The 57,671-nt window shown below is 41.7% G+C and carries 59 protein-coding genes and 1 riboswitch (2 of these 60 cut by a window edge); of the genes, 44 read left to right on the top strand and 15 right to left on the bottom strand.

Annotation, left to right across the window (positions count from 1 at the left end; all coding sequences use genetic code 11):
- A protein-coding gene (locus tag ACFX4I_RS09270; RefSeq protein ID WP_377420172.1) for a putative polysaccharide biosynthesis protein crosses the window boundary here: on the top strand, positions 1–1,358 show its 3' portion. The gene continues 244 nt to the left of window position 1, outside the view; only the last 1,358 of its 1,602 coding nucleotides appear in the window; its start codon lies off the left edge, out of view; its stop codon occupies positions 1,356–1,358.
- Between the two features lie 123 nt (positions 1,359–1,481).
- Positions 1,482–2,204, top strand: a complete 723-nt coding sequence (locus ACFX4I_RS09265) for a pseudouridine synthase (RefSeq protein ID WP_191928741.1) — start codon at positions 1,482–1,484, stop codon at positions 2,202–2,204.
- A gap of 84 nt (positions 2,205–2,288) precedes the next feature.
- Here the strand turns inward: ACFX4I_RS09265 and ACFX4I_RS09260 are convergent, their stop codons facing one another.
- The gene (locus ACFX4I_RS09260; RefSeq protein WP_034309346.1) at positions 2,289–2,510 is read right to left on the bottom strand and encodes a DeoR family transcriptional regulator; all 222 of its coding nucleotides are present in this window, start codon (positions 2,508–2,510) and stop codon (positions 2,289–2,291) included.
- A gap of 539 nt (positions 2,511–3,049) precedes the next feature.
- On the opposite strand from ACFX4I_RS09260, the gene ACFX4I_RS09255 reads away from it, so the two are divergent.
- Both ACFX4I_RS09255 and ACFX4I_RS09250 read left to right on the top strand, forming a co-directional pair.
- Positions 3,050–3,400: a hypothetical protein gene (locus ACFX4I_RS09255; RefSeq protein ID WP_377420170.1), complete on the top strand. Its 351-nt coding sequence runs from the start codon at positions 3,050–3,052 to the stop codon at positions 3,398–3,400.
- A gap of 43 nt (positions 3,401–3,443) precedes the next feature.
- Positions 3,444–3,578 (top strand): hypothetical protein, encoded by a 135-nt coding sequence (locus ACFX4I_RS09250; RefSeq protein WP_377420168.1) that lies wholly within the window; start codon positions 3,444–3,446, stop codon positions 3,576–3,578.
- Positions 3,579–3,826: 248 nt separating this feature from the next.
- Here ACFX4I_RS09250 and ACFX4I_RS09245 read toward each other — a convergent pair whose 3' ends face one another.
- The gene (locus tag ACFX4I_RS09245) at positions 3,827–5,182 is read right to left on the bottom strand and encodes an APC family permease (RefSeq protein ID WP_377420166.1); all 1,356 of its coding nucleotides are present in this window, start codon (positions 5,180–5,182) and stop codon (positions 3,827–3,829) included.
- 349 nt (positions 5,183–5,531) lie between these two features.
- A complete protein-coding gene (locus ACFX4I_RS09240) occupies positions 5,532–6,653 on the bottom strand; it encodes an alanine dehydrogenase (RefSeq protein ID WP_377420164.1) in 1,122 nt (373 codons plus the stop codon).
- 444 nt (positions 6,654–7,097) lie between these two features.
- Here ACFX4I_RS09240 and ACFX4I_RS09235 point away from each other — a divergent pair, with 444 nt between their 5' ends.
- Together ACFX4I_RS09235 and ACFX4I_RS09230 are read left to right on the top strand one after the other, a co-directional pair.
- Entirely contained in the window at positions 7,098–8,738 is a 1,641-nt protein-coding gene (locus tag ACFX4I_RS09235) for a PucR family transcriptional regulator (protein WP_377420162.1), read from the top strand.
- A 317-nt stretch (positions 8,739–9,055) separates the two neighbouring features.
- Positions 9,056–10,120 carry an NAD(P)/FAD-dependent oxidoreductase gene (locus ACFX4I_RS09230; protein ID WP_377420160.1) on the top strand — a complete coding sequence of 355 codons (1,065 nt, stop codon included), beginning with the start codon at positions 9,056–9,058 and terminating at the stop codon, positions 10,118–10,120.
- A 50-nt stretch (positions 10,121–10,170) separates the two neighbouring features.
- Here ACFX4I_RS09230 and ACFX4I_RS09225 read toward each other — a convergent pair whose 3' ends face one another.
- The 4 genes from ACFX4I_RS09225 to ACFX4I_RS09210 all read right to left on the bottom strand — a co-directional run bounded on the left by ACFX4I_RS09225 (position 10,171) and on the right by ACFX4I_RS09210 (position 14,659).
- Complete coding sequence (locus tag ACFX4I_RS09225) at positions 10,171–12,117, bottom strand: FtsX-like permease family protein (RefSeq protein WP_377420158.1); 1,947 nt, start codon at positions 12,115–12,117, stop codon at positions 10,171–10,173.
- A complete protein-coding gene (locus ACFX4I_RS09220; protein WP_230300730.1) occupies positions 12,107–12,868 on the bottom strand; it encodes an ABC transporter ATP-binding protein in 762 nt (253 codons plus the stop codon). The genes ACFX4I_RS09225 and ACFX4I_RS09220 overlap by 11 nt, the downstream gene beginning before the upstream one ends.
- 100 nt (positions 12,869–12,968) lie before the next feature.
- Positions 12,969–13,973, bottom strand: coding sequence for a sensor histidine kinase (locus ACFX4I_RS09215; RefSeq protein WP_230300729.1), 1,005 nt, complete (start codon positions 13,971–13,973; stop codon positions 12,969–12,971).
- A complete protein-coding gene (locus ACFX4I_RS09210; protein ID WP_230300798.1) occupies positions 13,970–14,659 on the bottom strand; it encodes a response regulator transcription factor in 690 nt (229 codons plus the stop codon). Before ACFX4I_RS09210 ends, ACFX4I_RS09215 begins: the two co-directional genes overlap by 4 nt.
- Before the next feature lie 166 nt (positions 14,660–14,825).
- Here ACFX4I_RS09210 and ACFX4I_RS09205 point away from each other — a divergent pair, with 166 nt between their 5' ends.
- Complete coding sequence (locus ACFX4I_RS09205; protein ID WP_230300728.1) at positions 14,826–15,167, top strand: zinc ribbon domain-containing protein YjdM; 342 nt, start codon at positions 14,826–14,828, stop codon at positions 15,165–15,167.
- A 59-nt stretch (positions 15,168–15,226) separates the two neighbouring features.
- Here ACFX4I_RS09205 and guaC read toward each other — a convergent pair whose 3' ends face one another.
- Complete coding sequence (gene guaC / locus ACFX4I_RS09200) at positions 15,227–16,210, bottom strand: GMP reductase (protein ID WP_192206137.1); 984 nt, start codon at positions 16,208–16,210, stop codon at positions 15,227–15,229.
- A 634-nt stretch (positions 16,211–16,844) separates the two neighbouring features.
- Here guaC and ACFX4I_RS09195 point away from each other — a divergent pair.
- From ACFX4I_RS09195 to ACFX4I_RS09185, 3 genes are all read left to right on the top strand, one after another.
- Positions 16,845–17,006, top strand: coding sequence for a hypothetical protein (locus ACFX4I_RS09195; RefSeq protein ID WP_377420155.1), 162 nt, complete (start codon positions 16,845–16,847; stop codon positions 17,004–17,006).
- 319 nt (positions 17,007–17,325) lie between these two features.
- A complete protein-coding gene (locus ACFX4I_RS09190) occupies positions 17,326–18,210 on the top strand; it encodes a PHP domain-containing protein (protein WP_377420153.1) in 885 nt (294 codons plus the stop codon).
- Positions 18,211–18,449: 239 nt separating this feature from the next.
- Complete coding sequence (locus tag ACFX4I_RS09185; RefSeq protein WP_377420151.1) at positions 18,450–19,151, top strand: GntR family transcriptional regulator; 702 nt, start codon at positions 18,450–18,452, stop codon at positions 19,149–19,151.
- Here ACFX4I_RS09185 and ACFX4I_RS09180 read toward each other — a convergent pair.
- Both ACFX4I_RS09180 and ACFX4I_RS09175 read right to left on the bottom strand, forming a co-directional pair.
- Positions 19,118–19,384, bottom strand: a complete 267-nt coding sequence (locus tag ACFX4I_RS09180; RefSeq protein WP_377420149.1) for a hypothetical protein — start codon at positions 19,382–19,384, stop codon at positions 19,118–19,120. The genes ACFX4I_RS09185 and ACFX4I_RS09180 overlap by 34 nt on opposite strands.
- 178 nt (positions 19,385–19,562) lie before the next feature.
- Positions 19,563–20,066, bottom strand: a complete 504-nt coding sequence (locus tag ACFX4I_RS09175; protein WP_377420147.1) for a DinB family protein — start codon at positions 20,064–20,066, stop codon at positions 19,563–19,565.
- Positions 20,067–20,771: 705 nt separating this feature from the next.
- Here ACFX4I_RS09175 and ACFX4I_RS09170 point away from each other — a divergent pair.
- From ACFX4I_RS09170 to ACFX4I_RS09105, 14 genes are all read left to right on the top strand, one after another.
- Complete coding sequence (locus ACFX4I_RS09170; RefSeq protein WP_377420145.1) at positions 20,772–21,440, top strand: YdeI/OmpD-associated family protein; 669 nt, start codon at positions 20,772–20,774, stop codon at positions 21,438–21,440.
- 116 nt (positions 21,441–21,556) lie between these two features.
- Complete coding sequence (locus tag ACFX4I_RS09165) at positions 21,557–22,567, top strand: permease (RefSeq protein ID WP_377420143.1); 1,011 nt, start codon at positions 21,557–21,559, stop codon at positions 22,565–22,567.
- The gene (locus ACFX4I_RS09160) at positions 22,567–23,331 is read left to right on the top strand and encodes a TIGR03943 family putative permease subunit (RefSeq protein ID WP_377420141.1); all 765 of its coding nucleotides are present in this window, start codon (positions 22,567–22,569) and stop codon (positions 23,329–23,331) included. The genes ACFX4I_RS09165 and ACFX4I_RS09160 overlap by 1 nt, the downstream gene beginning before the upstream one ends.
- 181 nt (positions 23,332–23,512) lie before the next feature.
- The gene (locus ACFX4I_RS09155; RefSeq protein ID WP_063232644.1) at positions 23,513–23,968 is read left to right on the top strand and encodes an RrF2 family transcriptional regulator; all 456 of its coding nucleotides are present in this window, start codon (positions 23,513–23,515) and stop codon (positions 23,966–23,968) included.
- Between the two features lie 74 nt (positions 23,969–24,042).
- Positions 24,043–24,753, top strand: coding sequence for a DsbA family oxidoreductase (locus tag ACFX4I_RS09150; RefSeq protein ID WP_309518608.1), 711 nt, complete (start codon positions 24,043–24,045; stop codon positions 24,751–24,753).
- Positions 24,754–24,883: 130 nt separating this feature from the next.
- Positions 24,884–25,165 (top strand): hypothetical protein, encoded by a 282-nt coding sequence (locus tag ACFX4I_RS09145; protein WP_283932051.1) that lies wholly within the window; start codon positions 24,884–24,886, stop codon positions 25,163–25,165.
- A 468-nt stretch (positions 25,166–25,633) separates the two neighbouring features.
- Positions 25,634–26,449 (top strand): uroporphyrinogen-III synthase, encoded by an 816-nt coding sequence (locus ACFX4I_RS09140; RefSeq protein WP_377420139.1) that lies wholly within the window; start codon positions 25,634–25,636, stop codon positions 26,447–26,449.
- A gap of 13 nt (positions 26,450–26,462) precedes the next feature.
- Positions 26,463–27,911 carry a uroporphyrinogen-III C-methyltransferase gene (gene cobA / locus ACFX4I_RS09135; protein WP_377420137.1) on the top strand — a complete coding sequence of 483 codons (1,449 nt, stop codon included), beginning with the start codon at positions 26,463–26,465 and terminating at the stop codon, positions 27,909–27,911.
- A gap of 276 nt (positions 27,912–28,187) precedes the next feature.
- Positions 28,188–28,598, top strand: coding sequence for a DUF4064 domain-containing protein (locus ACFX4I_RS09130; RefSeq protein WP_230300717.1), 411 nt, complete (start codon positions 28,188–28,190; stop codon positions 28,596–28,598).
- Positions 28,599–28,774: 176 nt separating this feature from the next.
- Positions 28,775–29,731, top strand: a complete 957-nt coding sequence (locus ACFX4I_RS09125) for a transglycosylase SLT domain-containing protein (RefSeq protein WP_377420135.1) — start codon at positions 28,775–28,777, stop codon at positions 29,729–29,731.
- A gap of 17 nt (positions 29,732–29,748) precedes the next feature.
- Complete coding sequence (locus tag ACFX4I_RS09120; RefSeq protein ID WP_377420204.1) at positions 29,749–30,663, top strand: immunoglobulin-like domain-containing protein; 915 nt, start codon at positions 29,749–29,751, stop codon at positions 30,661–30,663.
- 189 nt (positions 30,664–30,852) lie between these two features.
- Positions 30,853–31,236 carry a DnaJ family domain-containing protein gene (locus ACFX4I_RS09115; RefSeq protein ID WP_377420133.1) on the top strand — a complete coding sequence of 128 codons (384 nt, stop codon included), beginning with the start codon at positions 30,853–30,855 and terminating at the stop codon, positions 31,234–31,236.
- A gap of 94 nt (positions 31,237–31,330) precedes the next feature.
- Positions 31,331–31,879: a signal peptidase I gene (lepB, locus tag ACFX4I_RS09110; RefSeq protein ID WP_230300714.1), complete on the top strand. Its 549-nt coding sequence runs from the start codon at positions 31,331–31,333 to the stop codon at positions 31,877–31,879.
- 259 nt (positions 31,880–32,138) lie between these two features.
- Positions 32,139–32,624 (top strand): DedA family protein, encoded by a 486-nt coding sequence (locus ACFX4I_RS09105; protein ID WP_230300713.1) that lies wholly within the window; start codon positions 32,139–32,141, stop codon positions 32,622–32,624.
- A gap of 89 nt (positions 32,625–32,713) precedes the next feature.
- Here the strand turns inward: ACFX4I_RS09105 and ACFX4I_RS09100 are convergent, their stop codons facing one another.
- Positions 32,714–33,448 carry an SDR family NAD(P)-dependent oxidoreductase gene (locus tag ACFX4I_RS09100; RefSeq protein ID WP_230300796.1) on the bottom strand — a complete coding sequence of 245 codons (735 nt, stop codon included), beginning with the start codon at positions 33,446–33,448 and terminating at the stop codon, positions 32,714–32,716.
- A gap of 467 nt (positions 33,449–33,915) precedes the next feature.
- Here ACFX4I_RS09100 and ACFX4I_RS09095 point away from each other — a divergent pair, with 467 nt between their 5' ends.
- The 9 genes from ACFX4I_RS09095 to ACFX4I_RS09055 all read left to right on the top strand — a co-directional run bounded on the left by ACFX4I_RS09095 (position 33,916) and on the right by ACFX4I_RS09055 (position 43,130).
- Entirely contained in the window at positions 33,916–35,253 is a 1,338-nt protein-coding gene (locus tag ACFX4I_RS09095; RefSeq protein ID WP_377420131.1) for an MATE family efflux transporter, read from the top strand.
- Between the two features lie 323 nt (positions 35,254–35,576).
- Positions 35,577–36,989 carry a dipeptidase PepV gene (gene pepV, locus ACFX4I_RS09090; protein WP_309518615.1) on the top strand — a complete coding sequence of 471 codons (1,413 nt, stop codon included), beginning with the start codon at positions 35,577–35,579 and terminating at the stop codon, positions 36,987–36,989.
- Between the two features lie 21 nt (positions 36,990–37,010).
- Positions 37,011–37,865: a D-amino-acid transaminase gene (gene dat / locus ACFX4I_RS09085; protein WP_309518616.1), complete on the top strand. Its 855-nt coding sequence runs from the start codon at positions 37,011–37,013 to the stop codon at positions 37,863–37,865.
- A gap of 210 nt (positions 37,866–38,075) precedes the next feature.
- A complete protein-coding gene (locus tag ACFX4I_RS09080) occupies positions 38,076–39,314 on the top strand; it encodes an Nramp family divalent metal transporter (RefSeq protein WP_377420129.1) in 1,239 nt (412 codons plus the stop codon).
- Between the two features lie 201 nt (positions 39,315–39,515).
- Complete coding sequence (gene thpR / locus ACFX4I_RS09075) at positions 39,516–40,079, top strand: RNA 2',3'-cyclic phosphodiesterase (protein ID WP_377420127.1); 564 nt, start codon at positions 39,516–39,518, stop codon at positions 40,077–40,079.
- A 23-nt stretch (positions 40,080–40,102) separates the two neighbouring features.
- Entirely contained in the window at positions 40,103–41,110 is a 1,008-nt protein-coding gene (locus ACFX4I_RS09070; RefSeq protein WP_377420125.1) for an NERD domain-containing protein, read from the top strand.
- The gene (locus ACFX4I_RS09065) at positions 41,097–41,336 is read left to right on the top strand and encodes an acylglycerol kinase family protein (RefSeq protein WP_377420123.1); all 240 of its coding nucleotides are present in this window, start codon (positions 41,097–41,099) and stop codon (positions 41,334–41,336) included. The genes ACFX4I_RS09070 and ACFX4I_RS09065 overlap by 14 nt, the downstream gene beginning before the upstream one ends.
- On the top strand, positions 41,333–42,055 hold the full coding sequence (locus ACFX4I_RS09060; protein ID WP_377420121.1) for a diacylglycerol/lipid kinase family protein: 723 nt from the start codon (positions 41,333–41,335) through the stop codon (positions 42,053–42,055). The genes ACFX4I_RS09065 and ACFX4I_RS09060 overlap by 4 nt, the downstream gene beginning before the upstream one ends.
- A gap of 292 nt (positions 42,056–42,347) precedes the next feature.
- On the top strand, positions 42,348–43,130 hold the full coding sequence (locus ACFX4I_RS09055) for a phosphotransferase (RefSeq protein ID WP_377420119.1): 783 nt from the start codon (positions 42,348–42,350) through the stop codon (positions 43,128–43,130).
- Here the strand turns inward: ACFX4I_RS09055 and ACFX4I_RS09050 are convergent, their stop codons facing one another.
- Positions 43,131–43,406: a YtzH-like family protein gene (locus ACFX4I_RS09050; protein WP_034309293.1), complete on the bottom strand. Its 276-nt coding sequence runs from the start codon at positions 43,404–43,406 to the stop codon at positions 43,131–43,133.
- Between the two features lie 241 nt (positions 43,407–43,647).
- Between ACFX4I_RS09050 and trmB the strand changes: the two genes are divergently transcribed.
- Both trmB and ACFX4I_RS09040 read left to right on the top strand, forming a co-directional pair.
- Entirely contained in the window at positions 43,648–44,286 is a 639-nt protein-coding gene (gene trmB, locus ACFX4I_RS09045) for a tRNA (guanosine(46)-N7)-methyltransferase TrmB (RefSeq protein WP_230300706.1), read from the top strand.
- Positions 44,287–44,426: 140 nt separating this feature from the next.
- On the top strand, positions 44,427–45,272 hold the full coding sequence (locus ACFX4I_RS09040; protein WP_377420117.1) for a YtnP family quorum-quenching lactonase: 846 nt from the start codon (positions 44,427–44,429) through the stop codon (positions 45,270–45,272).
- A gap of 50 nt (positions 45,273–45,322) precedes the next feature.
- On the opposite strand, the gene ACFX4I_RS09035 is transcribed toward ACFX4I_RS09040, so the two are convergent.
- On the bottom strand, positions 45,323–45,640 hold the full coding sequence (locus ACFX4I_RS09035; protein ID WP_230300704.1) for a PepSY domain-containing protein: 318 nt from the start codon (positions 45,638–45,640) through the stop codon (positions 45,323–45,325).
- A 177-nt stretch (positions 45,641–45,817) separates the two neighbouring features.
- Here ACFX4I_RS09035 and ACFX4I_RS09030 point away from each other — a divergent pair, with 177 nt between their 5' ends.
- The 3 genes from ACFX4I_RS09030 (at position 45,818) to ACFX4I_RS09020 (ending at position 48,482) form a co-directional block, all read left to right on the top strand.
- Entirely contained in the window at positions 45,818–46,891 is a 1,074-nt protein-coding gene (locus ACFX4I_RS09030; protein WP_377420115.1) for a M42 family metallopeptidase, read from the top strand.
- A gap of 81 nt (positions 46,892–46,972) precedes the next feature.
- Entirely contained in the window at positions 46,973–47,485 is a 513-nt protein-coding gene (locus tag ACFX4I_RS09025; RefSeq protein ID WP_230300703.1) for a DUF84 family protein, read from the top strand.
- 127 nt (positions 47,486–47,612) lie between these two features.
- Complete coding sequence (locus ACFX4I_RS09020; protein ID WP_377420113.1) at positions 47,613–48,482, top strand: GyrI-like domain-containing protein; 870 nt, start codon at positions 47,613–47,615, stop codon at positions 48,480–48,482.
- Between the two features lie 111 nt (positions 48,483–48,593).
- Here ACFX4I_RS09020 and ACFX4I_RS09015 read toward each other — a convergent pair whose 3' ends face one another.
- The gene (locus ACFX4I_RS09015; RefSeq protein ID WP_192206091.1) at positions 48,594–49,043 is read right to left on the bottom strand and encodes a YtoQ family protein; all 450 of its coding nucleotides are present in this window, start codon (positions 49,041–49,043) and stop codon (positions 48,594–48,596) included.
- A 120-nt stretch (positions 49,044–49,163) separates the two neighbouring features.
- On the opposite strand from ACFX4I_RS09015, the gene ACFX4I_RS09010 reads away from it, so the two are divergent.
- The 6 genes from ACFX4I_RS09010 (at position 49,164) to murC (ending at position 57,481) form a co-directional block, all read left to right on the top strand.
- On the top strand, positions 49,164–49,670 hold the full coding sequence (locus ACFX4I_RS09010) for a hypothetical protein (RefSeq protein ID WP_230300701.1): 507 nt from the start codon (positions 49,164–49,166) through the stop codon (positions 49,668–49,670).
- A gap of 109 nt (positions 49,671–49,779) precedes the next feature.
- A complete protein-coding gene (locus tag ACFX4I_RS09005) occupies positions 49,780–50,091 on the top strand; it encodes a thioredoxin family protein (RefSeq protein WP_230300700.1) in 312 nt (103 codons plus the stop codon).
- A 50-nt stretch (positions 50,092–50,141) separates the two neighbouring features.
- Positions 50,142–50,948, top strand: coding sequence for a DUF1444 domain-containing protein (locus ACFX4I_RS09000; RefSeq protein ID WP_283932041.1), 807 nt, complete (start codon positions 50,142–50,144; stop codon positions 50,946–50,948).
- Between the two features lie 156 nt (positions 50,949–51,104).
- Positions 51,105–51,208, top strand: a riboswitch (glycine riboswitch).
- 222 nt (positions 51,209–51,430) lie between these two features.
- Positions 51,431–52,618: an amidohydrolase gene (locus ACFX4I_RS08995; RefSeq protein ID WP_377420202.1), complete on the top strand. Its 1,188-nt coding sequence runs from the start codon at positions 51,431–51,433 to the stop codon at positions 52,616–52,618.
- Positions 52,619–53,046: 428 nt separating this feature from the next.
- A complete protein-coding gene (locus ACFX4I_RS08990) occupies positions 53,047–55,890 on the top strand; it encodes a DNA translocase FtsK (RefSeq protein ID WP_483878222.1) in 2,844 nt (947 codons plus the stop codon).
- Positions 55,891–56,176: 286 nt separating this feature from the next.
- Positions 56,177–57,481 (top strand): UDP-N-acetylmuramate--L-alanine ligase, encoded by a 1,305-nt coding sequence (gene murC, locus ACFX4I_RS08985; protein WP_230300698.1) that lies wholly within the window; start codon positions 56,177–56,179, stop codon positions 57,479–57,481.
- A 55-nt stretch (positions 57,482–57,536) separates the two neighbouring features.
- Here the strand turns inward: murC and ACFX4I_RS08980 are convergent, their stop codons facing one another.
- Positions 57,537–57,671 carry the 3' end of an aminopeptidase gene (locus ACFX4I_RS08980; RefSeq protein ID WP_377420110.1) on the bottom strand. It continues 978 nt past the right edge of the window, so the window shows 135 of its 1,113 coding nt (coding positions 979–1,113); its start codon lies off the right edge, out of view; its stop codon occupies positions 57,537–57,539.

The raw sequence follows: 57,671 nt of genomic DNA, 5'->3' as shown, positions 1-57,671 counted from the left end.
AGTTATTTAAATCGAGCCTGAAATTAATGGTTGTCACCGGTTTTCTCGCTTTTTTGATTCTCTATACGATGGCACCGTTGTTCACTGGAGTCTTTGGGGTCAGGCAGGAAGATGTCAAAGCTGTTACGGAGATCATACGGGCAGTCAGCTTCGCCTTGATTTTTGTACCGTTCATGAGCATCATCCGCGGCTTCTTTCAAGGACATGAAGCGATGGAACCAACGGCCATCTCCCAGGTTATCGAACAAATTGTCCGCATCGTGTTCCTTTTGGCCGGTGTGTATGTTGTTTTGAATGTCCTGGATGGAGAGTTAGTGAGAGCCATCCAAATAGCTACCTTCGCGGCGACGGTCGGGGCTATCGGCGGTTTAGTGGTGTTATTTTGGTATTGGAAAAAACAAAAACCACATTTGGACAGCTTGATGAAGAACGACCGGGGGACGATGGAGATTTCCCTGAAGGAGATCTATAAAGAAATATTCCTATCGTCGATTCCTTTCATATTCGTCGGAATCGCGATGCCATTGTTTCAGTTTGCGGACTTATTGTCTTTCAATAAGGCGATGTCGTCGATCGGGTTGCAGCATGTCGCAGAAGATGCCCTTGGGGTGTTGAATGTATATGCCCAGAAGCTTGTCTTGATTCCGATGACGCTTGCAACCGGGTTTTCGATGGCGCTTCTCCCTTCGGTGACGAAGGCATATGTAAGCGAGGATTCGGAAGAGTTCAACCGCCAGCTGAACCAAGCTTTCCAAATTTTGTTGTTCATCACGATTCCGGCGGTCGTTGGCATGTCTGTGCTGGCCGATCCGATCTATAGTTCCTTTTACAGCCATGATCCACTTGGAATCAGTGTCTTGAAGGCATATGCGCCAGTTTCCATCTTGTTTGCGCTTTTTTCCGTTTCGGCGGCCATTTTACAAGGGATCAATCAGCAAAAATATACAGTGCTCAGCTTGCTTGTGGGCTTTTTAATCAAATTGAGCTTGAATATCCCCTTGATCAAGGTGTTTGAAACGGAAGGATCCGTTTACGCTACGGCATTCGGCTACTTGGCTGCTGTGCTGCTGAATTTGTATGTCATTACCTACTTTACTGGATATCGCTACGGCCTTACCATCAGACGATCTGTTTTGATTTCTGTTTTTTCAGTGATAATGGGACTGGCTGCATGGGGTATGAACAGTTTACTATCGCTATGGCTTACAACGGAAGGGCGCTTCCAGGCGATTTTGATCGTGGCCGTTTGTGCAATTTTTGGAGCGCTCATTTATGCGGCTCTTTCCTTGAAAAGCAAACTTGCCCATCGTTTGTTCGGTGCCCGGATCGACCGGTTAAAAGCTAAATTAGGATTGTAAGCTGGAAGTTTGATGTGTAAAAAAAAGGGTATTGAATGGTGAATCCCCGATTAAAATATATTGGCCTTGCCTGTCATTAAAGTGGGCAAGGCTTTTTACTGAAAAAGGCTTTAGGAGGAAACGATGAGAATAGATAAGATTTTATCCAATATTGGTTATGGCAGCAGGAAAGAAGTGAAGAAGCTCCTGAAATCCGGCGCCGTCAAGGTTAATGAAAGGCTGATTAAGGATCCGAAGGAACAAGTGGACCCTGATACGGAAAACGTGACGGTTCATGGTGAACGGGTTGAATACAGGGAATTCATTTATTTAATGATGAATAAACCGCCGGGCGTATTGTCGGCAACGGAAGATAACTACCAAGAAACGGTCATCGACATCTTGGAGCCGGAAGATTCGGTATTCGAGCCATTTCCTGTAGGCCGTCTTGATAAGGACACAGAAGGTTTATTGCTGATCACGAATGACGGAAAGCTTGCCCACCAACTGCTTTCCCCAAAGAAACATGTCCCTAAAACATATTTTGCGGTCATTGATGGCGAAGTAACGGAACGGGATATCGAGGCATTCCGCAACGGAGTGACCTTGGATGATGGATACGAAACAAAACCAGGAGAATTGAACATTTTAAAATCAGGCCTGACATCGGATATCGAGCTAACGATCATGGAAGGGAAGTTCCATCAGGTGAAGCGGATGTTTGAGGCCGTTGACAAACGTGTCGTCTATCTAAAGCGTCTTTCCATGGGGAGTTTACAGCTTGATGAGGAACTCGAGCTTGGTGAATACCGTGAGTTGACGGCGGAGGAGCTTGAACAGTTAAAGGCGGGCCAACCGGCTGAATGATAGCTGGACACAAAAAATGAGGCGGACAATATTGTCCGTCTCAAAGTATTTTACATATCGATCTTGTTCGGGTGGTCGTTCTTTTTACGATGACATCTTCACCTTTTTACTTGTTGTCGTCCAAAGGCCGCGGCTTGGGCTTTGAACAAGGTCATTGTATGCTAAGACATTTAAATCGCGCTGCACAGTTCGAGGAGTGATGCCAAATTCTTCTACAAGCTCTTGAGTAGAAACCGTACCGTTATTGCTAATGAACATATAAACGGATTTAATACGGGTTAACATGCGATTTGTTGAAGGTTTCAAAAAATCACTCCTTATTCTTTTCATTGTTATTTTGAACAAATGAAAACAACCGATATGTCGGACAGCATTTCAGCTGTCACTATGTACTTGCTATACCCACCCTATAACTCCTCGGAAACATTTAGAAAAAATAAGATGTCATTAGCTTCATTCTACCCCTTTGCAAAAGCAAATTCTAGGGAAAAATACTAATTGACTAAATATTACATTTATTATATCAAATTTTAACAAAATTATTCTTTATACATATACAAAATTAATAAAGAGTTGTTCCATTTGTTCTTGATCATATTTTGCCAATACAGGACGCTTAATATGCATTTCGAGATTCGAGATGTCACACAACACGAACGTTGACTTTTAAGGCATGTACATGTTACTTTACTTAAAATGATTATAAATCGTAATTATTACGCTTTGTGTATTAATAGGTGCTTGATGGCTTGCGGTTACGATGTCATAATGAGGTATCGGGCAGTATAGATTTTTCATACTTATCTAAAAGGATTTAAATATAAACCAATTCGAGGTAGAGCCATATGAACGAAAGATTAATGGAGTTTTTATTGCGCGACGAAGTAACCAGACTTTCTGGCGTCAAAAAACAAGTGTATGAATTCATCGTGAACGAAGAAGATTATCTCGCATCGAAGGCGGACACGGTCGATCAATTCATGAGATTGCTGGTAAAGCATTCTCCACCCAGGCTCGCAGCCCGTCATTTCAATATGCCTTATGGGGAAATCATTCGTTTCATGAATGAAATAGAAGATGAACTGAATGAGAGATTAGAGGAAAGATACAAGAAAGTAAAGTGGATGGACTACACGGAAAAGGACCAGAAGGCATTTGTGGAATATCATAGAAAGTTATATCTATTCGTAAATTAATTGGATCATGAAAATGCCCTGGTATGGAAGGGGCATTTTTTATTTGTCCGGAACCGTTAAACGGAAATACAGCACCATCATTCCTCTCCAGCCCCCTCGCCGCAAAACGATGGAGGAACTGCCTGAACTCATAGATCACATCAACCTTCTTATAGCAGAAGGGAAAGGACCTCGTTGAAGCTAACATTCAGTGCCAGAAAAAGTGCAGCATATCCTTCATTCTCGATTGGGAATGAGATATGACTGCACTTTTTCACTTTTAACTCGATTCTTTTATTTCTTTTTACAAGGTGAGGACAGACTTATGACATCAATCTTTTCGTTAGATAACCATTCGATAGATTAATCCAGTAATGAACTGTAGTTCTCATAACGACAATAGTTGTGTCTAAACCGTTGTTCATTTTTCTTATAAACATCGTGACATTATTTCAAATCTACACCATAATTTTCTTCGATTTTCAATTCTGGTGGCTGTTTTTTAAGTCCTTTTGTCAATACAAGTAAATAAATGAAGCCTATTATTAACCAACTTACTCCAAGTACTTTTGAGTGCGCATCAAGATTCACAAGTAGTAAAATATCAAGAGCAGCTCCAATAATAGGAACAAATAAATATAAGACAGTTCCTATTACCGAACGTTCTCTATTTCTAATATAATAATGGGCAATTACGGAAATATTTACACAAGTGTACGCAAGAAACGCCCCGAAATTAATAAATGATGCTACAAGATCTAAACTTAAAAATAAAGCAAGCAAAGAGACAACACTAATGATCAGGATGTTATTTACGGGTGTTCTATATCTCGGATGCAGGGTGCCAAAGAACTTTTCAGGAAACCGTCCATCTCTTCCCATCGTATAGAGGACTCGTGATGCACTTGCCTGGGATGACATGGCACTGCCCAATACAGCTAATGCGTAAAGCGCAAGATATATTGAGTACATCGCCTTTCCACCAACAAGTTTAATAATTTCGTAGGCAGCTGAATCAGGATCAATAAATGTGTGATACTCTGGCCATACAAGATACGAGAAATATGAAACACTTGTAAAGATTAATCCACCACCCAGAGTAATTAAAATAACAGCTCGGGGAATTGTTTTCTTAGGGTTCACTGTCTCTTCCGCAAACGCTGTAACTGATTCAAACCCAAGGAAACAAAAGCATAATAATGCTGCTCCAGCTATTGTATAAGAAAAGGGTTCTTTCGAATTATAGAATGGCTCAAAAGATAAAAGAGTCGCCGTGCCTTCCCCCATAAAAATTTCCTTAATAGAAAACCCTATAAAGATAAGGATAAAAAGAAAAGCAAAAATCGTAATGAATGCGTTTACACTTGTGGCAAACTTCAATCCTTTAATATTAATAAAAGTGACGAGCATCAGCATACCTGCAATCCAAATGTAACTTGGAATAGCAGGAAAGGCTGCTGAGAAAAAAATGCCAAATACTAAATAGTTGACCATTGGCATAAATAAATAATCCATTAAGATTACCCATCCGACAAGAAATCCGACAGAGGGATTGATCGATTTTTGCGTATAAACATAGGCAGAACCGGAAGATGGAAACGCAATTGCCATTTTTCCATAACTGTAAGCAGTAAACATCATTACCACAAGAGCAACTATCATTGCCCCCGGAACCGTACCGTGGGAAATATTAGCTGCAATACCATACGTAGTAAAAGCTGTGGTTAACCCCATAAATGAGAAACCAAACAACACAACTGGAATGAGTGTCAGTGTTCTATCTGTTTTCCTTAAATTTGACATGTGAAATATTCACCTCTTATACCTGATTTAACTCATTTACAATAAATGGGATTTGTGTTATTGCTTCCAAGGCTTTTTTAATACGTGGTTTTCTAGAAATCATATAAAAGTCAGATAGACGCTAGGGAGCCTGCTTTGAATTATCCATGAACTTGTTGTGTAGAACTTATTTTCCCATTCCCCGTAAGAATTCCGTCTGCAGAATAACAAAGATAATTCCTGCAAAAATCTTCTCGGCATCTATACTGACTACTGGAATTTCTTTAGTAGTGACTTGTTCAATAACGTGTATACTTATTTCTAATCAATAGAAAAACGTAGAATATGAGATAACTCTAAGGACGCTTAATTATTTGGACAATAGTAACTCCGTTTTTATTTCTGTATAAGGCATGTTATGATTGATCCCAACTTCGTGATGAACAATTTCACCGTTCAAAGTGCTGATACAATTTCTTACTATTACATCATTTACTATAACCTCTTTCAAACCATTATTCGCAATGTCCATAATATATGGGCCGGTTGTCATCAACATCATGTTTGTCGAGGTTTGTGGACATAGAGCCGGCATATTCGGGACACAGTAATGTAGGACTTCTTGTTCGTAGTAAACTGGTTCCTCTAAAGTCGTATAACGTGAGGTTTCAATTATACCCGTTCCTGCAATATCAATAATAATAGAATTAGGTTGCATCTTACTGACCATCTCTCGTGTTATGAGAGGCTCGGTTACCCCTGGCATCGGATAAATTGTATTAATTAAAACATCACTTTGAATAAGTTCTTCGAACATCATATCTTTATCCCAACACAAAATGTCCACCTGTGGCAACTGATTGTTCAAATAATCGATGCGTTTCATTGAGGCTTCCATGATCGTTACATTCAATCCAAGGCCCACAGCAACTTGCGCAGTATTGAGTCCAGCATTGCCACCACCAAGTATGAATACTTTGCTCGACGGTAAACCGGCCAGTTTCCGGAGAAGTATTCCTTTTCCACCATAACCATATTGAGCATATTTGACTGCTTCAAGCATTGCCAATGTCCCTGCAATTTCACTCATTGGTTTAATCGTAGGTCTTGTCCCATCAGGTAAAACGATTAATTCCATTGATATTGAAATTGCTTTTTTATCTAGTAATGCCTGTGTCATCTCATGATTTACATCTTCCGCCAAATGAAACCATGCCATTATCATTTGATTTTCTTTAAGAAGGCCGTATTCATATGGTTGAAGCTCCTTCACTTTAACAACAAATTCTGCCTTCTCATAAATTTCGTCAATCGTGTTTACTATTTTTGCTCCAGCCAAAATATATTTCTCGTCACAAAAACCACTAGCTTCACCTGCCATGCTTTGTATTAGTACTTCATGACCGAAAGCTGTTAATTTTTTTACCCATGATGGATTTAATCCCACTCTAGTCTCTGCGGTTTTTAATTCTTTAGGAACTCCTACTATCATTGTTCATTCTCCTTTTTAATTGTATTTAATTTATTGAACATTCTAAAATCTTACAGGGAAATGATAACCCTTTCATTAGACACGAGGTTAAATGTATATTAGTTTTTTTTTAACCAAGCACTTTTGGTCATCTTGAACTTTTATGAATGCAGCATTGGGAAAAGGTGATAATTTTTCCATTGTTCATCTAATGTTTTAGTAGTTTCAGTACTCCACCGTTATTCTATAGAATATATTCATGCGCACAAATAACTGATGAAAAATGGTGTAAATGGATACCATCATGAAAGATTCTCAGGTTGATTAAGGTATTTCATCAAAGCACGTAAAAGAACATTACTTGGGGTTAGACAGAGATGGGGATTCATATTTCATGGGCTTAGACTTTCTAATATAGTTATAATAAAATGATACAGTTAACAATTATTAAATGAGGAGGTACACATGCTTACAGTACAAGATGTTCTTAAGCGCTCACTCTTTTCAAAGACGGATGTAGTTGCGGGGGCAAACGGGTTGCACCGTCAAGTGAAATGGACACATGTCCTTGAAATCCCGTTTTTTGATGATACCATCTTTCAGGGAGGGGAACTGATACTCTCCACCGGATTTGGGTTTGAATGGAGAGACTCCTCTAATACTTCATTTTTGTTAAATCTTATCGAACGCAACGCCTCATGTTTATGTATAGAACTTGGACACTACTTCGAAAAGGTCCCTAATGAAATGATCGAGATGGCAAATGAGTATAACTTTCCGATTATTATTTTCAAAGAATTCATAAATTTCGTTGAAATAGCACAGGATCTACATTCGTTTATCATTAATGCTCATCATGAGAAGTTGGTTACATTAGATTCGATATCAAGAAAGTTCCATTCATTGTCACTCACTACTCATGGGTTATCAAATATTTTAAAGTTGTTGCAACAGAAGACAGAAGCACCAATTATCTATCTTCCTATAGAAGGAACACCTTTTTCGATTCCAGGATTGAAAAATGAATTTATGGAACAGCTACTTCAAACCATTTATGAAGATAAAGAACACTGGCATGACCGAATTACAAATGATTCGCCCGTTGAATGGAAGGCATTAAACCATACTATTCTTCTCCAACCGATCGGGGCAATGGATCAAATCTGGGCGTACCTTGTTATGGTTCTAGATCGTGAATCGGATGAATTCGATTTCCTAATCCTTGATCGTGCTTCTCTAGCAATCTCACAAGACTTACTGCGCAAACATTATTTGGACGAAAAACGATTACGTTTAGAATCTACATGGCTAAATGATTTACTTTATAGACGCATCAATAATGAGGAACAAGCAAGGGGATTTATTTCGTTAAAATCTAAGCGCGCTTCTATACATTATCGAGTTGCAATCGTTGATATCGAAGATGTTTTTCATTCGTCTTCATTAAGTTTATCGGATGAAGAAAATGAATCTGCTATATATCATTATTCTTTAAAAATTCGATCTGGGTTCGCAAAATATTCTTTTACACCCTATATCACCTCAATAAGAAATCAAATTATTGTATTAGCTATTGATCTCGGAACTGCCGATTCCTCTAAGGCACGCTTCTTGAAAGTGATCGATGCCTTGCTATATGTTAAAGAAGGTGAATCCAGCCAAATCCGTATAGGTGTTGGACGGCAATACCAGTTACTTTTGGATGCTCATACTGGTTATCGAGAAGCGCAGTTAGCTTTAAATTATCGTACGTTTTCAACAAGTGCCTTTTACGAAGACCTTGGCATCTTTCGGTTGATACAATTAATTCAGCATGATCAAGATACAGCCCATTTTATTGAGGACTATCTCTCTCCTTTAATATCCTATGATAAGGAATATGGAACGGAATTGCTTCTGACCTTAGCAAAATACTTTGAGCTTGATCGATCAAAGAAGCTTACTGCTCAAAAATTACATATTGTAAGACAAACACTCTATCATCGGCTGGAAAAAATAAAAAAGATTCTTGATTTTGATTTTGATATGCCGGAGAACAGATTAAACGTTGAAATGGCTTTGAAAGCATATCAACTCATACAACAAGTGGGAGTACCTACGAAGTAGTTATCAACCGCGAACCACGGGGCGCATAGGTAACAATGTTAAGACCGAGGATATAATAATTTAGCAATAATATTCATTGACGTCCCATACCCTTACTCCATTTTTAACCTAATTTTTCATTCTAATGGTAATACTCCATTTATCATTCATACGTACTTAGTGAATGGTAAGTTTTAGTGAATGGAAATGAAAAACTCTGTTGATTTTTAAAATGAACAGAGTTTTTTAATAAATCCATATTGTAAGAAGTGAGAAAAGAGTGTACGATTAAATGAGAATGATAATCAATCACATTTGATTACCGAGGAGTGGACGTTATGGAACAGCAAGATTTATTTGATGTAACGGTTATTGGGGGAGGGCCAGCAGGCCTTTACTCCACTTTTTATAGCGGACTTAGAGAAATGAAAGTTAAACTGATTGAATACCAGCCAAGGCTAGGCGGGAAAATTCATGTCTATCCAGAGAAAATGATTTGGGATGTAGGAGGGCTGACACCCACTACTGGGGAAAAATTAATTGAGCAGCTAGTGGAGCAAGGGTTAACATTCAATCCAACAGTCGTCTTGAATGAAAAAGTGGAATCCATCACACGCAATGAAGAAGGTATCTTCGTTTTACATACAGCTTCAGGTCAAATGCACTTTTCCAAGACGATCATTGTCGCGGTTGGCGGCGGAATTCTGAATCCGCAAAAGTTGGAAATAGACGGGGCAGAAAGGTTTGAGGTCTCCAATTTAAACTATACTGTTAAGTCTTTCAATCAATTCAAGGATAAGACGGTGATCATTTCAGGCGGCGGGAATTCTGCTATAGACTGGGCAAATGAATTGGAGCCATTCGCCAAAAAAGTGTATCTGACATATAGGAAAGATAGTTTAGCAGGTCATGAATCACAAGCAAGGCAATTGATGGAAAGCTCTGCTGTTTGTTTCTTGAATACGACGATTACAAAACTGATTGCCTGCGCTGACCATGAATCAATTGAGCATGTTGAACTGACGAACCATGAAACGGGAGAGGTTTCTTACTTGCCGATCGATGAAGTCATCATCAATCATGGTTATGAGCGTGATACATCGCTGCTTCGAAATAGTAAAGTGGATATAGCAATAGCCGACAATTATTATATTGAAGGTACTCCTGCAAGTGAATCCTCGATGGATGGAATATACGCTGCCGGTGATATCCTTAAGCATGAAGGTAAATTGAACCTAATAGCAGGTACTTTTCAAGATGCAGCAAATGCCGTAAACAAGGCAAAGCAATATATCCAGCCTGACGCTCACGGAGTGGGGATGGTTTCTTCCCATCATGAAATCTTTAAAAAGCGCAACAGGGAATTGATCAAGGAAATGATGAAACCGGCTGGGGTACATTAAAGGGAAAATAAAAGCTCCAGGGCCTCATGGGCCCTGGAGCTTTTAGCAGATTATAGAGATTCTTTGATGACCTTCTTGTAATGGAATACGGATAGGATTCCGAAGATCGAATACAGTGCCGTGTATAATGCCATGACGATGATCATCGGTGTCCAAACTTCGGTCCCGAAAAAGAACCATCCTGATTGGACTGCGAAATAACTGTGAAGCAGCCCGACGATTAAAGGAATGCCGAAATTGAAAACTTGTTTTGCTTGGATTCCACTGAGTAAGTCACCTCGCGTGAATCCAAGTTTTCTTAAGATCGTATAATTGGATTTTTCACCTTCACTTTCATCCATTTGTTTGAAATAGAGGATACAACCGGATGTGATAAGGAAGGTTAATCCCAAGAAGCCGACGATGAACATGATAAGACCCATGTTCTTCTTCTGGGTGTTGAACATTTCCAATTGGGAATCATTCACATGTTCTTCTTTGAAACTCATTTTATTGAATAGATCATTCGCTTTTTCAAGTTCAGCCTCATCCTTCACATCAATGCCGATATTTACAGATGAAACTTTTTGGATTTTCGGGTCGATATCCTTTTTCAAACGGTCGAATATCGTTTGGTCTACAATGGCAACCGGCATTCCGCCGTTCGTGAAGTAATAGGACAGGAAGGTATCATCTTTCAATCCCATATATGTTTGCGGAATCACTTCGTGTTTGCCCTTCAGTTCAATCTTTCCGGAATCCTTCAAGGATATGACCTTTTCCATAATATTACTGTATCCGCTGAAAAGGGTCTCATCTTCAGCGAGGTTGATTCCTTTAACGGATTCATCACTGATGACGGAAACTGTCATGATGTCCGGATCAAAGTTCACTTCATCCAGGCTGGTCTCCATAATTTCCTTTACATTGACATCCACTTGAATGACATCGATCACCTTTTCGTCATAATCAATTTTACTGTCTGATAAAGCTTCTTTGAATGCATCTGCATCTTTCATATCCGTCATCGAAAAATCGGTAGGGATACTGCTTTGTGCACTCTTCTCAGCAGAGTAGTAAGAGATATAGCTTAATGATAATAACCCAATCGCCAAAGCCGAAACGGTCGTGATGATCGTCAATAATATCGCATTCGATTTCATCCTGAACATGATGGAAGAAAGGGACAATACTTCATTGATATTCAAATATCCATTTTTCTTTTTACGGATGATATTAAAGATGAAGCTTACGGATCCTTTATAGAATAGGTAGGTCCCGATGATGACGGTTGCCAGAATGAAGACCATGGCCATAAAAAGCTCGGTCATATCTGAAAAAGCTCCATCGAATAATTTGGATGAAATGACATAGCCAGCAATGATCAAGATGATCCCGAATAACCCGATGATCATTTCGAAAATCGAAACCTTTTTCACTTTTCCTTCCGTCATGGAAGTCACTCTAAATAACGATAGAATGGTTTGCCTTTTAATGAAGGCATAATTCATCAACATGATGAAAAGATAGATGGCGCTAAAAACGAGCAAGGTTTGCACTAGCGGCTGAAAAGAAAAGTTAAGAGTCGCGATTGCCTGGACACCCATTATTTTAAATAGTATCATGATGATCAATTTTGACGCGGCAAACCCTACAAAGATTCCCAGGAATACGGAACAGAAATACAGGATCAGGTTTTCCAGACTCAGGATACGGAATATCCTGTTCTTGGTCATGCCTATCAATTGGAATAAGCCAATTTCTTTACTGCGTCTTTTTATGAAAATGCTATTGGCATATAAAAGGAATATGGAAACAATTGCAACAAGCAGGATCGATGCAGCCTTGATGGAGGCGGCTCCTTTCACCGTACCCTCCGCTTCATCCAGCGCTGGGTCATATTGCAAAGTGACAAATGCAAAGTAAAGGGAAGCGCTGAAGACCAGGGCAAACACATACAGATAATAGTTCTTCAGATTTTTCTTCAGATTTCGAAAGATGAGTTGATTAATGCTCATTTTGAACCCCTCCCAATACACCTTGTGTTTTCATGATGTCTTTGAAGAAGGTTTGTCTGGATTGTTCACCTTTATTCAATTGTGTATATATTTGTCCATCTTTAATGAAAATGACTCGGCTGCAATAACTGGCCGCCACTGGATCATGGGTTACCATGATGATGGTCGCTTTGCGCTTTTGATTCATTTCGCTCAGTTTGTTCAGTAAATCGGAAGCTGATTTGGAGTCAAGCGCCCCAGTCGGTTCATCCGCGAAAATGATGCTTGGATCATGGATGAAAGCCCGTGCTGCAGACGTACGCTGTTTTTGACCGCCGGAAATTTCATTCGGGTATTTATCCTTCACTTCATATATGCCCAGTTCTTTCGCCACGCTATCAAACTTTTGTGCCGCTTCATTAATGGGCGTTTTTGTAATGGATAAGGGCAGAAGAATATTTTCTTTGACAGTCAGTGTGTCCAATAAGTTGTATTCCTGGAAGATGAAGCCTAGATGGTTCTTCCGAAATTCGGCCAAATTCTTTTCTTTCATCCCTGAAATCACTTTTCCATCGATTGTAATGGTGCCGTTGCTGATTTTATCGATCGAGGAAAGGACATTAAGCAAAGTCGTTTTTCCTGAACCGGATGCACCCATGATACTTACGAATTCACCTTCTTGTATGCTTATATCAAGACCCTTTAATACTTCCTGTTTATTGAATTTATTACCATAGCTTTTATGGATTTTTTTCGCTTCTAATATATTCATTTGGATACACTCCTTTTTTTCTATATCCTCATTATAAAAGGCCATGTATTTCTTTTCCTTCGTTTGGACGAACAAAGAATAAAAGCATGTGACACTTTTGTCACATGCTTGTGATATTCACGAAATCATTTCTTTTTGGGAAGGTCAGGGTAACGGTCGTTCCGGTTCCAAGCTCTGACTTCACGTCAATGGAGATGAATAGGGACTCGGCTGCATTCTTTGTTAAATATAAACCCATGCCAGTTGCCGCAGTGTCACGATGATTTGTCGTGGAAGTAAATCCTTTATCAAATATTCGGGATAAATCCTTTGGGTCGATGCCCCGTCCAGAATCCTTCACTTCAAGAACCGTTTGTTCAGCCTGTACATGGCTATATATCGCGATATCTGAGTTTTCACTGTATTTAATGGAGTTGGTCAAGAGCTGCCTCATGATGAAGGCCAGCCATTTGGCATCAGTAAGCACTTCGGTTACATCCAATTGTATGTCGAAGCCGATCCCTTTTTGAATGCACCATGATTGCAGCGTTTTAATCTCATCAAAGATTATTGTTTCCAAATCGGTTTTCTCTATATACAAATCATTTTCGATGAAAGGCATGCGCCTTTGATGGAGCTGCTGATCAAGAAGTAGGTGAATGCGGAGCCACTCATAAGTCAAATGCGATTTCAGCAATTCATCATCCAAGCGGTCAATCATTAAATGCATCGCCGTCAATGGTGTCTTCACTTCATGAATCCAAGCTAATAATTCATCTTTCTCCTGCTCTAAAGTCATTTGACCAATTGATGCGGATTGCTTCAATATTTCGGTTTGGTTAATGATGCTGTTTTCTATGATTTTTTCGAAAGGGCTTTCTGGTTCGGCTATATTCGTAATATCCAGGTTGTCTTCCCGCGCTTCTAAACTTTTATAAAAATATGTTTCTTTTTTATAGCGGAATATCAAAAACATAATGAATATGAGCAATGATAAAAAAACAATATACAGTATGGGCTTTAACGGTATCGCCGAATCAAGATAAGCGACAAAGATAATGAATAGATGAAGAAGTATGTAGAATATGATCCAGCTGAACCTTTCCACGAGAAATTTTTTGATCATGCATTGGCCTCTTCTACGGCGATATAGCCCTGTCCAACCTTCGTTTCGATAAAATGCCCTAAACCCAGTTCATCCAATCTCTTTCGTAAACGGTTCACATTCACTGTAAGGGTGTTATCGCTTATGAAACGTTTGTCATCCCATAAGCTGTTGATCAATTCTTCGCGGCTTACGATCTTGTTTTTCTGTTCCATGAGCTTTTTCAAGATGAAAATTTCATTTTTCGTCAATTCGATTGTGCCAGTCTCAGCCGATACCGTGTTCTTCTCGTAATCCACAGTTGCGCCGCACCAGGTTTTCAATTCGACCTTTTCGGTATTGTAATTATAGACACGGCGTAGGGTGGCCTGTATCTTGGCAATGAGTACATCGAAATGAAAAGGCTTCTGGATAAAATCATCAGCTCCAAGCTGCATGGACATCACCATGTCGGTAGGATGATCACGTGAGGATAAAAAGATGATGGGAACATTGGAATGGGTCCGGATCATTCTGCACCAATGAAACCCATCAAACTTCGGCAACTGTATATCGATGATGACCAAATCAGGTTTTATTTCCGTGAATTCCTGAACCACTTTACTAAAATCGCCGATTCCGTAAATATCATAAGACCATTGCGCCAATCTATCTTTAATTTCATTGAATAACGTCGTATCATCTTCTATCAATAGTAGTTTAAACAATGGGTTCACCGCACTTTCCAGCTTTTTCTTAAAAGTATATAGTAAAAACTCTATAGGTTCTAGAGGAAGGGAGGAACAGGAGCTGTAATAGCCTGTCCATCATTACCGGTTGTACGTATACCATTATTATATTAGAATTGACAATAACGAAGGAGGAAGTGAATTTATGTCTGATTTTCCCAATTGCCCTGCATGTGATTCAGAATATACATACGAAGACGGAAGTCTTTTTGTTTGCCCGGAATGCGCCCATGAGTGGACGCTGGAAGCGGAAACGGAAAATGGTGATCAAAAGAAGACTATCAAGGATGCTAATGGAAATGCCTTGAACGATGGTGATACCGTTACGGTAATCAAGGACCTTAAAGTGAAAGGGAGCTCATCCGTCTTAAAAATGGGCACTAAAGTCAAAAGCATCCGTCTAGTTGATGGAGATCATGATATTGATTGCAAGATTGATGGTTTTGGTGCAATGAAATTAAAATCCCAATTTGTTAAAAAGATATAATTATAAAAAACGGCCTAATCCTTGATTAGGCCGTTCTTTTTTACGTTAATGATTCCTTCTTAATAAACTTTGTCACCGTTAAAGATTGAGTTCTTAACGACCACATAGTCCACATTCCGGATGGCTTCCAACTTGGTTCCGCCGGCATATGAAATGGAAGACTGAAGATCTTGTTCCATTTCCTTCAACGTATCTTCCAAAGATCCTTTGTGCTCGACATACATCTTTTTACCTTCAACGTTTTTCTTTTCACCTTTTTGGAATTCAGAAGCTGAACCAAAGTATTCTTTAAAGGCTTTTCCATCTTTCTCGATCGTTTGACCTGGAGATTCTTCATGTCCAGCAAATAGTGAACCGATCATGACCATGGAAGCTCCAAATCTAACTGATTTAGCAATATCACCGTTTGTACGAATGCCGCCGTCAGCTATGATTGGCTTGCTTGCCGCTTTTGCACACCAGCGAAGTGCAGCTAGCTGCCAGCCGCCCGTTCCAAATCCAGTCTTGATTTTAGTGATGCAAACTTTCCCTGGCCCGATGCCAACCTTTGTAGCATCCGCACCGGCATGTTCCAATTCCCGTACCGCTTCAGGAGTTCCCACATTTCCTGCAATGACAAAACTTTCAGGTAAGTGTTTTTTTATATGCTGTATCATCTTTATCACGGCATTGGAATGGCCGTGTGCAATATCTATAGTAATGTATTCAGGCACAATGTTGTCAGCCGATAATTGTTCAATGAATCCGTATTCTTCTTCTTTAACGCCGACACTGATGGAAGCGATCAATTCTCGTGAATGCATATCTTTAATGAAAGTCAGTCGTTTTTCTGGCTCAAAACGATGCATTACATAAAAGTAACCGTTTTCAGCTAAGTAAATGGCAATCTTTTCATCTATGATCGTTTGCATATTGGCAGGTACTACAGGTAACTTGAATGTATGTTTACCCAAAGTAACGGATGTATCACACTCAGAACGACTATTTACTACACATTTTGCAGGAATTAATTGAATATCTTCATAATCAAACACGTTTTCCATGTTATGCACCTCTATATACGAATATTTTTATCTTTATATATTAAAATTGTTCGCCCAATAGGTAATGTACATCATTTTTGACAGTAAGTCAAAATTTTTAATGGTTCTATTTTGATTTTATTACAGCTTGATGGAAAATCCGTTACAGGACAGGAAGCTGAAAAAGACGGATGATATGATACTTTGGAACGTTGATTTCCTCTTCAGGCACTCGCTTTCCGCGGGCGGTCAGCCCTCGGCGCTATTACGCCTGCGGGGTCTCCCTTGCCACGCTTTCCCCGCAGGAGTCTCGCGCCTTCCGTTCCAATCATCTTTGTGTTAAAAGATAGGTCTTCTTTGTCTACAAACAAGATAATAATTGTTTGCCAACATTTTTTTGGGGTTTGTAAAATGGGAACGTTGATTTCCACTTCAGGCACTCGCTTTCCGCGGGCGGGCGGGAGCCTCCTCGGCGCTTTTACGCCTGCGGGGTCTCCCTTGCCACGCTTTTCCCGCAGGAGTCTCGCGCCTTCCGTTCCAATCAACTGGAACGTGTTTTAAAACAAAAAACTGCAGGCCGGTCTCATCTCGAACCATGTTTAAGACTAGTTTATCCTTCATGTTTTTTTCATGTACTCCTTAATGGATGGAAGAAATGTGCGACACTCCTGCCAATAACTGGCTAGCCGAGACCCCGCAGGCGCTTACTTTGATGAGGCTTGGCAGACAGTCGGCGGAAAGGGAACGGATTTCTGAAATCAACTGGAATTTTAAAAAGAAAAAACTGCAGGCCGGTCTCATCTTGAACCATGTTTAGGACTAGTTTATCCTTCATGTTTTTTTCCTGTACTTCTTAATGGATGGAAGAAATTTGCGACACTCCTGCCGAATAACTGGCTAGTCGAGACCCCGCAGGCGCATGCTTTGATGAGGCTTGGCAGACAGTCGGCGGAAAGGGAACGGATTTCTGAAATCAACTCCACTGTTTTTATTTGTCTACTGCATTAAATACTTAAGTATTTTCACCAATCTGTATGACTTTTACACCTTTACGTTTTTTTACATCTTCTTAACGGGACCGACATGGCACTAAGTTAAAATGATAATGGGTAACGAATAAGAATGGGGGGATTGGCATGAAGGTTGAATTACATTGTCATACGAACATTTCAGATGGTTCCAGTTCTTTTGAAGAACTATTGGAGGTTGCAAAAAGGGAGAGCATTGGCCATTTAGCGATTACGAATCACGATACAACGATGAGATTGCAAGAGATGGTGGAACGGGGAAAGGAAATAGGAATTGAAATCATCCCTGGAATAGAAGTTTCTGGTTATGACTTTGCAAGAGGAAGGCGTGTACATATTTTGGGCTATTTTGTTGAGCCTGGTCATAAGGCGCTTGAGGAGCTATGTAACCCACTGATTCATAAGAGGAATGCAGCTTCTGAAAAAATGGTGGAACGGCTGATTCATGCAGGATATCGAATAACTTGGGATCAGGTTTCTAAATTCAGGGGAGGAACCGGTGTTTATAAACAGCATATTATGCTGGCGCTGCGGGAATCGGGGTATACGGATTCTATCTATGGAGATTTGTATAAGAAGATCTTCAGTCGCGGCCAAAATGGAGAAGAGCCAGGCACTGCCTTCATTCCTATGGAATATGTGGATGCCATCCTTGCTGTGAAGGCGATTCGTGCTGCCGGAGGCGTTCCGGTCCTTGCTCATCCTGGACAATACGGTAGCTTCGAAATTATTCCTGATCTTGTAGAAGCAGGGCTTGAAGGGATTGAAGTTCTTCATCCGCATCATGGTCATGAAGAAGAGGAAAGAGCGATTTCATATGCAGATCAGTATAATCTCATTAAGACAGGAGGTTCAGATTTTCATGGGGATTATGGGGAGAAGCCGATTCGGCTTGGCGGTATGAGCCCAGGAAAGGAATGTGTGGATGCTTTGAAATTAAGGAAAAAAAGCATGTCCATTAATGATGTGGTATTGAGAAATATTGATCTATGAAACCAGGAATTTTACTGTGAAAGCGACCTGATCATATGCCGGATGAGCAAGTTGAAAGAATGAACGATGCAGGATGTTGTATTGAAAAGACATAAGATAAGTATTCCCTTTTGTTCTGGTAATTGACCAGGACTTTTTTTTACAAGAAAATCATGGTAGCTTCATATTTTCTCATTACACTGACATTAACAAGTAAAAATAGGTATTGGGCAGATCTATTATTTAAAGGGGGATTTCTGTTGGCGGAAAAAAACTTTTTAGTGGATCATTTAATATCGGAAATTAATAGTGGGACCTTTCAATTGGATAAAAAGTTACCTTCAGAGCATATACTCGCTGATCAATTTAATGTTCCAAGCATGGTTGTCAGGAAGGCATACGAGGAGCTTCAAGATTTAGGCTTTATCTATTCAAAGCAAGGTAAGGGAAGTTATGTCCAGGAAAGCAAGAAGCAAATTCCGTTAATTCTATCCGGAGATGTCAGTTTCACCGAGAAAATGAAAGAATTCCAGTTTTCCTTTCAAACGAGTACTATTTTTTGCGAAGAAATTTCTTACGATCAGAAGATTTTTCAAAGCCTCGAGGCGGAAAGTGATGACAAGGTCTTTAAAATTGGCAGGCTTAGGTTAATGGACGATTTCCCGATTGCTCTTCATACATCTTTTGTAGCAAAATCAACATTTCCTGAAATTGAAAAGGACGGTCCGGATATTACCTCTATGTTTCAATATTATAGGCAGCGTGGCTTTGTGGAATTCGGATCCAGCAGCAGTACACTGAACGTGATTTTTCCTACTCTTTTCGAACGGGATATCTTGCAGTGTTCAAGTTTAATTCCACTTTTGCAAGTGGAATCGTTATGTCGGGATAAGCGGAGCAATCAAGTCCTTGAGCACACGGTCATAATCTATCGAAGCGATTGTTTCACATATGTTATATAAAAACTTCCATTCCAGATATCGCTCGAATTCACAAGTAAATGCTCTGAATTCACGAGTAAAGGTACGAAACTCACGAGTAATTGCTTCGAATTCACGAGTAAAAGTAAGAAACTCACGAGTAAATGCTCAGAATTCACAAGTAATGGCACGAAACTTTTTATAGAAGCCCTGCAAGCAAGCGGAGCGAATTGGTGGCAAATCGTGTTCCAAGTCATCATTCCATCTTCGATCACTTATATCATTTCATGGCATCTTGATGCTAGAACAGGGAAATATGGGTTCTGCCCATCTGTCAATTTGGTGCAGCCCCCGACAGTCCGTTCGTTTCATAGTATGCATGAAAGAAGACCACAAGATGAAGTGGTCTCTTTGTTTGGAAATCGATTTAAATGGTGTCATTGACATAAAGGCTTATATAAGGGCGGACTTTATTTCTTGTATCTGTTTGATATGCCTTTGTTCATGTAAGGATAATAATTCAATCCATTGATCCAATGAGAGGTCCCCAAACAGGGGATGCTTGGCTTTCTTTCTATTTAACAAGATATCTGAATCCATATCATAAAGAACCTGTAATAATCGATCCCTTGATTTTCCCAGCAAATCCATAAGGCTCGATAATTGAAATGGGGTTGAAGAGGGTGAAACGATGTCAGGGGATACGAATTTCTTTTTTCTATTAGTAACCAGGTAAATGTTTTTTTGAATGATATTATTAAAATCCCTTTCCCGAATGCCATTTGCTATAGCTTCTGTAAAAACCTGTTCCGTAAGATATAAATGATGGCAAATTTGGGCGATGCCCCATACTTCAGGTGCTGGCCTATGGTGGAGCATTTTTTCATCCAACTCCGTAATTTCCTCTATTAACTGTTTTCTTGATTCGAATAGCAAATCATACTCGATATAATTCATGAGAACTCCCCTTTTGTGACACCCCCATATGAAAGCATCACTGATTTTTTGATATAGGAAAAAACAAAGGGATATCTGACTGCATAAAGAATGCAAAAAAACTAAGGTGGTACGATGTGGAACTTATAAACATTGATTTCAAAAGGATCATGATTTTAATTCAATGATGGAATATGAATGTGATTGCAGGGGTGTGACACTATGCAATTTAGGAAGGTTTCTATTTGGGAAAGATCGTAAAAGATATCTCGCATTGTACAAAAAAAAGCATGTTTCAAGTGTAAGACATTGGTTCATGTTGTCTTGAGGAAGAGATGCAGAACTGAAGTCAGGTCTGTACTTCCAGGGACTACATTTTTTCTGGAGTTTTGATACCCTATCATGCCTATGCAAAAAAGTTAAGTTTATGCCTACTATTCATTTACAAGAATGCGACGTCCAGGGCTTCCTCTGATGAACAGGGAAATGTAAGTTGGCATTCAAAGGGAAAAGAAACTAAAAGAAGCTGGACATTGGAATTGATTATATCTGAATTATAGCACAGTTAATATTTTCCTAGAAATGATTAAATGAAAAAAGACGGAAGGTTTACACATCGTCTTTTTCCTTTTTATATTTGATAGACTATCAAGAGAAAAGTTGCTAACGCAATGGGGGAGCTTATAAACTGAAGATAGACAAAATGAACGAGGATGGTGAATGCCAATGGCTAAAACAATAGTCGAAAAACTGAATTTACATAAATATGAACGGGTTGCAGTCTTGAATCTGCCAGCAGGTGCGGATTGTTTAGCGGAGCTGCCGGATTACGATACAGAGCTTAATGAAAGTGCCTATGATCTTATATTTGCTTTTGTATTGGATATGGATTCTTTAAAAGGAATCGTGGATAAGGTAATCGAGAAAAAACAATTGAATAAAAATGGCTATATTTATTTGGCGTACCCCAAGAAGGGGAATAAAGAATATGCTACATATATTCATCGTGATGATCTGATGCAAGGCCTTGGTGCGGATGATGACGGTTATGTTGGCTCGAGTGAACTGAAGTTTGCACGTATGGTTGGCTTGGATGATGTCTTTACGGTAGTCGGACTGAAAGAAGATTCGAAAAATAGAAACCGTCCATCTACTAAAGCAAGCCAATCAGTAGATGATTATATCGAAATGATTTCTGAAATTGAGAAAGATTTGCAGGATTCTCCTGATTTGCTTGCGTTCTATCAATCACTTACCCCAGGGTATCGCAAGGATTGGGCTCGTTACGTGTATAGTGCAAAGCAAGAGGCGACCCAAGTGAAACGGCGCCAGGAAATGAAAATGATTTTAGGAGAAGGTTACAAGAGCAGGGATCTATATCGAAGAAATAAATGAGGGTGGGGAATGTCTTCCATTCTCATTTTTCATGTTCTGTTCATCCTATCAAAAGCATATACTAGACCGAATCCGAACTTAAATCGTAATAATTATGATTTGCGAGGTGGTAGAATATGCTTTTGAAACGATACACGGGAAATTTGCTGTTAGTGATTCTGCTGTTTTTGATGCTGGCATTCTTTTTTCTAGGCGATGTATTCATTCCCAAAGCGATTGATCTCTCGGGCTACCCGATGCTTCATTCTGTGTTCGTCGTGTTTTTGGGATTGTTTTTAGAATCGATTCCTTTCCTGTTCCTGGGGGCCATTGCCTCATCGTTCATCCAGTTGTTCATCAGTGAAGAAATCATTCAGCGGATGATACCAAAAAGCCCCCTGATGGCCATTTTTGCTGCGATAGGGGCGGCGCTGATCATTCCGGTTTGCGAATGTGCAATCATTCCGGTCGTCCGGAGATTGATTCAAAAGGGTGTTCCTGTCCATGCAGGTGTTGTCTTACTCGTAACAGCCCCAATATTGAATGTCATCGTGTTTGGCTCAACTTATTATGCATTCCAAAGTAATCCGGCCATTCTATATGGAAGAATCATCCTTTGTGTCCTGACGGCCATAATTGCAGGTTTATTCATTCATATATTCAGCACTAAAGATGTGGTGAAAGAGGAGAAGCTGGAACTGGTACACGGGCATGAACATGATATTCAGTCCAGTAAATGGACAAGCTTCATTGATCATACTTCACAGGAATTTTTTATGGTCGGCAGATACTTTATCATCGGGGCCTTGTTTGCCAGTGTATTTCAAGTGTTCATGGATCGGACCGTAATGGCCGATATTGGTCAGGCGCCAATAATAGGCACGGCATTGATGATGGGGATTGCATTTGTGCTTTCACTCTGTTCATCAGCTGATGCATTCGTTGCCGCCTCCTTTTCCCAAAGTTTTCTTCCAGGCTCCATACTCGGTTTCCTTGTATTTGGTCCCATGCTGGATTTGAAAAATGTCCTGATCATGATGTCCTGTTTTAAACGGAACTTCGTCGTCACGTATGTCCTGCTTGTTTTCGCAGTCGTCTTCAGCCTATGCCTGATTGCAGGCGGATTGATCAGTAAGGGGGGCTTCTGATGAAACGTTTTTTTATCCAAAGACTTGAAGGATTGCTGCTGCTTGGACTGGGCCTCATGATCTTTAAATTGTATGTTTCAGGATATTTAACGAAATTGATTGCACCCAAAATGGTTCCATATGCATTGGCGGCGCTTTTTGCCTTTTTAGTGATCAGCCTTCTCCGAATGAAAAAACAAAAGCAAGGTGGACATCATTGTGATTGCGGATCGAATGGAGAGTCTTCCTCGTCCGCACTGATTCTTAAATATAGTTTGTTCTTCATTCCGATTTTTCTGGGCTTCATCTTGACCGATTTTACATTAAGCGGGGAAGTGCTGGCGAAAAGGGGGATGGCGAAGCAGCAGATGCAGATGGTAAGTTCATATGATTCAGGGAAACATGCGAATGGGGAGAAAATCTCCGTAACCGATGATAATTATTTTGAAGTACTGGATGATTTACTGAACAACCTCGATACGATCGAGGGGAAGGAAATAGAGATTTCGGGGTTCATATACCGTGAGGATGCATTTACGAAAAAACAAATGGCCATCTCCCGCCTCTCCATGTCCTGCTGTGTGGTCGATGCGACGTTATACGGATATATGGTCAACGGGAACGTGGAAGGAATGAAGACGAATGATTGGTATACGATTACAGGGACATTAAAAAAAGGAAGCTATAAAGGGGAACCCGTACCGGTGATCGATTTAAAAGAGTCGAAGAAAATAAAGGCACCCGAAGAAGCATATTTATATGAAAATGTACAAATCATTCAGTAGAATTGGAAAACCCGGCAAAAGGATGCTTTTGCCGGGTTTTGGTGATTAGTTTGCCGAAATCAGGAAAAGGCCGGAAAATCGTCCGCTGCGGTCGAAAAAAACGGAAACGGCGCCATTTGTTCGGGAGCACGTAACATAGTATAATGGCCTTACCATGGACAGGGTGTAAGGGGGGATAATCATGTCTTCAGGTAATCGAAACAATCAAATCGGACCGCCGCGTTTCGCTATTGCCATTCACTCTCTGGTTTGGCTCGCACAAAGCGAAAAGCTCCTGACAAGTTCGGCAATCGCCTTAAAGGTGAAGTCACACGCCACTTTTTTAAGAAGGGTGATGGCCCAGCTTGCAGCTGCGGGGATCGTCGAAACGAAGGAAGGACGGGAAGGCGGATATAGCTTGAAGGTGCCTGCGTCTCAGCTTACTTTGGCGGATGTGTATCAAGCGGTAAGGCCGGAATGCCTTGTTTGTATGGAAACGAGCGAATGCGGTGAAGTCGGGAAGCAGCTGGATACGGCATTGGAGGAGATCATGAACGAAGCCGAAAAGGAAACATTGCGTCTGCTAAAGGGCTATACATTGGAAGAATTCATGAAAAAAGTCGACTTCACCAATTTTGAAAATGAGTGTCTGGGGTAATATCCTTGCAAGAGGATACCCAAGATTATATAATGTGCTTAATGTGATTGCATTTAAAATGAGGAGGTTTTTACATGAAGGTGGAAATTTGGTCGGATTATCAATGTCCGTTCTGTTATATAGGAAAGCGTCGATTCGAAGAGGCGTTAAAGCAGTTTGAAAATAAAGATCAGGTAGAGGTCTCATTTCGCAGTTTTGAATTGAATCCAGAGGCTGAGCGGGATATTAATATGACTCAAAATGAAATGCTTGCCAAGAAATACGGCATGTCTCAAGCGCAGGTGGAAGCGAGCAGCCAAAACCTGACTCAACAGGCTAAAGAATTGGGACTCGATTATCATTTGGACAAAGTGGTCTTAACGAATTCGTTCGATGCTCATCGCTTGATGCACTTTGCTGAATCAAAAGGTAAAGAGAAAGAAATGAATGAACGTCTATTTAAAGCTTACTTTACGGAAGGCAAACATATTGGCGATCACGCTACATTGGCTAGTTTAGCTGAAGAGGCCGGTCTTATAAAGTCCGAGGCGGAAGCCATGCTGGCAGGAACTGCATTCACTGCAGAGGTTAGGGGAAATGAGCAAGAAGGTAGCCTGCTTGGTATTACAGGTGTGCCATTCTTCGTCATTAACCGCAAGTATGGAATCTCCGGCGCCCAGCCAACAGAAGCATTCCTGGATACGCTAAAAAAAGTATGGGCTGAGGAAAATCCGCTTACAATCGTGAATGATCCAGCAACAGGCGACACCTGTACGGACGGTTCCTGTAACGTGCCGGAAAAATAATGCAGATATGAGAAGGAGACCCGAAACTGGGGTCTCCTTTTTTCACTTAAAAAGGAAATGTTATGTAGGGCAAAGAATATAGTGTACAGGATGGCTTTTCAAAAAGTCCGAAATGAAAGGAAGCTAAAGGGTGTATATAATAATTGGAATACTAGTTTTCGCTCTTGCATGTATATTAACTGCTAAAATAATTTCATATAAATATTGGACATGTATTTATACGGCATTCGGGAATGAAAATTATTTTAAGGTGATTGCGAAACTGGAAAGGGAAGGGATACAATTCAAAACGAAAACGCCTATGAATTCAGGTTCCGAGAACTTTCAAAATCGCCATGAAACAATTCAATATGATGTTTTTGTAAAAAAGGAACAGGAGCATATTGCCCAAAGGGCACTAAACAAGAATTAACAAAAGTTAAATTTTGAAAAAAATTGCTGTCATGCTGGCAGTTTTTATATTGGCTAGAAAAGGTAAATAGGGAAATGAAGTTTTACGTATGTGATGATATTTCTTATTGAACTTACTAGGACTACTCTAACAATCAATCTTTCGTTCCATTTATAACTTGGTTCTTTAAGAGAAATCACCTGGAGTGAACTCCAGGCCAAGTTTTACTTTCTTGGAAACTCACGAGTAAAAGCCCCAATCTCACGAGTATTTGCTCCAAACTCACGAGTAAAAGCCCCAAACTCACGAGTATTGGACTTATATGAAGAAAAATGCTGCTAATCCATTTTTTCTTTGAATTTATATAGGATAAAAGAAAGAAAAAGCGTTGATTTTGATATGGAATTCGTTTTTTATAGTTTCGAAGACTGAAAATTTGTATAATGGTTGAGATGGATTTAATTGAATGTACATATAGGAGGGGCATGGATGAGTAAGCTTAATGGCAGGACCGTTGCTTTATTGGGAGCGCGGAAGACGGAAGAACTTAGTAAAATCGTTCAAAATCTTGGGGGAGTCCCGCTCGTTCGCCCGGCACAGGGGACGGTATTCCTGGATGATTCCCATTTGGAAGAGGATGTCACCCGGTTGATGGCAGGGGAGTTCGATTGGATCATCCTTACGACGGGAGTGGGGACGGAATTATTATATAAAACGGCAGTGAAGATGGAAGCGGGAGATCGTTTCATTGAAGCCTTGCAGTCCATGAAAATTGCAGCCAGGGGCTATAAAACGGTGAATATGCTGAAAAAGCTTGGCCTGAAGCCATTAATCCGGGATGATGATGGCAGTACGGCAGGGCTTGTTCGCAATCTGGAAGGCCATCTGTCTAAAGGTGTAAAGGCCGCTTTGCAGCTTCACGGCGATCCGGCGCCTCTTTTGATGAACTGGTTGGATGAACAAAAAGTGGAACATAAAGAAATCCTGCCATATGAACATATACCGCCCGAAAAAGAAACGATGCAGCAGCTGATCCAAGAAATCCTTGAAGGCAAAATCGATTCGGTTGTGTTCACGAGTGCACCGCAGCCGCGAAATTTAATGAGATTTGTCCGTGAACAAGGTGTGGAGGATAAGATAACAGACCTGTTTACATCAGATGTAATTGCTCTTGCGGTCGGAAAGGTAACGGCGCAAGTGGTCATCGATGAAGGGATCGAGCGGGTCATTTATCCTGAAGATCAGCGGATGGGCAGTGCAATGGTGGAGCTGGTGAAATATTATCAGGGAATAGCTAGCAGATAGGGGTGAGTTCGGCATGACCAAGGGCAAGGTCTATTTTGTGGGTGCTGGTCCGGGTGATGTGGGCCTTATTAGCGTAAAAGGTCAAAAAGCGATTGAAAAAGCGGACATCATTTTATATGACAGATTGCTTAATCCCAAACTGTTGGAGGCTGCCACCCTCGATTGTGAATTGATATATTGTGGCAAGACACCTTATACGAATGGCATCAGTCAAGGGGAAATCAATGAGCTGCTTGTTTCCAAAGCACTGGCTGGGCATCGGGTCGTTCGCTTGAAAGGCGGGGATCCTTCCGTTTTTGGAAGAGTAGGGGAGGAAGCTGAATCGTTGAAAGATGTGGGAATCCCATTCGAAGTCATTCCGGGGGTTACGTCCAGCATTGCTGCATCCATGTACGCAGGAGTCCCCGTCACGCATCGGGATTATGGGCGTTCCTTTGCGATGGTGACGGGCCATGACCAAACGAAGAAGGATATGGATTGGAACGGGCTTGCGAAAAGTATAGATACGGTTGCCTTTTATATGGGTGTGGCCAACCTTCCGTATATCCGCGAAAATTTGATCAATCATGGAAAGCCGGGGAATACGCCGGCACTCGTCATACAATGGGGCACTTATGGAAGACAGGAAAGTGTCGAGGGGACTTTGGATGATATCGTCGAAAAGGTAAGTGAAAGGTCGCTTGGCAATCCTGCGATCACCTTGGTCGGGGATATCATTTCACTAAGGGGAAAACTGCAATGGTTCGAAAAGAAGCCACTGTTTGGGCAACGGTTTTTAGTGGCCCGGACCGGGACGGCAAAAAGTTCCTTGGCAGAAACCCTGGATGAACTTGGCGGTGAAGTCATCGAGTTTCCTAAATGGAATGCGGCCAAAGTGAAAATAGATGAAAGTCAGCTGCTCTCTTTTCTTTTGTATGATCGGATTCTCTTCACTTCGCCTGAAAGTGTCCATGGTTTCTTGGAATCACTCACTGAACATGCTATTGATTTCCGCCGGATTTCTTCTAAACTTTATGTGTTATCAAGGAAATCGAAAAAGGCTTTACAGCAACGGGGACTGATGGCCGAGCTCAAATCCGAGATGTCGGAAGCCGGAACCCTGTTGGTTGTTGGAGATCGAAACAGAGATCAAAGAGATCCGGCACATGGGAACGGAGACTATTTTCAATCAGTCGATAAATTCGTCGATGAAAGATTCTTTGAAATCCTTCCGAGAATGTTGGACGGGATAGCTGTCGGAACGGTACTATTTTCGAATCGGCATTCAGTTGATATGCTGATGCAATATGGGAAAAAGGCAGACGTGGATGTTGAAGGGCTGCTAAATCAAGCATCCATCGGGGTAATCGGGGAAAGTACCGGCAATAGACTTAAAGACTATGGATTTACATTGGATATGATGCCGAAAGAACCGTCTGTCGAACAATTGGTGGAGTTGATCTTGAATAGGAATGTTTTTTAGGCTCTGATAAAAACAGAGTCTATTTCCTTATAAAAACATATGACAAAAGATGAATAACCTGGAAAGTAAAAGAGATGACTTAAATGATCGATTGAAAAAAAGGGTGACTGATGGCCCTTTCTTCGGATCTTTCGGGCAGGGAAGGGAGTTGAATCAATTTGGTCAACTTTACCAAATGGACGCTCATAAGATTTTGAGGAGTAAGGAATAAAAGTCTTTTATTCCTTCAAAGATTGGGTATTATATATACGTGACTTTTCCAGGGAGGCGAAGTAAATGAAACGGACATGGGAATTCGTATTAAGTATCATAGGCGTGGGTATCGCTGCGATTTTTTTAATCATGACGATCATAGCGGCCGTTTATCTCAACAGTATCGATATGAAAGAAATGATGGACTACTCTTTAATGACAGATTCTGAGTTTTCCTCGTCTGAGGTAGATATGTCGATCAAGTTGTTCATGGGCATACTATGGGCGGGAATCATATCGCTGTTCATTGCATTGGCAGGCGGTTTGATCGCTATCTTTCTATTAAAAGGCGGCAAAGCGAAGGGAGCTGGAATCTTATTGATCATTACGGGCATTTTGACGATCTTTCATGTTTGGCCGCTTATTTTCTTCATCATACCGGGTATCATGTGCCTTGTAAGGAAGCCGAGGGAAACGGTGGAAGTGATCGTTTGATCCGACATAATACATAGTGTGATTTGAAAACAAAGGAGCTGTCCCGAAAATGCGGGTAAGCTCCTTTTGTGCTGTGAGGTTATTTTAGGGGAATATACCTTTTTATACCTGCAATCACCAGTCTATCATGTTACTATTATCATAGATTTAAATATAAATAGACTGGAGTTCGATCGATGAAGATACCTTTAATGAAGGTTGGAGCACTGACCTGTTTAACGCTCGGTTTGTTCCAGGGACAGGCTTTTGCGGAGTCTGGAATAACCAATGCGTGTTCATCATTCGGTGAGATTCAATCAAATGTAAATCCTCCCCATAAGCAGATTAACTGCTTACTGACGAATGCGGCAATAGAGGCCGAAATCCCCCCTGAAGTTGTAAAAGCGGTGGCTACGCAGGAAAACGGGGATTGGAGGCAATTTAATGAGGACGGTAAACCGATTATATCCGGCGATGGCGGTATCGGTCTTATGCAGCTTACCAATAAAAGTGGGTATGATCAGAAAAAGCTGGAAAATGATTTAGTCTACAATATCGAGGCAGGCGTCGAGGTACTGAGTGGCATGTATTCAAGAATGGATTTGCCCAAGATCAAAGGTGCAGGACGAAGGGTCATCGAAAATTGGTATTTCCCTGTCATGGCATACAATGGAACAAAACCGGTTAACAGTCCTCTTTACCAGGAAAACGGGAAAATAAATCCGAATGCCTACCAAGAGGAAGTTTTTGCTGAGATAGAAAACCAAAGTTATTTGAATGGCACAAAACTTGCCAAATATCCATTCAAAACAACGGACTTTCAATATGACCGGGAAAGCACCGAAAATATCATTTTTAAAAATCTTGAATACACACTGACAGATCAAACGCATGACTCTGTTTATTGGTTCAAGGCTGGAGACAGAGTGGTGACGACATCCAGTGCGAATATCAGGAAAGAAATAAGCACTACGGCAGGTGCAGTATCTGTTCCACCCAATACAAGCTTGATCATCACAGGGAATTTTAACTATCACGAATCTAAAGGAAATAAATTTGTTTTTTACCCCGTACAAACGGAAGACGGGAAGATTAAGGGGTATGTTTCATCGGCTTACATATCCAATAGGCTATCGATTGTCGCACCTATCTAGGATACGAATAACCTGTTATTTCTGGGGCTGCCGGTAAATCGATTCCATTCAACTCCACTTTCAATCCTAAAACCAGCGTAAAGGCGAAGGATGATAAAGATGGTGACTTAACGAGTGCCATACGTGTGGAAGGTAAGGTGGATACCAAGAAAGTGGGCACCTATAATTTGACTTATACGGTAGCTGACAAAGCTGGGAATGTTGCCAAGGTCACAAGGAAAATCACCGTTTATGATCAAGTCAAGCCGGTGATTTCCGGTGCCGGGAATAAAACCATCAAACTTAATTCTTCATTCAATCCAAAAACAAACGTGAGTGCCAAGGATAATGCCGATGGCAGCTTGACTAGTAAAATCAAAGTGAAGGGTACAGTGAATACGAAGAAAAAGGGGACCTATACATTGAAGTATACGGTCACCGATTCATCGAAAAATGCAGCGACAGTCACAAGAAAGATCACGATAGATGGCACCAAGCCAGTCATCTCGGGAGCCAATAGTAAAACGGTTGGCTATTATTCGGCATTCAATCCTAAATCAGGCGTATCTGCGAAAGATAACCTGGATGGCAACATGACTAGTAAAATAAAGGTGACAGGTACGGTGAATACAAAGAAAAAAGGAACGTATACATTAAAGTATACAATCACTGATTCATCGAAAAATACTGCGACAGTCACAAGAAAGATTACGGTAGACAGCACCAAGCCGGTCATTTCCGGTGCAAAAAGCAAAACCATTGCCTATAACTCGACATTCAATCCTAAATCAGGTGTATCCGCGAAAGATAATCTTGATGGAAGTTTAACAAGTAAGATCAAAATAACAGGGACTGTGAATACGAAGAAAAAAGGGACCTATACATTGACTTACACAGTTACGGATAAATCGAAGAACAAGGCAGAAGTAAAACGGAAAATCACAGTTAAATAGAAGGCAAAAAAGGATTCCCGCAATAGGAGAATCCTTTTTTTTGCTGTCTGAATGTGTTTGGCTGAAAGATATGCATATACAATAGTAGAAAGTGTTCATAGAATGATCCTCCAGGGTGGAGTGAATATTGATAAAAATGTTATAATTGTAAATACATGTAACACAAAGTGATCTGAAGGGGGATTGTTTATGGGCAAAGAACACGGGCATGTAAACTGGATGGATCAGATTTTTAAGGAATATGAAAGAGACGGCGGGCTGAAGAATAATCCTGGCTTTGGAAAACCGCTTCCGGAGTCGGCGCTATCGGGAAATATATATGACAACTTCTTGACGAAGGCCAAGGATGCCGGCTACCTTCCGCTTTGGATAAAATGGCAAAAAGAAATTCGGGAAGAGCTAACAGGATTGGTTCGATTGAAAAAAATGAATGGAACTGAATCTGAAATTAAGAAACGAATTGATGAAATAAATGAGAAAGTCCGTACATATAATGCGATTTGTCCAGCCAAAATGCAGCGCAGGGAAATAGAGTTGGAAAGCGTCGAAATCCAGTATGAAAAATGGAAGTAAATTACAATGTGTAAAATGTGGGTATTTGTATGACGTGATCATTAAAGGATTATGATATAATGACATGAATAAAAAACAGAGAGAGGGACTTCGATTGGAAAAAAGAAGAGAAGTTTTTTCATGGATAAAAGCGATATTGATTGCAGTCATTCTAGCTTTTTTAATTCGAACGTATATTTTTGCACCGATTGTCGTGGACGGTGAGTCAATGATGCCGACTCTGCAAGACCACGAAAGAATTGTTCTTACCAAGTTTGGAACGAATATCGATAATATAGACCGGTTTGACATTGTCGTTTTTCATGCAACGGTAGATAAAGATTATATAAAAAGGGTTATCGGTCTGCCAGGTGATCATATTGAATATAAAGACGATACGCTTTATATTAATGGGAAAGCTTATGAAGAACCATACTTGGACAAATATAAGAATAAGATGGCAGGGATGCCGCTGACTGAATCCTTCAAGCTAGAAGATATTACAGGCAGCATGACAGTGCCGGAAGGCCAGTTGTTCCTTATGGGGGACAATCGCCAAAATAGTTTGGATAGCCGTGAAATAGGCACGATTTCCGTCGATGAAATTGTCGGCAAGGCGAATCTAGTGTATTGGCCAATCAATGAAATAAAGCTTGTGAATTGAGAAGAAGCGGACTCAGGTATTGAGTCCGCTTTATTGTTGCCGTTTTTCATTTCCGTGAAGAGGAAACATTGATTTGCTTTATCATACAGGTATTTCAACAAAAAACGTGTCCATTCTTCTTTTTTTTCTATTTTTTTTATGAAAATCAACTCATTTGGGTTAAATTAGGTTATCCTAATAAAAAGAAGTAATCACGATACCCAGGCCCGCGTAAAATATGGATTACTTTAAAAAAGGGTGCTGAGATGGAGTACTTTAGATGGATATAGTAAAAGATTTAATATCAAACTATGGTTATTTTGCGATATATGGACTGTTGGCCATGGGGATTATTGGCTTGCCGGTACCTGATGAGTTCTTGATGACTTTTGTCGGCTATTTGTCATCCATTTCCGTTTTGAATGTCCAAGGAGCATTCCTTGTCAGTTTCCTTGGATCGATATCCGGGATGCTTATCAGTTATTTCATCGGAAAAAAGGTGGGGAAGCCTTTTTTGAGGAAGCATGGTAAGTGGATCAAAATGACCCCCGCGAGGTTGGAGAGATTGGAGAAATGGTTCAATAAATACGGTCCTTGGACCATTATCATAGCCTATTTCATCCCAGGAGTCCGTCACTTCGCCAGTTACATTTCCGGGATGAATGGAATGGGGAAACGAAAGTACTTTATCTTTGCAGGAGCAGGGGCTTTCAGCTGGTGTTTGGTATTTACGGCTTTTGGTTATTTCATTGGTGTGTTAACGTAACTCATTTTAACAAACCAAATTTCTTTATTGGAATCAGAAAATCCCGTTTCTGGATCTTTAGAAACGGGATTTTCCATTTCTGCCTATAATTATTGAGCTGAGTATCCGCCGTCGATGACAAGCTCGGCACCAGTTACGTATGAAGCTTCATCGGATGCTAGATAAAGCACGGCATTTGCAATATCCGCCGGCTGACCCAAACGTTGTAATGGAGTTGCTTTGATCATTTGGTTCACTAACTCTTTTGACTCTTCTAATTTTTGAGTCATTGGTGTTTCGATGATACCAGGGAATACGGCATTGACACGGACGCCCATGCGGCCATATTGCGTTGCGGCAGCCTTGGAAATAGCACGAACGGCACCTTTTGAAGCTGAATAAGAGTTTAAGCCCATTCCGATTTGAGCAGTGAAGGAAGAAATGTTTACAACTGCGCCTTTACCCTCTTTAGCCATGTGAGGAACAACGTGTTTCATTCCAAGGAATGGTCCAAATCCATTGATGCTTAACATTAGCTGCCAATCGGCCAATGTCGTATCGTTAATGTCTTTTTCTGTTGAGATACCGGCATTGTTTACCAAAATGTCGATTTTGCCAAATTTAGCGATAACTTCATCCGTCACCTTTTTCCAGCTTTCGTCTAAAGATACATCAAGTACAGTTCCATGGACATTATCCAGTTCATTCACAACAGCTACAGCTTTTTCATTGATATCAGCAGCAATGACTTGTGCTCCTTCTTTTGTGAATAGGTCTACCATTTCCCTGCCCATACCAGATGCTCCGCCAGTGATAATGGCTACTTTATTAGTCAATCTTCCCATCATGATCACTCCTAATTAGTTGTTATAACGATGAATGTATGTCAAAGCTAGTGCAAAAGTTATATTATCAACGAGCAATACTATAACTCCTTCAAAAATCCATCAAGCATTTTATTTTCCGGCTTGAGAATTTCCTTTTTCTTTCTGGATAAAAAAGTACATGTATGCCTGTAAAAAAAATGGACTTTCCATAACTGCTGCAGGTTGAAAGCGGTATCAATCTTTCAATCTTCTAATATTGAAACCGTAAATTATCAATATCTAAAATAGCTTTACCCGTTCTATTTGAAACGATTCACAAGTAATCTTTTAGAGGCATCTCATGCATTACGGGGAGCACCATATGTTCAATTCTAGTGATTAAAATTGAATACTGCAATTTTTTTGTACTTTAAATACAAATTTTTATAACGCTATTCCAATTCTAGCTTTTCAGAACTTTTATGTACATAGGAGGTCATCATTTTATGAATAACAGAGTGTATCTTTCCTTGGCCATCCCGCTTACGATTTCGACGATGAGTACGCCTTTGCTCGGTGCGGTCGATACGGCTGTGGTTGGAAAGTTGAGTGATCCCGCTTATATTGGCGGGGTGGCTGTCGGAACCATAATTTTTAATACGATGTATTGGCTTTTTGGTTTTCTGCGGGTCAGTACATCTGCCTTTGCTGCACAAGCGGAGGGGGCACGGGATGAAAAGCAAAGCCTGATGGCCTTGATTCGGCCTTTTTTCATTGCAATGATCATCGGCCTGCTTTTTATCGTGGTCCAAAAACCCATTTTGAATATCTCGTTAGGCGCAATCGGTCCGGAATCGGATGTTTCCGCCTTTGCCGCAGATTATTTCGGCATCAGGATATGGGGGGCGCCTTTTGCATTATTGAACTATGTCATCTTAGGCTGGTTAATCGGGAAATCCAGAATAAAAACATCTTTGTTCATTCAAGTTTTCATGAACGTGATCAATATTGTCTTATGCCTCGTTTTTGTAAATGCTTTTTCGTGGTCTGTATCAGGGGTTGCTGCCGCTTCATTGATATCAGAGATTGCCGCTTTTTTGCTGGGCTTGTGGGTGATCCGGAAAGCGGTTAACGTACCGGATTCATTTTCATTCCGGGAGGGGTTCGATCGGGCTTCCCTGAAAAAAATGATGGTGGTCAACAGGGATTTATTCATCAGGACCATTTGCCTGATCACGGTTTTCAATCTTTTTACGGCCAAGGGAGCCACTTTCGGGACAGCGACACTGGCGGCCAATGCCGTACTCATTCAAATCCATTACCTGATGGCCTATTGCTTTGATGGCTTCGCGAACGCGTCGAGTCTTCTGGTCGGGAAGGCGATTGGTTCGAGGGATATAAACCTTTATAAAAAAACACTTTCACTATCGGCGCGGTGGGGCTTGTATGCTTCGTTCATACTTGCTGCATCTTACTATCTATTCAGCGATAAGGTCATTCTCCTTTTCACGAACATTCCCGGCGTCATCGAACTGGCCCATGAATATGGACTTTGGATAGTCCTATTCCCATTCAGTGCCTTTATCGGACTCATTTTTTATGGAGTGTTTACCGGTGCGACAGAAGCCGTTCCAGTCAGGAACTCAATGCTCCTTGCACTATTGGCTTTTCTATTTGTCCAATTCACGGCTGTCAGCAATCATGGCAATCATGGATTATGGCTTGCATTCCTGGCCTTCAGTTTAGGACGTTCCGTGTTTTTAGCATTATACATCCCAAGGCTGAACCGAAAAGTAACAAAGCTTATGGATGCCGATAGTCTAATGAAATCATCTTCTTTTTAATAAAAGAGGGTGTTTTATTGTAGACAAAAGGGATTCTATCTAAATTTTAGTTGATGGAACAGGTGTGCGAGACTCCTGCTTAGAAAAGCGCGTCCAAGGGAGACCCCGCAGGCTAAAGATAGCGCCGAGGGCGGACCGCCCGCGGAAAGCGAGTGCCTGGAGAGGAAATCAATGGGGTGTTTTTCATTTATGTAAGGAATTTTTATCGGTAGTTTGATGTTAGCGATAATACGGGAATACGAAGAATAGGTAGCAACGCTTGGCGAATCGGGTAGTAAAAGTGATAAAATGAAAAATATATATAAAAGAGGAGCTGTCGTATTTTGAGTGAATTGAATTGGCGAGAAGAAGTTGAAAAACGGAAAATGGACTTGTTACTGGACACACAAAACTTATTGAAAATAAAAAGTGTACTGGATGAAGAACATCCGACAGAGGAGGCCCCATTTGGTAAAGGGGTGAAGGAAGCGCTTGATTTCATGCTTCAATTAGGTGAAAAAGACGGTTTTACTGTGAAAAATGTCGATAATGTCGCTGGTCATATCGAAATGGGTGAAGGCGAGGAGTTAATCGGGATATTATGCCATGTCGACGTGGTACCTGAGGGAGATGGCTGGAGTTCGGATCCGTTCGGCGCTGAAATCCGCAATGGCCGCATATATGCTCGTGGGGCAATCGATGATAAAGGGCCGACGATGGCTGCTTATCATGCGATGAAGCTGGTCCGGGAGCTAGGAGAACCTTTGAACAAACGTGTGAGGATGATCATTGGAACCGATGAAGAATCGAACTGGCGCTGCGTTGACCGGTACTTTGAAGTGGAGGAAATGCCCTCGATCGGCTTCGCACCTGATGCTGATTTCCCGATCATCAGTGCGGAAAAAGGAATCTGGGATTTCTCGGTTATACACCCTGCCGATGCAGGAAATGGCACGAACTCTGAAGTGAATGTTATAGAATTTTCTTCAGGTCGAAGGACGAATATGGTACCGGATTTTGCTAAGGCTATTGTGGAAGCGGCCAACCCTGCTGAAGTGGCGGCAAACTATCAGGATTATTTGCAAAAATACTCATTGAGGGGCCAAGCAGTTCCGCAAAAAAATCAAGTGCTGCTAGAAATGAATGGTGTCTCGGCACACGCGATGGAACCGAAAAATGGAAAGAATGCAGGTCTGCATTTAGCCGTATTTTTAGCTGACCTCACTCTTGATCCGCATGCGAAAGCCTACTTCACTTTCATAAAGGATCGTTTGTTTGAAGATTCCCGCGGAAATAATTTAGGTGTGGCTTATTCGGATGAGCAAACAGGTGAATTGACGGTCAATGCCGGCGTTTTCAATTATTCTAAACAAGGCGACAGCTCGATTGGTTTCAGCATGCGTTATCCGGTGACATTTGAGTGGGAACAGCAAAAGGCGGCATTGGAAGAAAGGCTTGCGGCATATAATTTGAAAGTGAAGACCAATTCGCATTCAACTCCACATTATGTGGACAGTGAAAGCTTCTTGATAAAGACGTTGCAGGAAGTTTATGAAGCGGAGACAGGTGATAAAGCTGAACTCCTTTCGATTGGCGGCGGCACATACGCCCGTTCATTGAAAGAAGGCGTTGCATTTGGCCCGCTTTTCCCTGGCAGCGAAGACATTGCACATCAGAAAGATGAATATATTGATATTGAAGATATGCTTAAGGCTACGTCCATTTATGCACGTGCCATTCATGAATTGGCTAAATAAGAGGCAAAGAGGGAGAAAGACATGGGGAAAATCATTTTTAACGGCGACCTTAAAAGCAGGTCCGAAGTAAAGGTAGATATTGAAGACCGGGGATATCAATTCGGTGATGGCGTCTATGAAGTCATCCGGGTTTATAATGGCGAATTATTTGCGGGGGACATGCATCTGAACCGGCTGATGGACAGTGCGAAGTTGATACAGATGAAAGTTTCCTTTACTGCAGCGGAAATCAAAGCCCGCATGGAAGAGCTGATCGCTGAAGATCAACTGAAGGACGGTATCGTCTATATGCAGCTGACAAGGGGCGTATCTCCGCGGACACACTCATTTCCAACGGCTGAGGTGGAACCGGTCTTTGTTGCCTATACCAAGGAAATGCCTTATACAGGAAAAATCAAGCCAGGGGTTAAGGCTGTTACCACCGACGATATCCGCTGGCTGCGCTGTAATATCAAGAGCTTAAATCTACTGGGTAATATAATGGCTAAACAGCAAGCTGTAGAAGCCGGCTGTGATGAAGCGATCCAGCATCGAGATGGTACGGTGACGGAGGGAAGTTCGTCCAATGTCTCAATCGTGGTGGATGGACTACTTAAAACGCATCCGGCCACAAACTTGATCCTGAATGGGATTACCCGTCAGGTGATGCTGAAACTTTGCGCTGATCATGGGATCCCATTTGTCGAGGAAGCCTTCACCGTCGAGGACATGATGGCAGCCGACGAAGTCCTTTATACAAGCACAAGCGTCGAAGTGACACCAATTATTAATATCGATGGCCAATCGATTGCAGCCGGGGAACCCGGTCCGATAACCAAAAGACTGCAGAAACTGTTTTCCGAGGAAATCGAGAAGCAATGCGGTTCCGTTAAATAATTAAAAGCCCCTTAGCCTATTGGCAAGGGGTTTTTATATGTGTAGCCGGAAGCAGATGGCCATCACCGAATCCCCATTTAAGTAAATTATATCCTTATCCAATCCTCTCTTTTTGACATTTTCAAGAACCAGGAATATACTTGCTAATAACCTAAAAAGTTTACCTGTCGCAACAATTTGAGTTGCGTATAAAAAGGAGTTGACATAGATATGTCCGATGTGTTGCATCAATCTTCCTCGAGAGGAATAAAAAAACTGCTACCCTATCTAGGGCCTGCCTTTATAGCTGCTGTGGCCTATATTGATCCAGGGAATTATGCGACCAATATTACAGCCGGATCCAAATATGGCTATACGTTATTATGGGTTATCTTCGCATCCAATTTAATGGCTGTGCTCATCCAATCACTATCAGCTAAATTGGGGATAGCCACTGGAAAGAACCTTCCAGAGCTATGCAGGGAAAAATTTTCGAAAAAAACATCTTTCTTATTATGGATTCAGGCCGAAGCCGTTATAATGGCAACCGACCTAGCTGAATTCATAGGAGCTGCACTAGGGATTTATTTGCTATTTGACTTACCGCTTATCACATCGGCAATAATTGCAGCGATTGGTTCCTTTGCCATTCTGGAATTCCAGCGCAGAGGTTATCGAACATTCGAAGCTCTGATCACGGTCATGATATTTGTCGTTGTGATAGCATTTGGTGCTCAAGTTTTTTATGCAAAACCTGACACTTCAGCCGTTGTTTTAGGACTCTTCACTCCAAAGTTCGAGGGAGTGGACAGTATTTTACTTTCGGCCGGTATGCTTGGAGCCACCGTTATGCCACATGCGATTTACCTTCATTCTTCTTTGACTCAAAGAAGAATAGTCGGAAAAAATGATTTGGAAAGAAAAAAGATTTATCGTTTTGAGCTAATTGACATTGTCATCGCCATGTTGATTGCAGGCGCGATCAATGCCGCCATGGTCATAGTTTCAGCTGCCCTTTTTCATAAGAATGGAATACTTGTAGAGGACTTGGATGTTGCCTATCAACAATTCGGTGCGATGCTTGGACCATCAGTCGCGATGTTCTTTGGAGTAGGATTATTATTTGCCGGTTTATCAAGCTCATCCGTTGGTGTAATGACCGGTGATGTAGTCATGCAAGGATTCATTAAAAGGCATATACCGATTTATTTAAGAAGGGTCATTACCACCGTTCCGCCCCTGCTCATAATATTATGGGGAGTGAATCCATCCAAAGCACTTGTGATGAGCCAAATTGTACTCTCGTTTGGCATCGCGTTTGCCTTAGTGCCATTGATCATGTTTACAAGCAATGAAAAAATCATGGGAAGCCTGGTCAACCATAAAATCACCTCGAGCGTCGCTTGGCTTATAGCTGTACTTATCATTGGACTGAACTTGTTCCTGCTTTACGAAACACTGTTCAGCTAAAAGAAGAAATGGCAGAAAGGACCAATTTTTTGGTCCTTTTTTGTTTTATTTTTGTTGTCTTTTCCGTTTTATCAGACCGAGCGCGAAAAAAACGACCTGGACCATATTCCTGATGGAGGGAGTATTTATTAGGATGCCCAAGAAAAGGTATACGCAATGGGAATTATGGTAAAATTAAAGGGAAAACAGGAAGGAATGTAAGTGACCATAAATACTCATTTTTTCTTTGCTTTAGTATTGCCTGATGATATTAAGGCTTATTTAAATGCTGTTACGGAACAACTAAAGCAAGACTTTCCATTTAAGAAATGGCTGCATCCAGCCGATTATCATATTACGATGGCATTTTTGGGCAATGCTCCCGATACATTGAAAGAGGATGCTTTGAGGCGTATAGAAAACGAGCTTGCCAATGAGGGCTCATTCGGCTTGGAACTCGGCGATATCGGCGGTTTTGGCAAGAGTGAGAGTCCAAGGATTCTATGGGCAGGCGTCAAGCAGCAAGAAAGGCTTTTTGCCATTCAAAGGAAAGTCTATAATTCTTGTATCGAAGCAGGTTTTGAACTTGATAAAAAGCCGTTTAAGCCTCATATTACGCTGGCAAGAAAATTCGGGGGGGATAGTCCCTTTTCGTTGGAGAGCGTTCGCCAGATAGCGAATTTGGAGGATAAGCAATTTGAAGCAGTTCAGGTTGCGTTATATCAAACACATCTTGGAGCTTCCCCTTCATATGAAAAGATTTTCACGATAAACCTTCAAAAATAGAGAGAGATGGGGGTGGTGGTCGAATGGCACAGCTCATAAAGATGCAGGATTATATTTCCTGGTATGAGCAGGATATTTATCATTATCCAACACAATTTGCACGGTTGAAAAAACAGCAATGGGATAAATTGAAGGCTGCTTATGATGCGGGCGAGCTGGATCGGTTGTATAGCGAACATACTGAAAGCGAAACACAGGTCAAATTTGATCCGTCTCAGGAAGCGTCAAAGGGCCTGTTTAAAAAGGTGAAAGGCATATTCCACCGGACAGGTAAACAGGAGGCAGAGGCAGAAGAACTGCTAATACCGAACCAGTTCGAAGATACTAATGTTTTTTCATTAAGATTTCCGTTCCGACCGGCCGGTCTGGATGAATTAAAGCAAAATTTTTTAAATCAGTTGCTCCGTTTTCAAATGAAATGGGGGAGTTCGACGCTTCGTGAAAAGTCATTTGTGGACCAATCATTCTTTTTGGATGAGAGGCTCCGCTTTTTTCTGCAGCGTTTTCCGGATACGTTTCTCGTATTATATAAACCTATCTTTCTATTGAAAAATGCGCCTGTTGAAGTCGAAGTCATTTTATTGACCCCTGTTGATGCTTGGTGCATCACTTTTCTGGAAGCGGAAGAAGACGCTGCTTTCATCGGTTCGAGTGAACGGTTCTGGATTCGAAGGCATCATAAGCATCCTGATAAAAAAATGCTCAACCCTTTGTTGGGTGCAAATCGGATGACGAACATCGTCTCCGAGTTATTTGAGCTATATGAAGTGAACATGCCGATTAAAAAGGTGATTTTATCCCGGAATGGATATGTCGATTATCCCGAAGCACCTTATGATATTACGATGTTGGATAAACGGACCTTCCCGGAATGGTTTGAAAGGATGCGGGCTATATCGTCCCCTCTTAAGGCACAGCAGTTAAAAGGGGCGCAGGCATTGCTTGAATATTGCCAAACTACATCCAGCCTGCGACCTGAATGGGAAGCCGATTATAACCAAACAGAAGGAAATGAGCATGCCGCGCCTTAATGAAACGGTATATTTCATTGTCAATCCAATGGCTGGAAATGAAGAGAGTTTGAAGATTTGGAAAAAAGCCGAGGAAATACTGAAATCAAAAGCTGTTCCCCATGAGGTGTTCTTTACACGTGAAAAGGGGCATGCGCTAAGATTGACGAAGGAAATTCTATCAGGGACGAATCAGGATACCCGGGTGATTGCTGTCGGGGGGGGGATGGCACGATTAATGAAATGATAAATGGCGCCATTGATTTCCCTCACGCTATCATCGGCTCCATTGCGGCTGGATCCGGAAATGATTATGTAAGGGGCATTCAAAAAACTGAGAGTGTGGAAGAAGCTCTTTCTTTATTTCAGGATAATGCCTTCAGTGCCATTGATATTGGACGGTTCGAGACGAATGGCAAGGCGGGTTATTTCGTGAACAGCCTGGGAATGGGCATTGATGCTGAAATTTCCGATGAAGCAGAACGTTCCTCTCTGAAAAAATGGTTTAATTTTGTCAGGGCGGGTAAATTAATTTATCTGTTCATTTTTATAAAAAAGATATTTACTTACAAGCCCAGCTGCATGGAATTGATCATTGATGGTGATCGGCATCTTTTGAAAAAGGTTTGGTTCATTGTTATTGCGAACCAGCCCTACTTTGGCGGCGGGATGAAAATTTCACCGATGTCGAAGCTGGATGATGGCAGTTTGAACGTGATTGCGGTCCATGATATTACTTTGTTGAAATTATTGACCGTCTTCATCACCGTTTTTTGGGGCGGTCACCTAAACATTAAAAATGTTGATTCATTTTCTGGTAAAATGATAAAAATGAAGAATCAGGGGTCAGTAAAAATCCAGTCAGATGGGGAAATTGTTGGTACGCATGAAGTAGCTGCAGTGGTTCTGAAAGAAAAAATGCGCGTCATGTTCAAGGGTGATAACCCATACAAAAATATGAAATGATTTATTTGTTTTTGTTTTATGCGTATAATCGTTTTATAGTACTTGACGAAGAAACCGTTTTTCAACTAAAATTTAATTTATGGCTATTGTTTAATTGCTCAATAGCTATTTTTTTATTTCTCTAAAATGAGGATGTTTTTAATTGCGGGTATCATCCCGATGCAAGTATATATGCAGCTTCGCCAGCAGGCGGATTTTTTATAAAACATGGACTCAAAGTAGTGGTAATACATACACTAGGTGAACGTACCCACATTTGTATGATTAAGCGAGGAAATCGAAGGTGAACCAGTTGGAACATTTATTAGGTCAGGAGTGGGATATATCCCCTGCTGGAGGAGCTACGGGAGAAGCCTTTATTGCCGAGAAAGAGGGGCAGAAGCTCTTCCTTAAACGAAATTCATCGCCATTTTTAGCTGTTCTTTCGGCTGAGGGCATTGTTCCAAAGTTAATGTGGACAAAACGCCTGGAGAATGGGGATGTAATTACGGCCCAGCATTGGATGGAAGGCAGGGAGCTATCTCAGCAGGAAATGAACAATATAAGAGTCGCAAAGCTGCTTCAAAAAATTCATCAATCCGATCCTTTGTTAAGCATGCTCAAAAGGCTTGGGAAATCCCCTTTACGACCTGAAAGTATACTTACAGACATAGAAACCGGGTTATCTTCGGATGTTACGGATATTCCGATTATCAAGCAGGCCATCCATTTTTTACAGAATAATCTCCTGTTGATTGAATGCGACGAAAAAGTCGTCTGTCATTGTGATGTGAACCATAATAATTGGCTCATGACCGACACCGACGGATTGTTCCTGATTGATTGGGACGGAGCGGTCATTGGCGATCCGGCCATTGACCTCGGCATACTCCTGTATTCTTATGTCCCAAGGGAAGAATGGAATCAATGGCTTGCCCGTTACGGCAAAAAGCTTGACGCAGGCCTGGAGATGAGGATGAAATGGCACACGGTTTCACAACTTGTGCTTTCCATCCAATGGCATCATCGTAGAAAGCGGTACGAGGAAAGAAATGAATTACTTGAAAAGCTGGAAGCATTATTGACGGTTGACTGATCAGAATTGATCTATATCATCCACCCACTGGGACAGGTCGTTCTGGTGGGTTGAAATATGTGCATCTAAATCGGCGGTACCGATGCCTGTTTGACTGTATTCGTAAATCTCCGTCAGTATCGTTTTCACATTGCTGTCAATTTCCATATTGATCATTAAGGATTTGACGAGCCTTTCAACCTGTTCACATTCAGAAACGGATCCGCAGCAGTCTGTTTGATGGTTGGTCAATATATCTTTCAATAGTGACATTTGATGTTCATGGGAAAGCGGCATATAATACCTCTCCTTTCTTAAATATGATTCAAGGGATACCCAGGTGGTTCTCGCCTGCCCTTCACTTATTTATGGTGTGTTTTGCTGAAAGTTTTATACATGAAAACTACAGATACTGTCGCCTGGATGGCCGGCAGTTTTTTTATTTGTTCAGTGTGTGTTTCCTGAAAAAATCAACTTGCAGGAATCCATGCACTCGTGTTATGGTTTGAACGATTATATTATAAATAGGGGTGTCATCATGCGTTTAAGAAATAAACCTTGGGCTGAAGACCGTTTGAATGATTTTCCACAATATGTAATTCATCAGCCAGTGAGCCATAAAGGTAAATGGCATGAAGTTTTCGGTAACGATAATCCGTTATATATTGAAGTGGGTACGGGAAAAGGCCGTTTCATCACAGAAATGGCAAAAGCCCATCCTGATGTGAATTTTATTGGAATTGAAGTATATGGAAGCGTCATTGTAGCTGCTTTGGACTTGCTGATTGAAGCGGATGTTCCAAATTTAAAGCTGTTGAATGTTGACGCAGCGAACTTAGGGGACTATTTTGCAAAAGGTGACGTGGACCGCGTCTACTTGAATTTCTCTGATCCATGGCCGAAATCACGTCATGCAAAACGTCGGTTAACGTATAAGACCTTCCTCGAAATATATGAAGGCATCCTGCCAGACAAAGGCGAGATTCACTTCAAGACGGATAACCAAGGGTTATTCGAATCTTCCTTGAAAAGTATTTCCGAGTACGGCATGCTCTTGAAATATGTAAGCCTTGATCTTCACAATAGCAGTTTTGAAGGCAACATCATGACTGAATATGAAGAAAAATTCTCGAGTAAAGGCAACCGAATATACCGATTGGAAGCAATGTTCCAATAATCATCGATCAAAAACCAGGTGCATAGCATCTGGTTTTTTTCCTTGTTAAGGCGGTGTATTTCATTCACGAGGATGACTTGATTGTTATCGATTTCAATATATGGAAGTGGGTGTTAAACTAAAGGGAGAGGAGGGGTAAAATGGAAACGATGCAAATAGGGGAAATTAAATTAACATGGTTGAATGGCGGTGTGACTCACTTGGATGGCGGTGCGATGTTCGGTGTTGTACCGAAACCGCTTTGGTCCAAGAAGTATCCTGTTAACGAAAATAACCAAATCGAGTTACGTACGGATCCGATTTTGGTGCAGGCCAATGGATTGAACATGCTTATAGATTCCGGTATTGGCAATGGAAAGATGAATGACAAGCAGAAACGGAATTTTGGGGTGACGGAGGAATCCAATCTTGTCGAAGATCTTGGCAGACTTGGGATTCAGCCAAATGATATCGATTACATTTTAATGACCCATCTACATTTCGACCATGCCTGCGGTTTGACGAAACGTGAAGGTGAAACTTGGGTGCCTGTTTTCGAGCGTGCAGAAATCATTACGACCCAAACTGAATGGGTGGAAATGAAAAACCCGAATATTCGTTCAAAAAGTACATATTGGGCAGAAAACTGGGAGGCTGTCGCTTCTCTTGTACGTCCTTTTGAAGTTGAACAGGAAATTACGGACGGAATTAAAATGATCCATACCGGGGGGCATAGTGATGGACATGCGATCATCATCATTGAGGATGGTGGGGATAGATTGATTCACATGGCAGATATCATGCCGACGCACGCGCATGCTAATGTCCTCTGGGTCCTCGCTTATGACGATTATCCCATGACTTCCATCGAGGCGAAGGAAAAGTGGATGAAATCCGGACTGGAAAATGGGTCCTGGTATAGCTTTTACCATGATGCCCAATACTGTGCCATCAAATGGGATGTAACGGGTAAGGAGATAATAGCCGAATTGAAACGGAAGCGATAAGAGGGAAAGCAAAAGGAGGACGTCATTTTGACGGCCCTCCTGTTGTTGTTTCAATCATTTTGCGCATTGAGCTCCAATATCGTTCCTGTTGAGGCATCTGCAACAAATTCGAATTGCTCGCGTATACCCTCCGTGTTTCTGGTGATCCCGCCTTTGTACACTTCATAGTCCAAGTCATTTTTTGTATAGTTCTCCGGCTTCATCAAGATCCATGAGCCATATATATTTCCATCCTTTTTGACTGTTTCCTTCACTTGGGCCAAGACTTTATCGGGAGAAGGTTTACTTGATTGATCCAATAGTTGTTTTGTCGCATAGCCAGCAGCAAACCCGGCTGCAGTACCTAGTAAAAACGTTTTCCAATTCATTGATTTCTCCTCCATTGCATTTATTAAAATCGCTTCTTCCAGTATACAGAAGAACGCTTTATTTGACTAATAATTTGAAATTTTACCCATTAACTGATAAATTAGAACTTTCTAGTGTATCACGATGCTAAGTTCTGTAAAATAGTAAGAAACAATACATAGGTTAGGGGTAGAAAAATGAATCATGAGACATTGGAGCTTTTTAAAACATTGACGGAATTACCGGGAGCCTCGGGAAATGAACATGCAGTTCGGAGTTTCATGAAGAGGGAGCTGGAAAAGTATTCGGATGAAATCGTCCAGGATCGCCTTGGCGGAATATTTGGCGTAAAAAGAGGCGATGAGGATGGGCCGACTGTACTAGTTGCCGGGCACATGGATGAAGTGGGATTCATGGTCACCTCCGTAACAGAAAATGGAATGATTCGCTTTCAGACGCTGGGGGGCTGGTGGAGTCAAGTGCTATTGGCCCAAAGAGTCGAGATCATAACCGATAACGGTCCGGTCATTGGTGTCATCGGTTCGATTCCGCCCCATTTGCTTGATGAATCGCAACGCTCAAAACCAATGGATATCAAAAATATGCTGATTGATATCGGGGCGGATGATAAGGAAGATGTGAAGAGGATCGGTATTAAGCCAGGTCAGCAGATTGTACCGATTTGTCCATTCACTCCTATGGCCAATGAGAAGAAAATCCTCGCAAAAGCGTGGGATAATCGTTACGGCTGCGGACTTGCGATAGAATTGTTAAAAGATTTAAAAGGTGAAACGTTACCGAATATCTTATATTCCGGGGCAACCGTCCAGGAGGAAGTCGGATTACGGGGTGCGCAAACTGCAGCTCATATGATCAAACCGGATCTTTTCTTCGCTTTGGATGCAAGTCCGGCGAACGATATGTCCGGCAGTAAAAGTGAATTTGGCCAGCTAGGAAAAGGGGCACTGCTCCGCATTTTCGATCGTTCGATGGTCACTCATCGCGGCATGAGGGAATTCATCCTTGATACGGCCGAGTCGAATGAAATTCCGTATCAACATTTCGTTTCCCAAGGCGGCACGGATGCAGGGCAAGTCCATATTGCAAACGAAGGCATTCCAAGCGGGGTGATTGGCATTTGTTCCCGCTATATTCATACACATGCATCCATGATTCATATTGATGATTATGCCGCTGCACGTGAACTGATTGGGAAATTGGTTCGTTCCTGTGATAAAACGACATTCGAGACCTTGATTAATAACGGTTGATGGTGGAAGCTGAAATGGAAGGGGATGCTGTTATGAATCCTTTTCCATCAGCTTTTTTTACATAGAAGGAAGGTAATTATATTGAAAATAGCAGTAGGCAGTAAGAATCCGGCGAAAGTAAGTGCCGTGCTTGGTGTATATGAAGATGCAGAAATCGTTTCGCTTCAAGTGGAGAGCGGTGTCCCAGAACAGCCTTTTTCAGACGAGGAAACGATGGAGGGGGCAATGACACGTGCCCGGAACTGCTTGATTCACAGTGATGCCGAAATGGGGATCGGGCTTGAAGGCGGTGTAGTGAAAATGGGACAAGCCCTGTTTCTGTGTAATTGGGGCGCACTGGCAACAAGGGACGGTGAGGTCTTTGTAGCTGCCGGAGCGAGAATCCCAGTACCGGAAATTGTTGCTGAGAAGCTGCTGGACGGTGAAGAGTTGGGCCCGGTGATGGACGCCTTCACAAGGCAAGAGAATATTAGCAAAAAGGAAGGAGCGATCGGCGTATTTACAAATGAGCGAATCACCAGGGGGGAAATGTTCCTTCATATCATGAGGATGCTAGCCGGTCAACACGAGTATAAGCTGAAAATGAAAAAATAGGATATTTGAATCACTGTCATGGAATGGCGGGTTTCGAATGATGGAAACGAACACTGCCAAAACAGAGCAGAATCAGACAGGATTTTATTGAGCGGCCTTGCTAGTATAGTGACAAGGGGGGAGCAAAATGGGGTGGGTTGAATCAATCCAAAAGGCCATCGATTATATCGAGGAGCACTTATTGGAGGACCTGACGATCGAGAGTATTTCCAGGCAGGCAAATGCCTCAGCTTTTCATTTTCAACGGACATTCACCATTTTAACGGATATAACCATTGGTGACTATATCCGTCGTCGAAGACTGACCTTAGCGGCCCAGGAGATTTCATCAACAAATGGCAAGGTCATTGATTTAGCCTACAAGTATGGCTATGACACCCCCGAGGCATTCTCGAAAGCTTTTCGAAGGCAGCATGGGGTATCTCCAAGCGAAGCCCGAAAGTATATGGGGAAGCTGAAATTCTATGAACGCCTGGTGATACAGGTGATTCTGAAAGGGGCAAAACCGATGAAATACAATATCCTTGAAAGGGATTCCTTTCAATTGATTGGAATCAAGCAAGAGTTTTACTTGGTTAATGAAGAGAATTTGATCGGGATTCCAAAGTTGTGGGACAAAGTGAATTCGGATGGAACAGGAGATAGGTTAGCGAAGTTGAACAATGGCCAAATAGAGGGCTTGATTGGTGTATGTGTCGATAAGCGGGCTGTGGAAAAAAATGAAACGATGGATTATTGGATAGGTGCAGAGTATGCCGGGAAAGTGCCTGAAGAGTTTTCAACCCTTACGATACCGGCTTCCAAGTGGGTTGCATTCGAAGTTCACGGACCTATGCCTGATGCCATCCAACAAGCTTGGAAACGAATTTTTTCCGAATGGTTCCCTACCAGCGGTCATGAACATGCCGGAACTCCAGAATTGGAAGTATACGCGAATGATGACGCTTCAAACCCTGACTATTACTCCGAAATTTGGATTCCCATAAAAAAGGGATAAGATAAAATATTCGTTTTTCGCTTGCAGGGGAGGCCCTGCAAGCTTTTTATTCGTTTCTTTATAAATGATCAGCCTATCATACTTGAGCTGGACTTTAAGGGACAGGGAGTTTTACAGCCCTTCTTCAAAAATATAAGAAAGCACCTTCATGGCTTGGTTAACGGATTCTACCGTGACACTCGCCTTTTCCGATAATTCCTTTAAGGCATGATGATGGGATTCCGGACGAATCAAAATAAGCGGTTTACCAAGGGAAATGGCGGTGCTTGCATCCATGGCAGTATTCCACTGTTTATATTTCTCGCCAAACAGAGCGACGACAAGATCAGCCTTTTTCATCAAAAGACCTGTCCGCAAATTATTGATTTGGGAAGCGGCCGCATCCTTCAGGATGGGATTCGGCTGTTCCCCGAGGATATCTTCACCGATATTATCGGAGCGTTCATGATTTTCCATCGGGCCTACAAATTCTAAAGGAAGCTTCAGTGCAGCGGCCTTATCTCTCAGCTCACTTCTCCAATTCGAATGGATTTCCCCAGCAAGATACACGGTTAACTTCATTTTTTTCCTCCTCGGTATTAAAATTGCTTTCATTGTACCATGTTTTGAAAATGGATGAATTCCATAAATAAGGATAATATTATCCATAAGGTAGTAAAAGAGACGGCTGGAGGAATGACGATGGCTTTATCGAATAAGAATATCCTTGTTTTCCTGTTGATAAGCAGTTTGATCGTGGGCTGCTCAGGTATCGAGAGACAAACCGAAAAGGCAATGAAGGCTGCTGAAGTGGCTTTTCGTGACGATGAAAAACAGCCCAATCAAGAGGCAGGGCTAATTCAGGTCTATCTGCCAAAGGATTTTAAAGTAGTGGAAGAACATGATAATAATTTGATTTTGCAAAAAAGTGATAAGATTTATATATTATTTGTCAATCCAAATGAAAAAGAAGACAGCTCCGTGTTATATTTGGCGATAAAGGAACAAGATGATCAAAATGTAATGCTGCATTCTTTTCAGACTGATGATAAATTCGGCTTTATCTCGATCAAAGAGATACCGAAAGAAAAGTATGAGCTTGCAGTGGGAATCGGCGGGGTGAAGCTGACAACCGAAACGGATAAAGACCAATTAAAAACCGATGCAAAACAAATGATGGAAATCGTTTCATCCGTGCCCCAGAAATAAGATGACCCCTGCAGTTCAACCGATCCGTATTAATGGTTGATTTCTGGAGAGTCTGGTATGATGGGATTATAAAAACTAAGGTGTCATTTAGAGCAGGAGGAATATTCAAATGGAAAATTTACAATCCGTTGAGCAATATGATGCATTGAAAAATGAAGGCAAACATATCTTTCTTTTTTCAGCGACATGGTGTGGGGATTGCCGTGTAATCGAACCGATCATGCCGGAGATTGAAACGAAATTTCCTGACTTTACATTCATTTATGTGGACCGTGATGAATTCATCGATGTGTGTGCGGCTAATGATGTATTCGGTATACCAAGTTTCATCGCGTATGATAATGGTAAAGAGCTAGGCAGATTCGTGAGCAAGGATCGCAAAACGCAAGAACAAATTGAGGAATTCATACAATCACTATAATCAATTTCCCCTTCTCGCTGGGGATTTTTCAATGAAGAGGAGGGTCAGTCATGAAAATGGACAGCACGAAGCTGAAAAATATCCTGAAGGAACGTTTAAAAGATGAAAATCGCACATTCAAATTCGATAGTAAGCAAGATACGTTACGGGTGGAAAATGTGAAGACCGGGAAAGGGATCACCATCGAGTTGCCTCCTGTACTTGCTAACTATGAAAGCGTAAAGGAAAAGGCCATCGATGAAATTATCTATTACGTGGAAGAGGCCCTGAATGTGATGGGGGGAGAACACAGCATGGAAGGCAAGGAGAAATTCATTTTCCCAGTCATCCGCTCGACCTCCTTTCCAATGGAATCGGAAGAAGGAAATCCATTTTTATTCGATGAGCATACGGCTGAAACCCGGATTTTTTATGCCCTTGATTTAGGGAAAACCTACCGTCTTATAGATGAAAAGATGATTCAACGGGAGAATTGGCAGGGTGACAGGATCCGTGAAATTGCCCTTTTTAATGCCCGTTCCCTCTCCACTGAAATGAAGTCGGATATCGTTGCAGGTAATGCATTTTATTTTTTGAACACGAATGATGGATATGATGCCAGCAGGATCCTGAATGAATCATGGCTTCGGGAAATGAAGGACAAGATCGAGGGAACCATGGCTGTGGCCATTCCCCATCAGGATGTCATCATCATTGCCGATGTGAAGAATGATACGGGTTATGATATTCTTGCGCAAATGGCGATGAGCTTCTTTGCCAGCGGACATGTTCCGATAACGGCCCTATCATTTCTTTACGAAGAAAATGAGTTGGAGCCCATCTTCATTATGGGTAAAAACAAAAAGCGTGAACAATAATATATTGAATCACATAAGGACCGTGTCAGCATCTGACAGCGGTCCTTTTAAAGTTTAATAGAGTTTATGACTATTAGAGTTGATATTTATTTTTTTATCGGTGATAATATAATTGTAATATTTTGAAAATATGGAATAAAACAATAGAACGAGCGGATGAACGTTGTGGGAGAGTGCAAAGGATTGAGTCACCGAAGGAGCAAGTTCCAAAAATATCCCTTGGAGCAAATCTCTCAGGTAAATGGAACTGCAGCTAGACGCAACTCTGTAGAGCGCGTAGGAATGTGCCGCCAACGGGGAAATCTCCATGACCAAAATGGAGTTAAACTCTAAGGTAAAAAGACAGAGAAGGGAGCGGTAAGTTTACGGAACCCTTCTCTGTCCTTTTTTATTTGGCTTTTTACATATAGAAGGTTTGCAGCGATCATGGAACTTACTAATATGCTAACCAACTTGAAATAAGGGGGAGAATACTCGTGAACGTGAAAAGCAAATTAATGAACATGCTGGAAGCCCGTAAAGGGGAAATGGTTCAAATCCGCCGTCATTTACACGAGAATCCGGAGCTATCCTTCAAAGAAGAGAAAACGGCAAAATATATCATTGATTTTTATAAGGGGAAAGATGTATCGATTCAAACGAATGTAGGAAATGGATTAGGGATCATCGTGACGATCGAAGGCGGAAAACCAGGGAAAACGATAGGTCTCCGTGCCGATTTCGATGCACTGCCGATTACAGAAGAAGCGGAGGTTCCGTTCCGTTCAAAAAATGAAGGTGTCATGCATGCCTGCGGACACGATGGGCATACCGCTTATTTATTGGTACTGGCAGACTGCATCAATGAGCTGAAAGATTCCCTATCAGGTACGATCAAAATAATTCATCAACATGCAGAAGAAACACCCCCAGGAGGAGCAAAAAGCATTATGGAATCAGGGTATTTGGATGAACTGGATGTTGTTTTTGGAATCCATTTATTTCCATTTCATCCAGCAGGGGTGGTCGGGTATCGCAGCGGCTATTCGATGGCTGGACGGACCTATTTCAAGTTAGCGATAAAGGGTGTAGGCGGCCATGGTTCCTCCCCGCATATGGCTAATGATACCATTGTGGCAGGCGCCCATTTCGTGACAGCCGTACAAACCGTAATCAGCCGTCGCTTGAACCCTTTTGATATGGGCGTAGTCACAATCGGCTCTTTCGATGGAAAAGGAAGCTTTAATGTCATTAAAGATCGTATAGAAATTGAAGGGGATGTTCGTTATATGACAGCAGAGACCCAACAGCTGATCGATAAGGAAATCCACCGGATCGTTAAAGGGATAGAAACGGAATTTGATGTTCAGTGCGAACTTACATATGTGCCCGATTATCCTCCGTTATATAATGACCCTGAACTGACTGGATTCGTGAAAAATAGCCTGGAAAGCATGGATGACAAAGATATTAAGAAGGTTGTGGAATTTCCGGTTTTCTCGGGTTCGGAGGATTTTTCATATTATGCAGAAAAGATTCCTGGCTGCTTCTTTTACATTGGCTGTAAACCGAAAGGGGTGGAGAAGGCCTATTTCAATCACCATCCTAAATTCGACATTGATGAAGATGCCCTTTTGATCGCTTCCAAATCAGTGGCGCAGGTTGTATGCAGTTTTTATGAATGGAAATAGTCCCTTTGGTCATTCTTTGCAAAAAAAACGCAGAAACCCACAAAACACCGTTCGGTATTAACGAACGGTGTTTTATGGGTTGCGGCAGGTATTTGGATGCCGCCGGCGGTTTCATGAAGGATGTTGCAATGGATTGGCCAGTCTGCTTCCAAGGCTGCATGAAAACTTAATCTCTTTGTAAACGCGATTTAACAGCGGTGTTTTATTTAAATAGTAGACTAGGGGCTAATGTTATTTCCCAATGGATAGGTTTAAACTCATTCCAGAAGGGGTTTAAAAGGGTAGGAGTTCTGCGAAATACGTTAAATTAGTTAGGAATGAGATAAAAAAATAGGTACTAACCCCAATTCAGCTTAAAATTTCTCGATATTTTTAAAATAACTGGTAGAATTAGTTACATAACTACAGATGTAGAAAGAGTGATAGTTTTGAAATGGCTAAATAAGATGAAAAAATGGTTCCAAGCAGAGGAAATTATTGAAATCGAAGAAATTATTATAGATGAACCGCTTGATGAAGAGACATTAAGGAAAATGGATTTTTCGAAGCTTTCGAAGTCAAAGGAAGAAGAAATAAAGGTTTATAATCAAAAAGTGGAAAAAATGTCACAGACGCCAGACCCGGATACGAAAATCCTGTTTCAATATCCAAAAGGACAGTTCAAGTTTCCGCTCATTCCAGACCGGGAGCAGAATAAAAGAAAGCCTAGGGAAAGAAACAGGGAAGACAACGAACCAAAACAGGGGAAGAATGTGACCAAAGAAACAACGAGAAGGCCTGCAAGGGATACTGAACCAAAACGGAGAAGCATCGACCGGGAGGAAACCTCAAAAATAGTCCCGTCAAATACTCCATTCCGCCCAACGGAAATCCCTTCACCCATTTATGGGTTCCGTCGTCCGGAAAAAAAAATAGTCCCTTCTGAAGAAATTGTCGAATATGAATTGGAAAGCAAAATGCCCATCTTTAAAAAAGAAGGACCTGATATCGAGATTCCGGTATCGATCCCTGAAATCTCAAAAGAAGTGTCACATGAGGAAATGACGATAGAACCATCCGTTCTTATACCGGAACAAGCAGAAGAAAAAAGGGAAGATTCGGAGATACCCGCTTTTTTTCGCAGGAATTCCAATGAGTCACTGCCAGAAGAAGCAGTAAGCGAGCCTGACATAATTGAGCCTGCGGTGGAAAAAGAGGCCATTGAACAGGACCAAGTCGATTTTGGACGCGAAGTCGCTGTATCCATCATGGAACAGGCGGACGACACACCGCCTGAAGCTATATCTGTTCCTGGGGAGGTTGCTGCACAATCAAATCAACCATCCGTTCGTCAAGGGACACTGCCTGAAGATTCATCTGAGGCAATACCTGAAGTGCAGCCAAAACGTCCGAAAAAACATATCCCATTTAATGTGATGATGCTTAAGCAAGATCGGGAAAAAAACAGCTTCATGAATAAAATGATGCCGGAAAAAAAAAGCCTTAATTCGGAAAGGGCAGTAGTTTCACCTGATAAGCGACCAATGAATGATGCAGCTGAAATGGAGACAGGACAAGCGAAACCATCCGCCATTCCTGAACGGAAACAGGAGGAAGGCAGAGTTATGCCGAAAGAGCGGACTCCGGTCATTACACCAACCTTTTTGGACACTAAGGCTGGTTCGGAAACCGCCGCCGTGCCTGAAAATACAGTTGAATCCAATATTGGTTCCAGCCTGGTCACTAAGCCGCTCTTGGAGCAGGAATCCCCCATTTCCGGAAATGGGTATCATGAAGCAGTTCATACAGAGGCTGCAGCAGAAAGTGGCCAGGGCGATACCCCGGCAGTTTTTGGCTCCGTGGAAGCGGAGGATAATCCATATTATGTGTTTCCTAATATTGAATTGCTGACACCTCCCACATATGCAGTGCATGATGATGAGTGGCTCGAGGAACAGACTTTATTACTTGATGAAACATTGAAAAATTTCAATGTCCGTGCAAAGGTCGTCAATGTCACTCAAGGACCGGCAGTAACTCGTTTCGAGGTGCATCCGGAGCCGGGAGTGAAGGTGAATAAAGTGACGAACCTGATGGATGACATCAAATTAAGCCTTGCTGCTCAGGATATGCGGATGGAAGCGCCCATTCCCGGTAAACATACAATTGGCATCGAGATTCCGAACAGGAAAAGCAAACCGGTATTTTTGCGTGAGGTTTTGGAAAGTACTGAGTTTCAAGAGCATGAATCACCGCTTGCTGTCGCTTTAGGACTCGATATATCCGGTCAGCCGATTATCACGGATTTGAGAAAGATGCCGCATGGATTGATAGCCGGGCAAACGGGATCGGGGAAAAGTGTCTGTATCAACACGATGCTGGTCAGCTTGCTGTATAAAGCTACGCCGCAGGAGTTGAAATTACTGTTGATCGATCCGAAAATGGTCGAGCTCGCCCCATATAACCGGATCCCGCATTTGGTCAGTCCGGTCATAACCGATGTAAAAGCCGCTACGGCTGCGTTGAAATGGGCTGTAGAGGAGATGGAACGGCGTTATGAATTGTTTGTACATGCCGGTGTGCGTGATATCACCCGCTTTAATGACCAAGCGGAAAAAGCCGGTCAATATTCAAGCAAGCTGCCTTATATCCTGGTGATCATCGATGAGCTTGCGGATCTAATGATGATGTCCCCTGCTGATGTAGAGGAAGCGATTTGCCGGATTGCGCAAAAGGCCCGTGCCTGCGGCATCCATTTGATTGTAGCCACTCAAAGACCATCAGTCGATGTCATAACTGGATTGATCAAGGCAAATATCCCGACAAGGATCGCTTTTTCGGTATCTTCACAAGTGGACTCCCGTACAATCATCGATAGCGGCGGTGCAGAAAAATTATTGGGAAGAGGAGATATGTTATTCGCTGAAAACGGCTCGTCGAAAACGGTGCGCCTGCAAGGGACTTTTGTGAGTGATGAAGAAATCGATCAAGTCGTCAACCATGTTAAACTGGAGCAGCAGCCGAAATACCTGTTTGAACAGGAAGACTTGCTGAACAGGGCCGAGGTCACGGAAGAAGCGGATGAACTGTTTTTCGAGGCCTGTGAATTTGTCGTGAGCCAGCAGGCTGCATCTGCATCGAGTGTCCAAAGGCGCTTCCGTGTCGGTTATAACCGTGCAGCGCGTCTAATAGAAATGATGGAGCAACGGGGAGTCGTTTCCGAATCCAGGGGCTCAAGGCCCAGGGATGTATTGATTACGGAAGAAGAACTGGAATTTTTACATGTTAATTAAGAGAACCTAATAAAAGGAAATTGAATATAATGTGAAAGGGTGAAAACCCTTTTTTATCACCTTAATTGAGGGAAAAACCAATGATTTGATAAATTGGCATCTGCCTGACATGGATGAATGAATAAAAAAGTGATATAATAGTTTATTGTTGATGAATGATTGAAAATAAGAGCTTGAAAAACCTATTAAGAAATTGCGTTACTAATAAGTCTCGTAATGGAAAAAACAAATAAAAGATGACGTCATATACTGTCATACAGGTAGACGATTGGTGGAGGTTCGCTTTATGACTGCTTACCATTTTGTGGGAATTAAAGGGTCGGGTATGAGTGCTCTTGCACAAATACTGCATGATATGAATATTGAAGTGCAGGGTTCCGATTACGAAAAAGAATTTTTTACACAATTGGCATTAGAAAAAGCCGGGATTAAAATCCTTCCTTTCAGCGAGGAAAATATTCAACCTGGAATGACCATCATTGCAGGAAATGCGTTTCCGGATAGTCATCCGGAAATCGTGAAGGCAAAAGAACTTGATTTGCCGATTATCCGTTATCACCGCTTCCTAGGTGATTTCATGAAAAATTTCATCAGCGTGGCCGTTACGGGAGCGCATGGTAAAACATCGACGACCGGCTTGCTTGCCCATGTAATGGGGGGCGCTAAACCGACATCCTTCTTGATTGGGGATGGGACGGGTAAAGGAATCGCGAATTCTGATTACTTCGTATTCGAAGCATGTGAATATCGCCGTCATTTCCTTTCCTATTATCCGGATTATGCAATCATGACGAATATCGATTTTGATCATCCTGATTATTACGCCAATGTCGAAGACGTGTTCGAGGCTTTCCAAACGATGGCCCTTCAAGTCAACAAAGGCATCATTGCGTGCGGGGATGATGAGCATTTACCACATATTCAGGCGAAAGTACCGGTTATTTTTTACGGATTTGCAGAAGGAAATGATTTTCAAGCGAAAAATGTTTCCGTCACTCCGGATGGCACGACTTTTGATGTGCATGTAAGGAACAATTACTATGATACATTCACTATTCCTACTTTTGGAAAGCATAGTGTGTTGAATGCACTTGGTGTCATTGCACTTTGTAAATATGAAAACTTGGATACGGAAGCTGTGAAAGCCCAATTGCGGACTTTTGGCGGAGTTAAACGCCGGTTCTCCGAAAAGGAAATCGGAAGTCAGATCATCATTGATGATTATGCACACCATCCGACCGAGATCTCTGCGACTGTTGACTCGGCGCGTCAGAAATATCCAGAGCGTGAAGTTGTTGCGGTATTCCAGCCACATACTTTCTCGAGAACTCAGGCATTCCTTGATGAATTCGCCGACAGCTTGAATTTGGCCGACAAAGTATACTTATGTGAAATTTTTGGATCTGCTCGTGAACATCAAGGGAAGTTATCGATTGAAGACCTTCAAGATAAGATTCCCGGTGCCGAGCTGATTACGGAGAACACAACATCTATATTGCAACATCATGAAAACAGTGTCGTGTTATTCATGGGTGCGGGGGACATTCAAAAGTTCCAGGCAGCCTACGAGCATTCACTGCAGGTAAAATAAAAAAAACGACCATCCGTTAGTAGCGGGTCGGTCGTTTTTTTTATTGGTATTTAAGTTATTTTAAATTTTCTGGATTTAAATTTTCCAGTTCCGGTAAAACGAAGCGTCCGTCCTTACGTATCAAGACGTCATCAAAATGGATCTCCCCGCCGCCATATTCAGGCCGCTGGATATTGACCAGGTCCCAGTG

The sequence above is a fragment of the Peribacillus sp. YIM B13472 genome, from assembly GCF_042788005.1.
GTDB classification, from domain to species: Bacteria; Bacillota; Bacilli; order Bacillales; family DSM-1321; genus Peribacillus; species Peribacillus simplex_E.
This window is presented reverse-complemented; position numbering and strand designations above follow the sequence as displayed.

Coding starts and splice junctions, on each gene's coding strand:
- ACFX4I_RS09160 (WP_377420141.1), top strand. CDS start 22,567: ATGAAACGTTTTTTTATCCAAAGACTTGAAGGATTGCTGCTGCTTGGA.
- trmB (WP_230300706.1), top strand. CDS start 43,648: ATGCGTTTAAGAAATAAACCTTGGGCTGAAGACCGTTTGAATGATTTT.
- cobA (WP_377420137.1), top strand. CDS start 26,463: ATGACCAAGGGCAAGGTCTATTTTGTGGGTGCTGGTCCGGGTGATGTG.
- ACFX4I_RS09065 (WP_377420123.1), top strand. CDS start 41,097: ATGCCGCGCCTTAATGAAACGGTATATTTCATTGTCAATCCAATGGCT.
- ACFX4I_RS09010 (WP_230300701.1), top strand. CDS start 49,164: ATGGCTTTATCGAATAAGAATATCCTTGTTTTCCTGTTGATAAGCAGT.
- ACFX4I_RS09040 (WP_377420117.1), top strand. CDS start 44,427: ATGGAAACGATGCAAATAGGGGAAATTAAATTAACATGGTTGAATGGC.
- ACFX4I_RS09190 (WP_377420153.1), top strand. CDS start 17,326: ATGAAGGTTGAATTACATTGTCATACGAACATTTCAGATGGTTCCAGT.
- ACFX4I_RS09230 (WP_377420160.1), top strand. CDS start 9,056: ATGGAACAGCAAGATTTATTTGATGTAACGGTTATTGGGGGAGGGCCA.
- dat (WP_309518616.1), top strand. CDS start 37,011: ATGGGGAAAATCATTTTTAACGGCGACCTTAAAAGCAGGTCCGAAGTA.
- ACFX4I_RS09080 (WP_377420129.1), top strand. CDS start 38,076: ATGTCCGATGTGTTGCATCAATCTTCCTCGAGAGGAATAAAAAAACTG.
- ACFX4I_RS09150 (WP_309518608.1), top strand. CDS start 24,043: ATGAAGGTGGAAATTTGGTCGGATTATCAATGTCCGTTCTGTTATATA.
- ACFX4I_RS09100 (WP_230300796.1), bottom strand. CDS start 33,448: ATGGGAAGATTGACTAATAAAGTAGCCATTATCACTGGCGGAGCATCT.
- ACFX4I_RS09000 (WP_283932041.1), top strand. CDS start 50,142: ATGAAAATGGACAGCACGAAGCTGAAAAATATCCTGAAGGAACGTTTA.
- ACFX4I_RS09130 (WP_230300717.1), top strand. CDS start 28,188: ATGAAACGGACATGGGAATTCGTATTAAGTATCATAGGCGTGGGTATC.
- ACFX4I_RS09195 (WP_377420155.1), top strand. CDS start 16,845: ATGTGCGACACTCCTGCCAATAACTGGCTAGCCGAGACCCCGCAGGCG.
- ACFX4I_RS09235 (WP_377420162.1), top strand. CDS start 7,098: ATGCTTACAGTACAAGATGTTCTTAAGCGCTCACTCTTTTCAAAGACG.
- ACFX4I_RS09175 (WP_377420147.1), bottom strand. CDS start 20,066: ATGAATTATATCGAGTATGATTTGCTATTCGAATCAAGAAAACAGTTA.
- ACFX4I_RS09170 (WP_377420145.1), top strand. CDS start 20,772: ATGGCTAAAACAATAGTCGAAAAACTGAATTTACATAAATATGAACGG.
- ACFX4I_RS09155 (WP_063232644.1), top strand. CDS start 23,513: ATGTCTTCAGGTAATCGAAACAATCAAATCGGACCGCCGCGTTTCGCT.
- ACFX4I_RS09030 (WP_377420115.1), top strand. CDS start 45,818: ATGAATCATGAGACATTGGAGCTTTTTAAAACATTGACGGAATTACCG.
- ACFX4I_RS09070 (WP_377420125.1), top strand. CDS start 40,103: ATGGCACAGCTCATAAAGATGCAGGATTATATTTCCTGGTATGAGCAG.
- ACFX4I_RS09020 (WP_377420113.1), top strand. CDS start 47,613: ATGGGGTGGGTTGAATCAATCCAAAAGGCCATCGATTATATCGAGGAG.
- ACFX4I_RS09115 (WP_377420133.1), top strand. CDS start 30,853: ATGGGCAAAGAACACGGGCATGTAAACTGGATGGATCAGATTTTTAAG.
- ACFX4I_RS09245 (WP_377420166.1), bottom strand. CDS start 5,182: ATGTCAAATTTAAGGAAAACAGATAGAACACTGACACTCATTCCAGTT.
- murC (WP_230300698.1), top strand. CDS start 56,177: ATGACTGCTTACCATTTTGTGGGAATTAAAGGGTCGGGTATGAGTGCT.
- guaC (WP_192206137.1), bottom strand. CDS start 16,210: ATGGAAAACGTGTTTGATTATGAAGATATTCAATTAATTCCTGCAAAA.
- ACFX4I_RS09215 (WP_230300729.1), bottom strand. CDS start 13,973: ATGATCAAAAAATTTCTCGTGGAAAGGTTCAGCTGGATCATATTCTAC.
- ACFX4I_RS09050 (WP_034309293.1), bottom strand. CDS start 43,406: ATGCCGCTTTCCCATGAACATCAAATGTCACTATTGAAAGATATATTG.
- ACFX4I_RS09225 (WP_377420158.1), bottom strand. CDS start 12,117: ATGAGCATTAATCAACTCATCTTTCGAAATCTGAAGAAAAATCTGAAG.
- ACFX4I_RS09005 (WP_230300700.1), top strand. CDS start 49,780: ATGGAAAATTTACAATCCGTTGAGCAATATGATGCATTGAAAAATGAA.
- ACFX4I_RS09125 (WP_377420135.1), top strand. CDS start 28,775: ATGAAGATACCTTTAATGAAGGTTGGAGCACTGACCTGTTTAACGCTC.
- ACFX4I_RS09205 (WP_230300728.1), top strand. CDS start 14,826: ATGTCTGATTTTCCCAATTGCCCTGCATGTGATTCAGAATATACATAC.
- ACFX4I_RS09035 (WP_230300704.1), bottom strand. CDS start 45,640: ATGAATTGGAAAACGTTTTTACTAGGTACTGCAGCCGGGTTTGCTGCT.
- ACFX4I_RS09060 (WP_377420121.1), top strand. CDS start 41,333: ATGATAAATGGCGCCATTGATTTCCCTCACGCTATCATCGGCTCCATT.
- ACFX4I_RS09265 (WP_191928741.1), top strand. CDS start 1,482: ATGAGAATAGATAAGATTTTATCCAATATTGGTTATGGCAGCAGGAAA.
- ACFX4I_RS09140 (WP_377420139.1), top strand. CDS start 25,634: ATGAGTAAGCTTAATGGCAGGACCGTTGCTTTATTGGGAGCGCGGAAG.
- ACFX4I_RS09015 (WP_192206091.1), bottom strand. CDS start 49,043: ATGAAGTTAACCGTGTATCTTGCTGGGGAAATCCATTCGAATTGGAGA.
- ACFX4I_RS09165 (WP_377420143.1), top strand. CDS start 21,557: ATGCTTTTGAAACGATACACGGGAAATTTGCTGTTAGTGATTCTGCTG.
- ACFX4I_RS09105 (WP_230300713.1), top strand. CDS start 32,139: ATGGATATAGTAAAAGATTTAATATCAAACTATGGTTATTTTGCGATA.
- ACFX4I_RS09240 (WP_377420164.1), bottom strand. CDS start 6,653: ATGATAGTAGGAGTTCCTAAAGAATTAAAAACCGCAGAGACTAGAGTG.
- ACFX4I_RS09095 (WP_377420131.1), top strand. CDS start 33,916: ATGAATAACAGAGTGTATCTTTCCTTGGCCATCCCGCTTACGATTTCG.
- ACFX4I_RS09255 (WP_377420170.1), top strand. CDS start 3,050: ATGAACGAAAGATTAATGGAGTTTTTATTGCGCGACGAAGTAACCAGA.
- ACFX4I_RS09220 (WP_230300730.1), bottom strand. CDS start 12,868: ATGAATATATTAGAAGCGAAAAAAATCCATAAAAGCTATGGTAATAAA.